Origin of the sequence: Flavobacterium aquaticum (genome assembly GCF_003259835.1) — a bacterium.
Classification (GTDB): Bacteria; Bacteroidota; Bacteroidia; order Flavobacteriales; family Flavobacteriaceae; genus Flavobacterium; species Flavobacterium aquaticum.
Genome location: NZ_QLMI01000004.1, coordinates 288,358 through 344,570, shown reverse-complemented (window position 1 = coordinate 344,570; position 56,213 = coordinate 288,358). Strand labels below are relative to the sequence as shown.

Genomic DNA, 56,213 nt, shown 5'->3' with positions numbered 1-56,213 from the left:
ATAGCAGATTTTACCAACTTTTACAATGATAATGCCTGTGATGCTGAAATAAATTAGATAGGCGATGATGTTGAGGTTCATGGTTTTTCTTTTTGAGAGTAAATGATTCCTGAAATATAGATACAAAGTACCAAAGGTGTAAAAAGCAATATCCAAGTTAGCTGATCGATATAGTTTATGTTTACGTTATAATACCACAAACTAAAAAATGTGGTTACTAGTAGAAAATATATTTTTATGTGAATATTTTCTTTATGGTTTTTCCAGAAAAAGATTCCAACAATTATTTGTAGTAAACCTGTTAACATTGTTGAATATGCTGCAAAATATAAACTGATTGGTTCCACAATTCCCAAAACTGCAAGAAATATTGGAATTATTAGTGCAATTGAATTAGTTAATTTTAAATTTTCCACATTAGCTATTATTTTAAACTTTCAGAAATAATTGAAAGTTTGGATTAAATTTTTTTATTTCATGATTTTAATAACCAATTTTGCCAACCAATTGTCTTTGTATTCTGTGATTTTATCCAAAACATTATCGGCTTTTAAAACGAAGTCGTACAATTTTGTGGTTTGATCTACAAAATGTCTTTCAGCTTCTGTACCATCGGATTTCATTGTGGAAACTTCTTTTAAAACTTTCAAAGCGGGTTTGATTTCGCGTTTGCTACGTTCTCTTGAAATTTTTACGGCCAATTCGTCTAAATCTTTTTCCGCTGTGAAAAATTCACGTCTTTCGCCTGCTTTGTATTCTTTGTAAACGATGCCCCAGTCCATTAAAGCTCTTAAATTCATCGATGCATTACCGCGTGAAATTTGTAATTCTTCCATAATGTCTTCCATAGAAACCGGTTCGTGCGAAATCATCAACAACGCATGAATCTGTGCCATGGTTTTGTTAATGCCCCATTGAGAACCTAATGCTCCCCAGGTTTGTACGAATTTATTTTTTGCTTCTTTGAATTCCATGAGACAAATGTACAACAAAGTTTTTAAAGTTTCAAAAAAAAATGAAAGTTTGTTTTTAAAAGAAACCGAAGTGATTAGTTTCGGTTTCTAAATATCTAAAATTCCAATGATCTAAATTAACCCAGCTCTTTTCAACAAAGCCTCCACTTTCGGTTCTTGGCCTCTGAATTTTTTATACAATTCCATTGGTAATTCGGTGCCACCTTTAGAAAGTACGTTGTCTTTGAATTTTGTTGCTACTTCTTTGTTGAAAATCCCTTTTTCTTGGAAATATGCAAACGCATCTGCATCTAAAACTTCCGCCCATTTGTAGCTGTAATATCCTGAAGAATAACCGCCTTGAAAAATATGTGAAAAAGAAGTACTCATACAATTTTCTGCTACATCTGGATATAAACTCGTGCCTTCCATTGCTTGTTTTTCAAAAGCTTTTACATCGTCAATAGTTTGCGATTTACCATGATACGCCATGTCTAAAATTCCGAAACTTAATTGACGTAATGTTGCCATTCCTTCTAAGAAACTCGCACTCTCTTTGATTTTTTCTACATACTGATGCGGAATAATTTCACCTGTTTCGTAATGTTTCGCAAATAAAGCTAATGCTTCAGGCTCGTAACACCAGTTTTCCATTACTTGACTTGGTAATTCCACAAAATCCCAATATACCGAAGTTCCTGATAAACTAGGATAAGTTGTATTCGCTAACATGCCATGCAATGCGTGCCCAAATTCGTGAAACAATGTCGTGACTTCGTTAAAAGTCAATAATGATGGTTTTGTTTCGGTTGGAGGCGTGAAATTACAAACAATAGAAACATGTGGTCGTTCGTTGATTCCGTCCTTTATATATTGTGGTTTGAAAGATGTCATCCAAGCGCCGTTTCGTTTTCCTTTTCTTGGAAAGAAATCCGAATAGAAAACAGCCACTAATTGTCCTTCAAAATCTAACACTTCAAAGGTTTGCACGTCTTCGTGGTATTTGTCAATGTCAAAAACTTCTTTGAAGGTGATTCCGAATAACTTTTCAGCGATTGTGAAAGCGCCATTCAATACATTTTCCAATTGGAAATAGGGTTTCAACAATTCATCATCCAAACTGAATAATTTTTGTTTTAATTTTTCGGAATAATAAGCGCCATCCCATTTTTCTAATTGGTCAATTCCGTCTAATTCTTTTGCGAAAGCGGTTAATTCAGCAAATTCTTTTTGAGCTGCTGGTTTTGCTTTTTCCAATAAATCATTCAAAAACGATTGTACTTTTTCTGGATTTTGCGCCATTCGTTCTTCTAAAACAAAATGCGAATGCGATTGATAACCCAATAAATTAGCACGCTTGTGACGTAATTCAACAATGCGTTTTACGTTTTCTTTATTATCGAATTCATTATCCTGAAACGATTTTTTTCCAGCAACAATAGCGATTTCTTTTCGCAATTCACGATTTTCGACATACGTTACGAAAGGTAAATAACTTGGAAAATCTAAAGTAAAAACCCAACCTTCTAAGTTTTTCGATTTGGCCAAACTTGCTGCCATTTCTTTAGCGCCATCAGGTAAACCTTTTAAATCGGCTTCATTGGTTATATGTAATTGATAGTTATTGGTTTCAGCCAAAACATTTTCTCCAAAAGTTAGTTTTATTTTGGCTAATTCGGTATCAATTTCGCGTAGTTTTAATTTGTCTTCTTCATTCAGTAAAGCTCCATTTCTAGAAAAACCTTTGAATTTTTTGTCTAATAAAGTCGCTTGTTCAGTAGTTAAGTTCAGAGTGCCTTTTTGATCATAAACGGCTTTAACTCGTTTGAACAAATCTTCATTCAAAGCAATATCGTTACTAAATGCAGTAATCAATGGAGAAACTTCTTGTGCGATTTTTTGCATTTCATCACAAGTTTCAGCTGAATTTAAATTGAAGAAAATATTCGATAAACGATCTAATTGTTCTCCAGAATAATCCAAAGCTTCAATTGTATTCGAAAAAGTAGGTGCTTCTGTGTTTTTTACGATGTTATCGATTTCAGCACGACCAAGTTCAATAGTTTTTTCGAAAGCCTCTTTATAATCTGAAAGATTAATCTTACTAAATGGTGCTGTATTGTGTTTTGTTGTAAATTTTTTTAAAAAAAGTTCCATAAAAATTTGTTTTTATCGATAAAGTGTATAATTTTGTCGACGAAATGATGTATGAACATCCTTTTTGCCCCAAACAGAGAGAGAGTAGAATTTTTTTATAGTTGTCACTTAATTGTGAGTAGAAACCCCGAATTATTGCTAATTCGGGGTTTTCTATTTTTAGTTTTATTTCAATCCTTCCGAAGCTTTTAAAACTGCTTGTTTTAATCCTTCTTTGTAAGCGATGATTTTATCCAAAACACATTCATCAGAACTTCCGATAATTTGTGCTGCTAATATTCCAGCATTTTTTGCGCCATTTAATGCAACTGTTGCAACAGGAACTCCACCAGGCATTTGCAAAATCGATAAAACCGAATCCCATCCATCAATAGAATTGCTCGATTTTACAGGAACTCCAATTACAGGAAGTGGCGACATAGAAGCAACCATTCCAGGTAAATGAGCCGCGCCACCAGCACCAGCAATAATTACCGAAATGCCTCTTTCGTGTGCGTTTTTACTGAAATCAAATAATTTTTCAGGTGTTCTGTGTGCCGAAACAATATCTACTTCGGTTTCGATATCAAATCCTTTTAATATATCGATGGCTTCTTGCATTACCGGCATATCCGAAATGCTTCCCATGATGATGGCTACTTTACTCATTTTTCTTTATTTAAAGATTGAAAAATTAAAAGATTTAAAGATTGAAAATTCGTTTTAATAAAAATCTTTCAATCTTTTAATTATTCAATTGTTGTACTAATTACTCTAATACTATTTTTAACTTCTTCCGCAATTTTTCTTGCTTCTGTCATATCTTCATTTACAATCGTAACGTGTCCCATTTTTCGGAAAGGTCTTGTTTCTCTTTTTCCGTAAATGTGTGGCGTTACGCCATCAATTGCCATGATTTTTTCTATGTTTTCGTAAACTACTTGTCCAGAAAAGCCTTCTTCACCTACCAAATTTACCATAATTCCGGCAACTTTGCTATCGGTATTTCCTAAAGGTAAGTTTAAAATCGCACGCAAATGGTTTTCAAATTGCGAAGTATAACTTGCTTCAATCGAATAATGTCCAGAATTGTGTGGGCGAGGAGCGACTTCGTTTACCAAAATTTCATCATCTGCTGTTTGGAACATCTCAACTGCTAATAATCCAACATGATGAAACGCTTCCGAAACTTTTAATGCAACTTCCGTAGCCTTTTCAGCAACTTTTTCATCAATACGAGCAGGACAAATTACATATTCTACTTGATTCGCTTCAGGATGAAATTCCATTTCTACCACTGGATAGGTTTTTACTTCTCCAGAAACAGAACGCGCTACAATTACGGCTAATTCATTTTTGAACGGAACCATTTCTTCTGCAATGCATTCCACATCAGGTAATTTTACTAAATCTAATGCTGAGCGACAAATTTTAACGCCATTTCCATCGTAACCAAATTGCGCACATTTCCACACAAATGGAAATTCTAATTCGTCTTTTGCTAAAGCATTTCTCAAATCGTTTAAGTCAACAAAACGTTGGTGTGGCGAAGTTGGAATATCGTTTGAAACGTAATAATCTTTTTGTTTTCCTTTGTTTTGAATCAAACGCAAGGTTTTTGGCGAAGGATAAATCGGTAATCCTTCTTCTTCCAATTTGTCTAAAGCATCTAGGTTTACATTTTCAATTTCGATGGTTAACAAATCGACCATTTTACCAAATTGGTAAACGGTGTCAAAATCCATTAAACTGCCTTTGTAAAATCCATTGCAACTGTATCGTGCGGGAGCTTCTTCGCTTGGTTCTAAAACTAAAGTTTGAATATCGAATTTTCGAGTTTCGGTCAAAAGCATTTTTCCTAATTGACCTCCTCCTAAAATTCCTAATTTAAAATCAGAAGAAAAATAATTCATTTGTTGTAGTTGTTGTTTGCGCAAAGATACTCAGACAATTGATAATTAACAATTGATAATTAACAATTTGTTACTTGTTGAGTTTTTTCAAAAGATTTCGAGTTGCCGCTTGGTAAGCCGCGGAATGATTCGAATAATCTTGAGAAATAATCGTTTTTAATTCATCGTGAACCCAATCGTATTTCTTTCCCAATACAAAAAGTGCTTTCATAGCATACACTTTTGCAGCTACTTTTTCGTCTTGAATCAAGCGGTCAATTAAGGCTTCGATTAAATTGTGTTTTTGTTCTTGGGTGAGAGAAATGCCATTTTTTCTGTGATTGCTTTTCGCTAAAAAGAATGCTATTTTAGTAGCTGGTCGCAATGCTGAATCATCTTTTATTTTTGGAAGAATAGCGCAGAAATCTTCTATATAAGGAACAAATTGTTTTAATTTCTTTTCACAAACTAAATCTAAACTCCAAAATGCTTTTACATGTAATTCATGTTGGATGTCAAAAGCTAACTCAATCATTTCGCTAAGATTTTTTTCATCTTTCATGGAAAAATTACTCACCATTTTTCGGCTGGCTACATGACAAGTGCTTTCTTCGATTTTCTGATACATTTGGCTTTTCATTCGGTAAATATATCAAATTTGCAAAAAAGTTGAAATACTTTGTAGCTATTCATTTGACTTTCTTAAATTTGTTGTTTATTTCTAAATCTAACAAAAAGTGATACAACTACACGATAAGAAATTTGAAGTTTTTATCTCGGGAGAGGAAATTAACTTCGCCATAGAAAACATGGTCAAACAAATTGAAGACGATTTTTGTGATGATGTTCCTGTTTTTATTGGCGTTTTGAATGGCGCTTTCATGGTTGTGGCTGATTTATTAAAAAAATACAGTCACAATTGCGAAGTTTCGTTTGTAAAAATGGCTTCGTATGAAGGAACGCAAACCACAAATGAAGTAAAAGAGCTGATTGGTTTGAATCAAAGTTTAGAAGGTCGTTCTGTAATTATCGTGGAAGACATTGTAGATACAGGAAATACGATTGAAGAATTAAAAGCGATTATGAAACAACACAATGTGAAACATTTCAAAATTGCTACTTTATTCTTAAAACCAGAAGCCTATACAAAAGACATTAAACTAGATTATGTAGGCATTCGAATTCCAAATAAATTTATTGTAGGATATGGTTTAGACTACGATGGTTTAGGGAGAAATTTGAAAGACGTATATCAATTATCTGAGTAAAGAAGACAGAACAAAGAGAATAGAATAAAGACCAAAATTTTTAAACACAACAAAAACAATGATCAATATCGTATTATTTGGTAAACCAGGAGCAGGAAAAGGAACTCAAGCCGATTTTTTAAAGCACAAATACAATTTAGTACATTTATCAACTGGTGATATTTTTAGATTCAACATTAAAAATGACACGGAATTAGGTAGATTAGCTAAAACTTTTATGGATAAAGGTGATTTGGTTCCAGATGAAGTAACTATTAAAATGTTGCAAAGCGAAGTAGACAAAAATCCACAAGCAGCAGGGTTTTTATTTGATGGTTTTCCAAGAACAATTGCACAAGCAGAAGCTTTAGATAAGTTTTTAGAAGGTAAAAATCAAGAAATTACTGCAACAGTTGCTTTGGAAGCTAATGATGAAATCTTAGTGCAACGTTTGTTAGAAAGAGGAAAAACTTCAGGTAGACCAGACGATCAAGACGAAGAAAAAATCAGAAATCGTTACCAAGAATACAACGAAAAAACCGCGCCATTAATGGATTATTACAAAGCGCAACACAAATTTTACGCAGTTGACGGTATTGGAGCTATAGATGAAGTTACCGAAAGATTGAGTTTAGTTTTAGATACATTTCAATAATAAAATAAGGCCTGAGAGATAAATTTCGGGCTTTCGATTTTTTTTTCGATATTTGCACACAGAAAAGGAGCTATTTCCGCAATTTGGGATTTTAGCTCTTTTTTTATAATTTTAACTATGGAAATTTTAATCATTCTCTTTCTGATTCTTTTAAACGGTGTTTTCTCAATGTCGGAAATCGCATTGATTTCAGCACGTAAAAACCGTTTAGAAACAGCGGCTAAAAAAGGAAATAAAAATGCGAAAGTAGCATTAGATTTAGCCAATTCACCAAACGAATTTTTATCAACCGTTCAAATCGGAATCACTTTAATTGGGATTTTAACAGGTATTTATTCAGGAGATAAAATCACTACAGATGTTCAAAATTTTGTAGCCACTTTTGAAGCATTAAAACCATATTCAGAATCTATTGCCGTTGGAATAGTAGTAGTTATTTTGACATTTTTCTCTCTAGTTTTAGGAGAATTGTTGCCAAAACGAATTGGCTTAAATTATCCTGAAGGAATTGCTAAAGCAGTTGCCGTTCCAATGAAATTAGTTTCTACGATAACGATGCCTTTTATATGGTTATTAACTACGTCAACTGAGTTTTTATTGAAAATGCTTCAAATAAAACCAACCGCTGATGGAAAAGTTACTGAAGAAGAAATCAAAGCTATTATCAAGGAAGGAACAGAAGTAGGAGAAGTTCAAGAAATTGAACAAGATATTGTAGAACGTGTTTTTCATATTGGCGATAGAAAAGTCAATTCGTTAATGACGCACCGAAATTCAATTGTGTATTTGTCTTACGAAGATTCAATTGAAGAAATCAAAGCGAAAGTTTTAGACGAATTACATTCGGTTTATCCTGTATGTGCGGATAATTTAGACGATGTAGAAGGAATCGTTTTATTAAAAGATTTATTTGCTAATTTCGAGAAAGGCAAATTCGATTTAAAAGCAATTACCAGAGAACCGGTTTATTTCATTGAGCATACATCAGCATATAAAGCATTGGAAAATTTTAAAATTTCAAAAGTGCATTATGCTTTGGTTACCGATGAACATGGTGTTTTTCAAGGAATAATTACATTGAATGATATTTTAGAAGCGTTAGTAGGGGATGCGGCTGATTTCTATGAAGACGAATTTAAAATTGTAGCAAGAGAAGACGGTTCGTGGTTAGTTGATGGACATTATTCGTTGCACGATTTCTTAACTTATTTTGATATGGATGAGTTAATAGGAGATTACGAAGTAACAACAGTAAGTGGATTAATCATAACAGAATTAGGAGTAATCCCAAAACAAGGACAAAAGTTAATTTGGAACAAATTAGAGTTCGAAGTTATCGATATGGACGGTGTTAAAATTGATAAAGTTTTAATTACCAATTTAAAAGAATAAAACAATGACAGAAGGAAATTTTGTAGACTACGTAAAAATATATGTTTCTTCCGGAAAGGGAGGGAAAGGGTCGTCGCATTTACACAGAGAAAAATTTATTGAAAAAGGTGGTCCAGATGGAGGAGATGGTGGTCGTGGTGGACACGTATATATTAAAGGAAATAAAAATCTTTGGACTTTATTTCACTTGAAGTTCTTAAAACACATGCGTGCTGGTCACGGAGGTGATGGAGGAAGTTCAAGAAGTACTGGGCATGATGGAGAAGATAAATACATCGAAGTACCATTAGGAACGGTTGTAAAAGACCAAGAAACAGGTGATGTTTTGTTCGAAATTACTGAACACGATGAAGTGAAAATCTTAGCTGAAGGAGGAAAAGGTGGTTTAGGAAACTGGCATTTTAGAAGTTCAACCAATCAAACTCCTCGTTATGCGCAACCAGGTATGCCGGTAAAAGAAGTTGATGTAACTTTAGAATTAAAAGTATTAGCAGATGTAGGTTTGGTAGGTTTCCCAAATGCAGGAAAATCAACTTTATTATCTGTTTTAACTTCGGCTAAACCCAAAATTGCTGATTATCCATTTACCACTTTAAAACCTAATTTAGGAATTGTAGCTTACAGAGATTTTCAATCGTTTGTGATGGCTGATATTCCTGGAATTATTGAAGGTGCTGCAGAAGGAAAAGGTTTAGGTCATTATTTCTTGCGTCATATCGAACGTAATTCAACGTTGCTGTTTTTAGTTCCTGCGGATGCGGATGATATTAAGAAAGAATACGAAATTCTGTTAGATGAGTTACGTCGTTACAATCCAGAAATGTTGGATAAAGATCGTTTGATTGTGATTTCAAAATGCGATATGTTAGACGATGAATTAAAAGCAGAATTGAAAAAACAATTGGACAAAGAATTTAAAGGAACACCTTATATGTTCATTTCTTCTGTAGCTCAACAAGGTTTACAAGAGTTGAAAGACAAATTGTGGCAAATGTTGAATGTAGAAGAAAAATAAAAATATTTGGATATTCATATTGTTGATTACTATTGGTTTAGGTGATTTGGATTTGCTGTTTAACTTTTTTTAACAAAATTTTAATTTATTGTTGTTTTTTTGTTGATAAAGATTATATTCGCACAGTTAACCCAAATTTAATAAAATGAAAATCAAATTACTATTAGTTTTATTGGTTGCTCAAATTGGTTTCTCTCAAGAGAGAAGTTGTGCTGCCACAGAGAAAATGGAAGAGCTTTCAAATAATCCTAGGATGAAAGCTATTTACGATAGTCACAAAAGATTATTTGAGACAGAATTCGAGCGTCTTTCAAATGAAATTCCAAATGGAACCTATAGAAGAGTAACCCTGAGAATACCAGTTGCTGTTCATTTTCCTTCTGCTAGTGCAACTTTAACAGAATCTGAAAAACAATGTTTGAGAAATTTGGCTCAAAATCAGGTCGATATTTTAAACGCTGATTTCAATGCTACAAATTCAGATTTATCTATTTGGACAGGTAGTACAGGGGCTTTTTTCCCAGGAGTTAATACTGGTGCTTTAGATGTTAGTTTTGAAATTGCAAATGGAAATCATCCAGCTAGTACTGGTTTGGCTAATGGAGATTTAGCGGTTACCTTTAGACAGGCGTTTGGTGGTGGTCCTAATGGAGATTGGGATCCAGATTGGGCAGGATATTTAAACCTTGTAGTTAAAAATTTATCTGGAGGAACGCTAGGATACGCTTATTTAGGGTCATCGCCAGCGGATGGAGCTGCAGTATTTATTAATAGTTCAGCCTTTGGATCAGGAGCTGGATGTACAGGTTTTGTTCCTGGAGCGCCTTATAATTTAGGAAGAACTTTAACGCATGAATTAGGGCATTATTTGAATTTGAACCATATTTGGGGAGATGCTACTTGTGGTAATGATGGTGTTGCAGATACTCCACAACATAATACTTCAAATGGTGGTTGTCCTGCTATTTCACATTTGTCTACTTGTTCTGGTACGCCAAGAGAATTGACTATGAATTATATGGATTATACCAATGATTCTTGTATGTATATGTTGACACAAGGTCAGGCTACTCGTATGCAAGCTCATTTAAACGTAATTGCTTCTTCTTTTAATCAGGATACTTTGTTGTCTAATGGAGATTTTGATAAAAATAGTTTCGTAATTTATCCAAATCCTAATAAAGGTTCTTTTAATATTCAGTTTTCAGAGATTGTAAACGATTATTCTATTCAGATTTTTGATCATTCAGGAAGAATTGTTTTTGAAAATAAATATTCAGGAAATAGTAGTCTGAGTCAAGAAATGAATTTAAGCGCTACTGCAGCTGGAGTTTATTTTGTAACAATTAAATCGGATGACTTTATCACAACAAAAAAAGTACTTGTTCAATAAACGAGTTTAATAAAAGTAAGAAAAAGCATCTTCTATTTGAAGGTGCTTTTTTGTTTTTAATGCAGTTATTGTAATAAAAAGTTAAAATTGCTTTAATCTAACTTGATTTTGAAATGATAATTTTATCGAAATCGTATTTTTAAGTATATTCGCCACACAAATCAAAAGAACACAGATTTATTATGAAAAAATTATTATTATTTGTCGTTTCTGCAATAATGCTTGTGCCAGCTTCGGTAAAAGCAGATGAAGGAATGTGGTTTTTAATGTTCATTGAGCGTTTAAATCACCGCGACATGCAAAAAATGGGCTTGCAATTAACAGCCGAAGAAATTTACAGTATCAACAATCACAGTTTAAAAGATGCAATTGTGCAATTTAACGGTGGATGTACAGCTGAAATGATTTCAAAAGATGGATTAGTTTTAACCAATCACCACTGTGGATATGATGCAATTGCAGAATTATCTTCAGCAGAAAAAAACTATTTAAAAAATGGATATTGGGCAAAAAACAGAGCAGATGAATTAAAACCATCAAGTTTATACGTGCGTTTCTTTGTTCGTATGGACGATTGTACAAAAAGAATCTTATCTGTTGTAAATCCTTCAATGAGCGAAGCTGATAGAGAAAAAGCTATCAATGCTGAAATCGCTAAAATTGAAAAAGAAAACAACGAAGGTGGGAAATATACGGTTTCTGTTCGTCCATTTTTCCAAGGAAATGAATATTACTATTTCGTTTACCAAGATTATAAAGATGTTCGTTTAGTAGGAACTCCACCTGAAAGTTTAGGAAAATTTGGTGGTGATACTGATAACTGGGAATGGCCACGTCATACAGCAGATTTCTCTATGTTTAGAGTGTATGCTGATGCAAACGGTAATCCAGCTGAATATTCTACAAACAATGTTCCTTTAAAACCAAAACATTATTTACCAGTAAACATTGGTGGAGTTAAAGAAAATGACTTCGCAATGATTTTAGGTTATCCAGGTAGAACTAACCGTTGGATGCCAGCAGGTGGAATTGAGCAAAACGTAAAATTTGCTTATCCAGCTTGGGTGGAAGGTTCTAAAACCGGAATGGACAACATGAAAAAATACATGGTTCAGTCTGATGCTTTAAACCTTATTTATGCTTCTAAATTTGCAGGAGTTGCTAACTACTGGAAAAACCGTCAAGGAATGATCGATGCGTTATCAAAATTTGGTACAGCTAAGACGAAAGCAGCTCAAGAAGCTAAATTCCACAAGTGGGCAAATAAACCAGAGAATAAAGCAAAATATGGTAATGTAGTTCCTACAATCAATAAATTTTATGCTTTAACGAACGAAAAATCGCGTCATGATAACTATATAATGCAATTATTTAGAACTTCTGCTTTTGGAACAGTAAGTAGAGGTTTAGGAAGACAGTTAGAGAACTATGCTAAAGCAGATGCTACTAAGAGAGCAGAAATGGCTCCAGCTATTTTAGAGATGGCTCAAGGAATGCATAGTGAATTACATATTCCAGCTGAAAAAGATATTTTAGCAGCTCAATTGAATTTATATGCTAAAAAAGCAGGATATAAATTAGCTCCAATGGTTGAGAAATTAGCTAAAGAAAACAATGGGGATTTCACAAAATATGTAAATGCAGCATTTGATTTAAGTATTTTTACTTCTGTTGATAGAGTAAAAGCTTTCTTAGATTTACCATCTGAAGATTTACTTAAAAATGATCCACTTTTCGTTTTAACGAATGACTTATTAACTCATTATAGCTTTAGAAGTGAAGAATTAATCAAATCTCAAAATGATTTTGGTGCTTCTTTCCGTTTATTAGTTGAAGGTTTAAGAGAATCTAAAATTGGAGAAATCAAATATCCAGATGCAAACTCTACTTTACGTTTAACGTATGGAAAAGTTCGTTCTTTACCAGCTGACAAGCGTAATGATGCTACAATTAACAATTATACTACGTTAGCAGGTCAAGTTAAAAAATACAAAAAAGGTGATTTAGAATTTGATTTACCTACAAGAGTATTAGAAATGAATGCTGCTAAAGACTTTGGACGTTATGCTGATAAAGATGGTTCATTACACGTAAACTTCTTAACAGATAATGATATCACTGGAGGAAATTCAGGTTCGCCAGTATTAAATGGAAAAGGAGAATTAATCGGTTTAGCATTCGACGGAAACATCGAAGCTATGGCAGGTGACGTAATCTTCGACAAAAAATTACAAAGAACAATCAACGTTGATATTCGTTATGTGTTATGGGTAATTGAGAATTTCTCAGGAGCTAAACACATTGTAGACGAAATGACAATTGTGAAGTAATTTCTAAATAGAAAACAATTAAAAACGACTTGAGAAATCAAGTCGTTTTTTTATGCAAATTATCCAAAATCATTTCACTATTTTTGAAAAATGAAATCGCTACTAAAAAAAGTTTGCATAAGCAAACACCATTAATAAAAAGGCGATACCATATGTTACCTGCAAAAATATGATATAAACATATGAAAATTATCCAAATCTTTTTTCTAATGCTTTCGTTTTCAGTCTTTTCACAATCAGCATTTGAAAAGGCGGAGAAATTGTATGCACAAAAAAAATATAACGAAGCTGAAAAACTATTTTCCGAATATTTAAAATTGAAACCCAATCACGCCAAAACCATTGAATATCTTGGCGATATTGCCGGACATCAAAAAGATTGGGATTCGGCGATTACCAACTATAAAAAACTTAAAGTTAGTTATCCTAAAAACGCAAATTATTGGTACAAATATGGTGGCGCATTGGGAATGAAAGCTAAAGAATCCAATAAATTCAAAGCTTTAGGAATGATTGACGAAGTAGAAGAATCGTTTTTAACCGCTGCAAAATTAGATCCAAGACATATCGATACACGTTGGGCATTAGTGATGTTATACATAGAACTGCCAGGAATCATAGGCGGAAGCGAGAAAAAAGCACAACGATATGCTGATGAATTAATGGCGCTTTCAAAAGTTGATGGTTATTTAGCTAAAGGATATATTGATGTGTATTTCAGTCGTTATACGAAAGCCGAAATTCATTACAAAAAAGCGCACGAAATTGGTAATTCAAAAACCACTTTCGAAAAATTATATGACTTATATTTGAAGAAGTTAAAAGATAAAGCGAAAGCAAATAAGTTAAAAGATCAATTTGAAAATAAATAGTGCAATTGTTGAAATCTTGAATCGTTTAATCGATTTGACAAATTAACAGTTTAACAATTCAACATAAAAAATGAGAACACATTTCATAGCCATCGGCGGAGCAGCCATGCACAATTTAGCATTAGCTTTACACAACAAAGGATATCACGTAACAGGTAGCGATGACGCTATTTTCGAACCTTCAAAATCACGTTTGGAGAAAAAAGGATTGTTGCCAGCTCAAGAAGGTTGGTTTCCTGAAAAAATCACAACCGATATTGAAGCGATTATTTTAGGAATGCACGCTAAAGCGGATAATCCAGAATTGTTGAAAGCACAAGAATTAGGCTTGAAAATTTATTCGTATCCCGAATTTTTATACGAACAATCGAAAAATAAAACCCGAGTGGTGATTGGTGGTTCGCACGGAAAAACGACGATTACTTCGATGATTTTACACGTAATGCATTATCATAATATTGAAGTGGATTATATGGTAGGAGCCCAGTTGGAAGGTTTCGATACAATGGTGCATTTAACCGAAGACAACGATTTTATCGTATTAGAGGGCGATGAATATTTGACTTCTCCAATCGATTTACGACCAAAATTCCATTTGTATCAACCGAATATTGCGTTGTTATCAGGAATTGCTTGGGATCATATCAATGTGTTCCCTACTTTTGATAATTATGTAGAACAATTCAGAATTTTTGCTAACCAAATCACGCGTGGTGGAATTTTAGTGTACAACGAAGAAGACGAAGCCGTAAAATCAGTAGCAGAGGAAACGGAAAATCAAATTCGAAAAATTGCTTATCAAACACCCAGTTATACAGTTGAAAACGGAACGACTTTGTTAGACACACCAGAAGGCCCAATGCCAATTGAAGTGTTTGGAGCACACAATCTAAGCAATTTAGCTGGTGCCAAATGGATTTGCCAATGTATGGGAGTTGATGAAGCTGAATTTTACGAAGCCATCGCCAGTTTCAAAGGTGCTTCAAAACGTTTAGAAAAAATTGCTGAAAGTACTAATAAAGTAGCTTACAAAGATTTTGCACATTCGCCAAGTAAAGTTTCAGCTACTACAAAAGCGGTGAAAGCACAATATCCTGATAGAAAATTAGTTGCTTGTCTAGAGTTGCACACGTATAGTAGTTTAAATGCCGAGTTCTTAAAAGAATACCAAGGTGCTTTAGACGCAGCCGATGTTGCAGTAGTTTTCTACTCACCCGATGCTGTAAAAATCAAACGTTTGGAGGAAGTTACTTATGACCAAATCGCACAATCGTTCCAAAGAGAAGATTTGATTATTTACACCAATCCAACCGAATTCAAAGACTTTTTATTCAGTCAAAATTTAGAAAATTCTGCCTTACTATTAATGAGTTCAGGAAATTACGGCGGATTGAATTTTGATGAGGTGAAACAATTAATTAGTTAATATTTCAATATGAAAATGTGACAAACAAAAAAATCCGAATTTAATTCGGATTTTTTTGTTTGTCACATTTAGTTGAAACTTGTGGTTCAATCTAAATTTTATTGTTTAATTACTTTATGATAGGAAATATTCCCATTTGTGTTTTTTACATTAACAATATAAACTCCTTTTTTTAGATTGTTTACTAGAAGTTTTTTTATCTGTTTATTTTCTTCAATTACCTTTTTTCCTTCTAATGTAAAAATAGTTACAGAGACAATATCTTCACTAAAATAAATAGTTTCATTAGTGGGATTTGGAAATAAATAGAGGTCATTTAAATTCCAATTTTCGGTATCTAATATATCTTCCATACCACTAAAAATTCTTGCAACCATATAATCATTGAAAATACTTCCGCATATTAAAATTTGACCTGTTGATTGAAGTTTCATATCGCCAACTCCAACACCATTGTTTCCAGGAACTATATAATTAGCTTTTCCATCATCACTAAATGTTAAATCAAGTTCACCATTAGTTGTTAGTCTTAACAAACTCAGGTTTCTTTGTGGAGAAGTGCTATACGATCCAGCAATTAAAATTTTTCCATCAGATTGGATTTCAATAGCTTTAGGATAGTCAGAAGTGCCAATCATTGTTGTGTTAAATTTTCCGTCTCCACTAAAAGTTGTATCTAGTTCACCATTTGATGTTAATCTTACTACTCCGATATCTTGAGAGCTACCAATATATGAATCAGCAAGTAAAACAATTTTGTCATCAGGCTGAAGTAGCATATCGTTAACAGTGTCATTTCCGTAAGAACTTGCAACTTTTGTAATAAATTTACCGTTTGTAGCAAATGAAGAGTCAAGCTGACCTTGTTGCGTAAGTCTAATGGCTGTAAACCAGCAATTGTTATTGTTGATAGGATATGAATATCCTCCCATTACTATTTTTCCATCAGATTGAATCGCTACACATCTTCCTCTGTCATCACTTTGAATCGCTATTCTTTGTTTTCCTTGAATACCAAATGTAGTGTCAAAAGTTCCATCTGGATTTATTCGAGCAATAGCAAAATCAGCATTAGAACTTGTGCCACACTGGCCAGCAACTATTATTTTTCCGTCAGATTGTAATGAAGCTGAACGAAGATAATTAATGTTTTCTTCAAAATTAAAAACTAGTTTTCCTGATGTATTAAACGAAGTGTCTAATGTTCCATCTGCATTCAAAAGTGCAATACCAAAGTTGTAATTTCCACCAGCTACAAAAACATCTCCAGCTAAAATAATTTTTCCATCTGGTCTAACAATTACGTTATGTACACTAGATTTAAAACCATCAAATGGAATAATAACTTGTCCTTGATTCCCGAAAGAAGTATCGAAAGTTCCATCAGACATTAATTTTATAACTGAAAAATTATCATAACCACCAGCAACAACAATTTGATCGTTTTGCATAATTGTTAAGCAATTTGAATAATCAATATCGCTATTTGGTTCAGTGTAAAAAAAACCATTGTTGCCAAAACTTGTATCAAGATCGGCAGCTTGTTGTGAAAAAAGCAATAATGTATTTAAAGATAATATTAAGTAGAGTGATTTTTTCATGTAATTTGTATTTGAAACAAATATAACCAAAAAGCAATTACTTCTTATAACGATAATGCCCCACAATTTTCCAACTCAACAAACAATCTTCTAAAACTTGCCCGCTTCCTACGTTGTGCACAATCATTGGGTTTCCATTACTGGATTTTACGTGAGTCACAATTCCAATATGAGGTAATTTATCGTTAATCATCCAAGTGACTAGATCACCCGTTTTGTAATCTTTTGGATTTTGCGTAATCGGTAAAGTTGTTCCTTTTCGAGAAAAGAAAACCTCTAAATTAGTAACTCTTCGGTGGTCGATGTTTTTATCGGTAGTTTTTAAACCCCATTTTTCTAAATTCGGATACAATGAAAAGTTAGCTTTCATGTCTTCATGTACTTTCTTTTGCAAATCAATTCCTAATTTTCGATAGGCACGAATTACCACATCTGTACAAACGCCCGTTTTTGCAGGAACATCACCATTTGGATATTTTATCCCAACATAATCCGGAGTATAAACCACTTCAGGATCAATTATCGAAATCGCGGCATTGGATAGTTTTTGGTAGAAATCATTTGGGTTTTCAATGAGTTGATTTGTAGGTTTTGATTCTGTTATTTTTTCAGTAATAGTTTCAGATTTCTTACATCCAAAAGAAAAACAGATTAAAAGTAAAGGAATAAATAGTTTCATGGTTTGTTATTTGTTGTAGATTGAAACGCAATTTTTAAGCCATTTATTTTGAAGGTTTTTTTAAAACCACATAGAAACATAGAAAAATAAGAATTTCATAGTCAATAAATTGATTCATTTAGCTTCTCTGTAACCTAACTAAAATGCCTTATTAAATAAAAAACAAACCTATGTTTCTATGTGGTAAAAGTTTAGATTTTTTTCATTTTTTAGATTTTTTAATTAGCTTTGTTCTTATAAACGCCAAAATAAAAATCTTATGTACACGCCAATCAACCAATGGGCCGAAGACGATCGCCCACGTGAAAAATTCCTCCTAAAAGGCAAATCCGCCTTATCTGATTCCGAATTGCTTGCTATTTTAATTGGTTCCGGTTCTCGAAATGAGAGCGCGGTACAATTGTGCCAACGCATTTTAGCTTCTTCCGAAAACAATCTAAACACTTTAGGAAAAATGTCGGTTTCCCAACTTATGCAATTCAAGGGAATTGGAGAAGCTAAAGCCGTTTCCATCGCCGCTGCATTAGAATTGGGAAGAAGACGAAGAGCTGAAGATGCCATCGAACTAAAAAAAATCACATCTAGCAAAGCAGTTTTCGATATCATGCAACCCATAATTGGCGAATTGCCTCACGAGGAGTTTTGGGTATTGTATCTTAATAATTCCAATAAAGTCATCTACAAAGCTCAACTCTCAAAAGGCGGAATCACCGGAACTGTTGTTGATATTCGAATTATTTTTAAAATGGCATTCGAACAAAATGCAACGGGTTTAATTCTGTCACACAATCATCCCTCAGGAAAATTAATCGCAAGCGAAGCCGATTTAAAAATCACAAAACGTATCAAAGAAGCAGGACAAACCTTAGAAATTCAAGTTTTAGATCATCTTATCATTACCGAAAATGGGTATTTGAGTTTTCAGGATGAAGGGATTTTTTAGTTTTTTAAAACACATAGACACATAGATTTTAATTTTTAACGCAAAGTCGCCAAGGGTTTTCGCAAAGAAAGCAAAAGTATACCCTTGAAAATTATAAGATTCTAAACAAAAAATGATAAAGTAAAAAGTTTATAGAAGAATTGTCCCCTTGAGGGGACTTTAGGGGTGTTATGCGATTTTAATTTTGAAGCACACAGTCACATAGTTTTTTATTGACAAGAATTTACAAAGAGATTCACAGAGTTTTTTTTGAATAAATTTATGTTGAGAGAGATTCACAGAGACGCTTTGCTTTTGGAACACTTTAAAGAATACTAAAGTGGATTCCTTAGCGAACATTGCGAAAATACTTAGCGTCTTTGCGTTTAAACCAAGAATTATAGAAATTTTAAGAATTCTTAATTTTTTATCTAATCCATAAGCCGTATTTTTATCAAAAATTAAAATATCATGAAAAATATAAAACTTTTAGTTGCAACACTTTTAGTAACTCTTACTGCTTCGGCGCAGTTTACACAAAAAGCTTTGCCTTATGCGTACAATGCTTTGGAGCCATTTGTAGATGCACAAACTATGGAAATTCACTACAGCAAGCATCATGCTGCGTATGTTAAAAATTTAAATACTGCTTTAGCAGGAACTGCAGATGAAAAATTAAGCTTAAACGAAATTTTTGCAAAGATTTCTACTATGCCAGCAGCAGTTCGTAATAACGGTGGTGGGCATTATAACCACGAGTTGTTTTGGTCAGTTTTAACACCAGAGAAAAATACTAAAATGTCGGCTGAATTAGAAAAAGCAGTAATTGAAACTTTCGGAAGTATAGACGTTTTAAAAGAAAAATTAAATGCCGCTGGAGCAAGTCGTTTTGGTTCAGGTTGGGCTTGGTTGGTTGTTACTAAAGAAGGAAAATTAGTAGTGAGTTCAACGCCAAATCAAGATAATCCATTGATGGATATTGCAGAAGTAAAAGGAACTCCAATCTTCGGAATCGATGTTTGGGAACATGCCTATTACTTAAAATACCAAAACAAAAGAGCCGATTATTTATCTGCTTTATGGAGTGTTGTAAACTGGACAGAAGTAAGTAAAAGATACAAAGCAGCGATGCCAAAACCAGATACTTTTGCTTCTTGGCCAGAAATCAAAACGTTTCACAAAGTGATGTCGCAAACTTTTCATCCAAGTGAAGAAGGGAATTTACAACCTATCAAAGAGAGAAGTGCTGAAATGGCTGAAAAAGCTAATACTTTAAAAATGGCAAAAATTCCAGCGGAATTCAATAAAAAACAAATTGTAGCTTCGGTTAATAAATTAGCTAAAGATAGTAAAGCATTAGATAAATTAGTAAAATCTAAAGCTTCTGACGAGAAAATCACTAAAGCTTTAAATGGTTTACACGATACTTTTCATACGATTGTAGGATTGTGTACGCATGATGAAGAATAATATTTGAGATTAAAATATAAATGCCTTGTGATGAAAGTAAATCACAAGGTTTTTTATTAGAAATTATTTAAGAAATTTTTCTATTCAATTTCTTATCTTGCAACACTAAAATTAATGTTCGTTGAACTATGATTAGCACCAAAAACATCACTTTTTCCTACACCAAAGACCAAATCTTTCACATGCCCGATTTGTATTGTGAAGCGGGAAGTACTTTGTTGATTACAGGTGATTCTGGAAAAGGAAAAACTACCTATTTGCATATTTTAGCAGGCTTGTTAAAACCAAAAACGGGCGAAATCGAAATCGATAAAACCGATATCGTTTCCCTTTCTGAAAAAGCAACCGATAAATTTCGTGGAAAACACATTGGAGTGGTTTTTCAAAAATCGCATTTTATTGGCGCGTTGACGGTTTTAGAAAATTTGGAAATGGCAAGTTGGTTAGCAACGGGTAAAAAGCATACGAAAAGAGCTAAGAAACTTTTAGAACAATTGGGAATCGAAAGCCAAGCGTCTAAATTACCATCGCAATTAAGTATTGGGCAACAACAACGTGTTTCGATTGCCCGAGCGTTGATGAATGAACCAAAAGTGCTTTTGGCAGACGAACCGACATCAAGTTTAGATGATAAAAATGCGGAGAAAGTAATCGAATTGTTGACTTCATTGTCGAAAGAATACAAAGCGGCTTTGCTAATCGTTACGCATGACAACAGAATTAAAGAAAGATTTATCAATAAAATTACCTTGATATGATAGCAAAATTAGCATGGAAAAATATATGGTTCAAACCATTAAATACCATCTTGAGTGTTGTTTTGCTAACCTCAAGTGTAGCGATTATTACGACTTTAGTTTTAGTCGAAAAGCAATTTGAAGAAAAATTTTCTAGTAATATTGATGGAGTTGATTTAGTAATGGGAGCGCAAGGAAGTCCATTACAATTGATTTTATCTTCTGTTTACCAAGTGGATTCTCCAACAGGAAATATTAGCTACGATTCGGCAAAAGTTTGGATGCAACATCCATTTGTTCAAAAAGCAATTCCATTGGCATTTGGAGATAATTATCGCGGTTATAAAATCTTAGGAACAACTCCTGATTATTTAGAAAAATATGGGGCAGAAATATCCGAAGGAAAACTTTTCGAAAAAAACTTCGAAGTCGTAATCGGAAGTGATATCGCTCAAAAATTAAGTTTAAAAATTGGAGATGAGTTTTTCGGTTCGCATGGTGATGCAGCTGAAGGAGAAGTTCATGACCATTACGGATATAAAGTTGTCGGAATTGCAAAACCAACAGGAAAAGTAGTTGATAATTTAATTTTATGTACGATTCCAAGTGTTTGGCAAATGCACGGCAGTCATGGTGAAGAAGAAAATCCTGCTCATGGTGAAGAAGGTCACATTCATGTAGAAGGAGAAGAACATCACGAAGAAGCAGACATGACTTTAGACGAACCTGGAATGGAAATCACAGCTGTTTTACTAAAATTCCGTAACAAAATGGGAATTGTAACTTGGCCAAGAATCATAGCACAAAATACTAAAATGCAAGTCGCTTCTCCAGCTATCGAAGTAAATCGTTTATTCTCTTTATTTGGAATTGGAATTTCAGCATTGCAATATTTAGCTTATGGAATTATGTTAATTTCAGGAATTTCGATTTTCATCGCTCTTTACAATACATTGAAAGAACGTGAAAATGAATTTGCCTTAATGCGTGTCAACGGAGCCAAAAGATTACAGCTTTTAAAAGTGGTAATGATTGAAAGTTTGCTTTTATGTGTGGTTGGATTTATTTTTGGTACGATTTTGGGAAGAGTAGGATTAAGTATGTTGTCCAACTCAGCCGAAGAAGATTTCAAAATGAGTTTCAATCCATACGAATTTATTTGGGAGAAAGAAGGAACTTTATTTTTACTAACTATATTTGTGGGCTTTATTGCAGCGTTAATTCCAGCTATAAAAGCCTACAATTTAAATATTTCAAAAACATTAGCAAATGCGTAATTATATTAAATTAAGTTTGGCTTTAGTCGTTTTTATTTCGATGATGAGCTTTTCAGGTAGTACAACTTCATCAGTAAAAACTACTAACAAATCATCAGTAGCAGCAGATACACTTACATGGAAAATGTTAGGTGATATCAAATATGTTCGTAAAAAACACGCGACTTATGGCGAAGTAGAATTTCCACAAGTGAACATGAAATTGAAAATGATGCAAAAGAAAACCGTTTTCATGAGCGGATTTATTGTGCCAATTGATAACAAAAACTATGCATTAAGTAAAAACGTATTCGCAGCTTGTTTCTTCTGTGGAAAATCAGGACCAGAGACTATTGCTGGAATCAAATTTAAAGGTGGCGCTTTTCCAAAGTTAAAAACCGATACCTATGTAACGTTGAAAGGAACTTTTAGATATAACGAAACCGACGTTGAAGATTGGATTTACCATATCGAAGACGCCGTAATTATCTCTCAAAGCAAATAAATTAGAAGCCCATTCGTTTGGGCTTTTTTTAATGGCTTGATCCCGCTGTCCGCTATACAAGGTGTCGCTCCCATCGGGGCTAAAACAATCATAAGGTTAAAACAATCAGTAGTAAATTAGAAACATACCGAAATCATAATTGGTGACAATTCGTGAAATTCGTGTTTAAAAATAAAATGAAATCATTCCAACATAAAAAACATCTCTTTTTCGATTTAGATCATACGCTTTGGGATTTCGATAAAAATTCAGGATTTGCGTTTGATACGATTTTCAAACAACAAGGATTTGATATTGAATTATCGGAATTTCTAAATATTTACATTCCCAGAAACCAACATTATTGGAAATTGTACCAAGTGAATCAAATTTCGCATGACGATTTACGTTATTATCGTTTGAAAGACGTTTTTGATGCTTTAAAATTTGAAGTTTCAGACGAAATGATTCATCATTTATCCGAAGAATATATCAAATATTTACCCGAATATAATCACTTGTTTGATGGCGCAATCGAGTTGTTGGATTATTTAAAACCAAAATATCAATTACATATTATAACAAACGGATTTGCTTCGGTTCAAACTAAAAAAATGAAAAATTCGAATATTGATCATTATTTTGAAACGATAACCAATTCAGAAATGGCTGGAGTTAAAAAACCACATAAAAACATATTCGATTTTGCCTTATCTTTGGCAAACGCTTCAAAAGAAGAAAGCTTAATGATAGGCGATAGTTATGAAGCTGATATCGTTGGAGCACAAGAAGCTGGCATTGAAGCGGTGTTTTTTAATGAACAAAATATTGTAGTTGAAAATCCAGTTTTACAAGTAAGTCATTTATTAGAATTAAAAAATATATTATAGTTATGAAGAAAGTAGTTTTAATTATCGGATTGTTTTTAAGTTTTGTTTCTGTTGCTCAAGAAAGTTATAAATACATCATTATTCCGTCTCAGTTTTCTTTTTTTACAGAGCCAAATAAGTTTGGACTTAATGAATTAAGCAAATCTTTTTTTCAAAGTGAAGGTTTTGAAGTGTATTACGATAATGAAAAACTTCCAGATGAATTATCTAAAAACAGATGTTTAGCTTTATATGCAAATGCTTTAGAAAACAACAATATGTTTGTAACTAAGATTCATTTTGAATTAAAAGATTGTACAAATAACGTGTTGCTAAAAAGTGAATTAGGAACAAGTAGAGAAAAACAATATAAATTAGCTTACACACAAACTTTCAGAGAAGCCTTATCATCACTTAAAGGAAAAATAAATTTTAAAAAAGCAGACGTAATTCAAAATGTTGAAGTTGTGGAAACTCCAAAAGAAGTAGTAGAAGTTTCTAAAAACGAAATTATTACTAGTAATGAAGCCACAAACACTTTATTTGCAATTCCAACGGCTAACGGTTATAAACTTGTAAACGATAAACCAGAAACGATTTTTGTTTTAAAGAAAACTTCTGCTGAAAATGTTTTTTTAGCTCATAAAGATTCTAGATCAGGTGTTTTAATGAAAAAAACTAGTGGTTGGTTTTTTGAATATTATGAAGGAGATAAATTGTTTTCAGAAAATGTTGAAGTTAAGTTTTAAGACTAATATCCGTACTTATCTTTCCATCGATTTTTCAAAAATTGACGTAATTCTTTTTCACGAGCATTTTCTCCTGGTTCAAAAAATTTAGTTTCAGATATTTCAGTAGGTAAAAATTCTTGTTCGGCAAAGTTGTTTGGGAAATCGTGTGAGTATTTGTATTCTTCTCCGTAACCTAATTCCTTCATCAATTTGGTTGGTGCATTTCGTAAATGAATAGGAACCGGTAGGTCGCCAGTTTGTTTGACCATTTGTTGCGCTTTTCCAATTGCCATATAACTGGCGTTGCTTTTTGCTGAAGTTGCTAAATAAATCGCACATTGACTCAAAATAATTCGGCTTTCTGGATAACCAATTGTCGTTACCGCTTGAAATGTATTATTCGCCATAATCAAAGCGGTTGGATTCGCATTTCCAATATCTTCACTAGCTAAAATTAGCATTCTACGGGCAATGAATTTTACATCTTCTCCACCTTCAATCATTCGGGCTAGCCAATACACCGCACCATTCGGGTCGCTTCCGCGAATCGATTTTATGAATGCGGAAACAATATCATAATGTTGTTCGCCAGTTTTGTCATACAATACCGTATTTTTTTGCACCAATTGCATTACTTTTTCATTTGTAATTTCAATGGTATCGCTTTCTGTAGCATTAATGACTAATTCGAAAATGTTTAATAATTTTCTTCCATCGCCACCTGAAAGTCTTAACAAAGCTTCAGTTTCTTTTAACTGAATATCTTTATTTTGTAATTGAATATCAGTTTTCATCGCACGATATAACAAGGCTTCCAAATCATCTTTAGTAAATGCATTCAATACATATACCTGACATCTTGACAATAAAGCGGGAATGACTTCAAAACTTGGATTTTCAGTCGTTGCTCCAATTAATGTAACCCAACCTTTTTCCACCGCCGCCAATAAAGAATCTTGTTGCGATTTACTAAAGCGATGAATCTCATCGATAAATAAAATCGGATTTTTAGCTGTGAATAAACCATTGCTTTGCTTCGCTTTTTCAATAACTTCACGAATGTCTTTTACACCCGAATGTATGGCACTTAGTTGGTAAAACGGACGTTTACTTTCTTGCGCCATGATTTGTGCCAAGGTAGTTTTTCCAGTTCCTGGAGGTCCCCATAAAATCAAACTTGGAATTAATCCTTTGGCAATTTGTTGTGTTAACGAACCTTCAGGTCCAACTAAATGCAATTGGCTGATGTAATCCGATAATTGTTGTGGGCGAATGCGTTCGGCTAATGGTTGATTCATGTCGTAAAATTACAAAAATATGCGATTCTTTTTAGTTTTACCACATAGAAACATAGGTTTTAAAATTATTGATTAAAGGCATTTCATTTATTTAAGATTATATAGACTTCGCTTTGTGAACTCTGTAAAAGTGTAACGCTATGAATACCTCAAAAGTCCTTCAAGTGGGCAATTTTCTTTGAAGGTTTATATCTTTTACCGAACTTTTTTAGAATCAATTACATTTTAATTCTAGAGGTTTTCTTTGGCTTACTTTGCGAAAAACTTAGCGACTTTGCGTTAAAAATTAAAAACTTATGTGACTATGTGTTTTAAATAAGTCTGCCATAATTTCATAATTATCTTTTTGGCTTTATCTTTGAGTTCGATTCAATATGGAAAAACAACACGATAATCCTTTTCAGTTTACAAAAGCGGTCATTTTATTGCCGTTATTTTTTGTATTGACTTTATGGTCGGTTTTTTGGTATGAATTACAATTTCAACATAATTTGTCTCATTTTGGAATTTATCCAAGAGAAGTGTATGGATTAAAAGGAATTCTATTTAGTCCATTTTTACATGGCGATATTGAGCATTTGGCAAATAATTCCGTTGCTTTATTAGTGTTGTTGCCAATCTTGAGATATTTCTATAAAGAGCAATCGTTCGTGGTTTTGCTTTTAGGAATTCTATTTTCAGGATTAGGAACTTGGTTGCTAGGAAGACCAAGTTATCACATTGGTGCGAGTGGATTAATCTATGCTTTAGTGAGTTTTATTTTCTTCAAAGGTATTTTTACCAAATATTATCGATTGGTAGCTTTATCATTTACCATCGTAATTTTATACGGAGGAAGTGTTTGGTATATGTTTCCTAATGTAAAAGAAGGTATTTCGTGGGAAGGCCATTTAGCAGGATTTCTTGTGGGATTAGCCTTGGCTTTAGTTCTAAAAACACCTCAATTTTCAAAACCTATTTTCTATGAATGGGAAAAACCCGATTTCAATCCTGAACTCGATCCATTCATGAAAAACTTCGATGAAAAAGGAAATTTTAATCCACCACCAAAACCTGAAGAAGTGATTAGAGAATATTTTAATTCTTCAATGAAAGTTGTTTATGAGTTTTTAGGAGGGAAGAAGTAATTTTCTATTGGATTGATTTGTAAAGCGTGTTTCTTTTGCTGCTTTTGTCTTTTGATAAATATCTAAAAACAATTTTCTTGTTAGTAATCTTGATGATTTTTAAAATTGAAGTTTCGTTCGTTTCATCATTATAAATTAACTCAATTATATTGTTTGAAAAACGATATTTACCTGTTAAAACTATAGAGACATCAAGTTTAATTTCTTCGATAAAAGTTCCGTCTTCTTTAAAAGTAAAACAACTTTGTTGGATAGTTGAGATTGTATTTTGTTCTTTAGAATTTGAGCAAAATTTTCCTATCAAAGTATTTTGACTAAATGATAAAATTGAAAAAAGAAAAATTAGACAAAAGAATATTTTTCTCATAATTATTAATTTTGAACACTGAACTACATTCTCTGTCTCAACGCTTCATACAAAAAAGCACCACAAGCTACCGAAACATTTAATGATTCAATAGTTCCAAACATTGGTAATTTTGCTTTTTCATCAACAATTTTTAATACAGAAGGATTCACACCTCGGTCTTCGCTACCCATAATAATGGCAACGCCTTCGTTGAAGTTGATGTCGTAAATGTGTTGGTCTGTTTTTTCTGTAGCAGCAACAGTTTTGATTCCGCTTCCTTGTAAATAGAAAATGGCATCTTTAATATGATCTACTTTGCAAATCGGCACATTAAAAACTGCTCCAGCCGAAGTTTTAACGGTATCACCATTCACAGGAGCTGAACCTTGTTTTTGGATGATAATTCCATCAACACCCGTACATTCAGCAGTTCTGATGATAGCGCCAAAGTTACGTGCATCTGACAATTGATCTAAAATTAGGAATAAAGGTTTTTTACCAGTTTCAATAACACTTTCAACCATAGTTTCTAATGCAACAAAAGAAATAGGAGCAATGGTTGCCACCGCACCTTGGTGATTATTTGGAGTTAATCGGTTTAGTTTTTCAACAGGAACGTAGGAGAAGTTGATGTTGTTTCTTTTCATCGTTTTCATCAAATCCTGCATCAAGTCGCCTTGTGCATCTTTTTGAACGAATACTTTATCAATTTCCTTTTTAGCGTTAATTGCTTCAATTATTGCTCTAATCCCGAATATTTGGTTGTCTTTTTCCATGTGGCAAAGGTATAAAAAAACCACTTCAATTGAAGTGGTTTTAAATTTATGTTTTTAGAACTTTTTGAGTTTATTTTTTTAAATTAACTCTGTTCCCTGTTCTTTTTGCTATTCTTCCTTGGAATACAACTTGGTTGTCTGGATTTGTAATGGTAAAAGTATGCCCCACTTTTGTAATTTCAAATGTTATAATTGCATTCGAGTTTCCATCATCTAATCCGCCTTGATCCATAGGGAAGTAAGAAGATACATTTTCAGTTTCTACTAATGGTATTCCTGGTTTGTTAAATGTAACAGAAGCAGGAATGTTTATTGGTTGACTATAACCTGAAGTTGTCCAAAGACTAACATCTAAATAATAAGTTCCATCAGGCATTGAAGTACTTAAAGTTAATTGTTCTGGACAATTGCTGTAACTAAAATCAATGTAATTGCCATCACTATCGATAAGCTCTAAGTCCATATCTAAGTCACAGTTATCAACGGTTGTTCCACCATCATCAAAAGTACCTGACCAATTTAAGTCGATTACTAAATCGCTTGAATTTTCAATGTTGATATCAAAAACTAAATCACCAACAGTTCCTAATAATGTTCTGTTAGAAACTACTTTTAATTTTAAGTTCTCTGTGCTTTCAATATCTAAATCGTTAAGTAAAGAGATGTCAACACTGTAAGATGTAGTATAAGCTGGAATTTCAAAAATGTAACCAACTGGTCCTCCATTTTCTTCAATCGCAACACAGTCAGGATCGTTACTACGACAGCCAGGAATTGAATAGTCTTCAAGATCTGTTGCTGTACTTTCGTCTAACATAACCAATCGGTATTGAATAGGCTTGTTGATAGCTTTATCTAAAGTGAAGTCTAAAGTTACTACATCACCTTCTTTAGCTGTGAAAGTTGTAGTACTCGATGTTAAAACAGGTTTTACTTTACTACCTAAATCAACATCGTCGTCGTTACAAGATGTAATTATTACAAGTGACGAAAAAAGCGCCGTTGTAAATAAGAATCGTAATATATTTATTTTTTTCATAATGAATCGATGTTAAAGTTTAGTGTATACTGCTGTAAAAGTTCTTCGTGCTGTACCGCTACTAAAGCCTCTAATTGAATAATACATGGTTATAGATTCTACTTCTCCAGTATCGGTGTCAAGTGTTACAAAACCTGAGTCGCTATCACCTTCAACTAAATTAGAGTAGTAGTCACCAAGATATTGTTCTTCAATTTGTATAGATTGACAAACATCATTGAATACAAAACCATCTCGAGGAGCACCATCAGAAGTTAAATCTCCATTTCCATAAGGACCTGTTGAAGAAGTTACATATTGACCAATACTAATTTCTGTAATTTCTTCATTTGGGAAATAGTAAGTTGTATTGTTATCAGTTCTTGTAACAACAAGGCTATATGTTCCAGCTAAGTTAGATTCACATTTTGCAATGGTAATTGTAATTTGCTTTTTATCATCAGCAATTACTGCATTATCTGAGTCTGTTCCTTCTAAATTGATTACAATTGTTTTAGGAGTATTTCCTGGAAGAATCGAAGGATCTACCGTAATTGGAATTTGAGTAAAATCTGAACCTGCAGCTAATGTTGTAGTTGAACCAGTGATTGTATAATCAGTGCCTTGAATGGCTGTACTACTTGGGTCAATTGTAAAAGAAACAACAATATCTTCATTTGATGGTGTTCCGTTAGCACCACCAACAAGGTTAATTTTTTCGTTGATTAAATAGGGCTCAGTATCAGCTCCTGTAAAAATATAAGAGTTAAAACTTTTGCTAAATCCTACAACTCTAGCACCATTTCCTGTGTTTTCATCATCGTCTTTAACACACGATGTTATCATTAAAAGAGCGAATAACGCTAATGATAAAATTTTAATTTTTTTCATATTTCTTTTTTTTATTCGTTCCAAAATATTTTACTAGTAAATGCTTGTGCTTCTGTTTGTTGAGGAACATTTGTTGTGTTTCCTGCGATTTCAGAACTTGGATACAGAAGACGAATTGGTCTTGAACTTCCTGGAGCTACTGTAGATAAAGGCACGTGAGCTGGGAATCCAGTTCTTGTGTTTTCAATCCAAGTTTCGGCACCATTAATTCCGTTTAAAGCAATCCATTTTTGGTTGATAATTGCCTCAATTTCGTTTCCTGCTGAACTATCCCAGTTAACAAGTGAGATAGATTGACTATAGTAGGTAATTGCATCACCTTCTGTTAATCCTAAAATTTTGTATGATTCTTTAATACCACTTTCGTATAAATCTTTAGCAGATCCTGTTAAATATCCTCTTTGTACAGCTTCTGCTTGAAGTAAGAAACTTTCTGCTGCAGTAAATATAATTCCGTCTTGAGCAGAGTTAATTAATAAACCAGGACCAATATGAGAAACAGGGTAGTTAGTAGCAGGTTCTAAAATGTCGCCTTGTTGATGACCTGCATATGACCCGTTTGATGCTGCTGCATAAATACGATTTCTTCTTGTATCGTTTGTATTAGTTAAATATTCAATAGTATATTTTGTTGCAGCAGTAGAACTATAATTGTTTACAAAAGCATCGTTTACATTTAAAAATAATGAAGCAAAACCGTTTTGTTTATTAGTAGCAGCTGCAAAACCAGGATTGATTTTTACATTATCATTAGCGCCTAAAAATTCAGCTCCATCAGCTTCCATTTCGTCAATTTTGTCTTGAACATAAGTTCCAGAAGCAGTTCTTCCTGATTCTCTTAGAAGAATTCTTAGTTTTAATGTGTTAGCAAATTTTTTCCAAGTTTCCATGTCGCCACCTAACATAACATCATTTCCGCCTGGGTTTAAGCTTCCAGCAGGAGCGTTGTCGATTAAAGCAATTGCTTCATCTAATTGAACAATTAAATTACGATAAATTAATAAGTCATCATCATACTCAGGCGTTAAATTAGTACTTCTTTTATGTGCTTCTGTGTATGGAATATCTCCATATAAATCTACTAGATATTGATAATAATACGATTTCATAATTTTAGCAATTGCTTTATAATTATCGTATTCTGTTCCTTCAGCGTTTTGAATAAATGTATAATTAGCAGTTCTAAGTTGTAAATTTTCAAAAATACTAGAATAAAAATCTGAAGTTACATTGTAATTGTGTTCATTAAAATAATAACTTGAGTTAGAAGCTCCAACATCTCTTGTCCAATTGTTCATCATAAGATTACCTAATTGGTTCATATCTCTTGCTAATGTATTGTAAGTGTACACTTGAGTGGCAGCAAGAACAATTGCAGGGTCTATATTTTCAGATGTCGGATTGTTTGGGTCTTCATTTACATCAAAAAAATCATCGCACGAATTCAGACTAGTAAGTACTACTAATCCAAAAGCTATATGTTTAAAAATATTTTTCATAGTATTTCTTAAAAAGTTAGGTTAAAATTGATTCCATAGGTTCTTGTTGGTGGAGCTTGATTTCCAGTACTAAGACCTATATTGTTACCTGTAGTGAATGAAAATTCAGGATCGGTATAATTTCTGTTTTCTTTTGGTAAAATCATGAAAACATTTCTAGCGTTAATGCCTACAGAGAAGCTGCTAATTCCAATTCTACTTAATAAATCTTTTGAGAAAGTGTATGATAAAGCAATTTCTCTACATTTGAATGCAGTTGCATCTAATACAAAGTTTTCGTCTATTTCTCTGTAAATTCCAGTATAGTAATCTTGTCCTCCAGATGTAGTAACTGAATTGTTTTGTGTATAAACTCCTGGTGAAGTTTCAACTACAGAGTTAGGGAAAATAAAAGGTTGTCTTCCACCTTGAGCAGTAGAAATATCAGTTCCGTTTTGAACTAGACCATCTTTAATCCCTGCATAAAATACGTGTCCAGTTCTATAGTCAAATACTCCAGAAAGTTTGAAGTTTTTGTAAGTTAATGAACTTGATAAACCTAAAATATAGTCAGGAGTTGTTTTTCCTAATTTTACATTGTTGGCTTTTAATGGGTCTCCAGAAGAAGCGTCAATTATAATATTTCCGTTTTCATCTCTTTGGTAACCTGTACCAACAATCATTGGAAATTGCTCTCCTGCAATTGCCGCAATACCAGCAGTTCCTAAATAATCACCAACTGCTGCTTGAACAGAAGTTTCGGTTACTTTTTCTACAGTTGTTTTTGGTGCACTGTAGCCAAAACGAATATCCCAAGTTAAATTGTCATTTTTAATAGGGGTTAATCCTAAATCTAACTCAAGACCAGTTGATGTAGATTCACCTACGTTTATAGTAGCTACGTTAGCTCCAGAAGCAAATGAAGGAGAAGTCTGAAGAATTTGATCTGTGTTTTTTGAAGTATAGTAACTCGCATCAAAAGTAATTCTTCTTTTAAAGAATTCTAAATTTATATTAATTTCTCTAGAGATAAGGTCTTCGTTTTTCAAGTTCATATCCGTTAGCGTAGGATCTAAAACGAAAGAGTTGATTGTGCTGTATGGGAAACCTGCAGTTTCACCACTAATAAATCGATCATTAATATCGTAAGGATTTATAGCTGCGTTACCAACTTTTACAATACTAGCTGAAATTTTAGCATGAGTTAACACATCGCCACCAAAATTTTCAAAAGCTTTAGTTGGGATAAATGAAACTCCAGCACTACCATAATTAAAAGACCTGTTATCTGGATTTAAAACAGAGGTTAAGTCATTTCTGAAAGTTAAATTTACATATAAATAATCTTTATATCCAAAATCGAAGTTTCCAAAAATCGAAGCGTTTCTTTGTTTTGATTTAAAATCGTATGGAACTACACTTCCTGTAATATTTGAAATATTGTATATGCCTGGCACAACTAAACGTTCTCCTTTCATAGAAGAAGCATTTGATTCAATATTTGTAATGTTGTTACCAATGTTTGCTTTGAATGAGATGTCATTAGTAAGCATGTAGTTAAAATTTAATAAGAAATCAGAATATATTCTTCTTGAATTACTATTATTAACTTCATAAGAAGAGACATAATCAAAAGGAGAATCCCAATAAACGACTTCTGCTTTATAACCATTGAAAAATTCATAACCATTAAAAGAAGTTGTTCTAAAACTTGCTCTGTAAATTGCATCGATGTTTTTATTGAATTTATATCCAATTTCTCCGACACCTTCAATAGTTTGCCCTTTTGAATCAATTCTTTCATTTTTAAGTCTCCAGTATGGATTTAATTCCCAATACGTCCAGTGTGTTGCATTGTCAGGATTTGAAAATGCTTCAACAGGTACATTTACAGGGACTTGAGTTAAAGAGTTGTAAATAGAACCTTCTACACCTCCAGCCGTATTTTGGTGACTTGTAGTATAACGAACATTTGCATTTAAACTCCATTTATCATTTGATTTCCCAGCACTAAAGTAAAAGTTATTCTTTTTAAATGAGTCTGTTGGAATAATTCCACTAGTTTCTTGATTTCCAATAGAAAGATTTACATAGCCATTTTCGTCGCCAGAAGAAACTGCAATAGAGTTTAACATGGTGGTTCCAGTGTTGAAAAATGGTTTGTAGTTGTCTTTAATAAAAGAGTAAGGCATTAAAGTTTGTTCCAAACCAGTTGGTTGAAGTGAACCGTCTAATTCTGCGCCCCAACTTGTATTTTCTGTAAAATCCTGTGCGCCTTGATAGCCTTGTCCAAATCTGTTTTGAAGTTTTGGTAACATTGAAACCTCTTCAAAAGTAACTGAAGTGTTTATAGCGATGTTAAATTTATTTTGGTCTTTGTTTCCTTTTTTCGTAGTAACGATAATCGCTCCATTAGCTCCAAGAGAACCATATAAAGCGGCTCCGTTGGCTCCTTTAATAACGTTTATGGATTCAATGATTTCAGGGTTTAATTCTGCTAAAGCTCCTGAAGTGGAAATAACGCCATTAATTACAATTAAGGCTTCATTGTTTCTAGAAATAGAACGGAAACCACGTAACTGAATTCTTGTACTAGGATTTACACCATTATTGATAGTGTTAATTTGCAAACCAGATACTTTTCCAACTAATCCAACGGCAGCATTTGTTGCTTTCGCTTGATTTAGTTCGTCTGTTTTTACAACTTGAGATGCTGTTGTAATTTCATCTGGTTTTCTTTTTATACCTAAGGCTGTAACTACAACTGATTCCAATTCAGTTACATCCTCTTTCATCGTAATATTGATTTTAGAAGATGATACAACTACTTCTTGTGGCAACATTCCGATGAATGAAAAAACAAGAACTGCTCCATCATTTACTTTGATTTCGTAGTTTCCGTCAAAATCAGATTGAGTTCCGTTTTTAGTTCCTTTTTCAATGATGGTTACACCTGCTAGAGGCACTCCTCCTTCATCGATAATTGTTCCTGTCACAGATTTTGCCTGAGCAAAAAATTGCTGACTTAGCAATAGTGCCAAGAAGGTTAATAATAATTTAGTTTTTGATTTCATATTGGTTGATTTGAATTTATAATTCAAAAATCAGAAATTTTTTATAACAAACCTAATATAATATTAACTTTTTTATAACATTTTTTGTACAAAATCAAAAATTTGTCTTAAAACTTATGTGAATAATCGAATTTGATAGTTTTATCGCTTGGTCGCTCGTGCTTCCATTAGCGTAAACTAAATTGAACAATCCGTTTTTGGTAAATAACCCAAATCCGAAGCCTAATCCTAAAATTTTATCATCAATCGCAGCTGTTTTGTCTTGAAAATAGCCGTAATCGGTTATGGAGTGAACATATAAATTCGGTGCGACTAAATAGCGATATTCTGCCATAATTCCGCTAAAAACATTCGCTTGTAAGCTATTTTCGTTAAAACCTCTAATTGAATTGATGCCTCCAAATCGAAACAACTCGTTAATTATATAATCATCACTTTGTAAATAAAAAGTCTGATTTCTTAAATAAATGCTGTTTTTTGGATTTAAATTAAAATTGTAATTCAAATCCAATTGGGTAAAAAACTGATTCGTTTTTTGAGATGTAATTGTTCGATTTCCTGTTCCTGCTTTTATGAAGATTCTTGCTTTTTCAGGAAAAATGAAATTTTCGTTATCAAAATCGGTATATTCAAAACTCGAAGTCAAAAATGTGTTCGTAAAATCATTCAAACTAAATGAATTTGTATTTTGAATATCTACTGAAGTGGTTTTTTGATAACCAATATAAGCTTTTGTGTTGTATGAAAAATAATAACCTAAATTCAAATCGGTCACAGTGTTCTGAAAAGTGGAATCTTGTTTAAAAATTCTCAAATTGGCTTTAATTCCAATCGGACTTTTAAAGATGTACGGCAATTCTGTTCCGATGTTAAACGAAGTTTGTTTGTTGCCGTCGTTTTTCCAGTACAAATTAAATTTTTCACCCGTGTTTAAAATGTTTTGCAATTGCAAATCTAAATAGCCATTAAAAGTTAATTTACTTTGGTCGTCGTTTGAAAATCCAATGAAACCATCAAATTTATTGGGTTTTGATTTTTCAACGTAAACGAAAATCTTGGTGGAATCTGTTGTAAATAAAATTTCTGGATATTTGATTTGATTAACGAAGTGCAACTTGTCAAAAGTATCGTTAATCTGTTTTAAATTGTCTTGATTGAAAGTTGCTTTTTTGGCTTTTTTGGTAATTGCTTTTTTAATTCCTGCTGGAAATTTATCGTAACCTACAATGACTAAATCGGTAATATTTCTTTTAGCATTGAGTTTTATTTGTAAATCGGAAATTAAATTATTTTCAATTCTTCGTTGATTGACTAATTGTAAATTGGCAAGTGAATACCCTTTCTTTTCTAAAAGCGTAATTTTGCTCTTCATGAAATTTTCAACTTCATTGGTAGCAATAGTTAAAGTGTCTTTCTCTAATTGTAATAGCGATTTTTCTTCGGCAGAAAGTTTACCTATATATATAGTGTTGCTTTTTATCGAATTTCCTAAATTGTATATAAAAACAAAACTGCTGTCGTTTGCTTTTTTTTGTTCCAATAACTGCCAATCAAAAAAACCTTGATTCGTCAACTTGTTTTCAAAACGTTTTTGTTCTTCCAAAATAGAAGCCACTGAAGCGTGTTTAGTTTCGTATTGTAAACTATCGATGTTTTTGTTTTCAATTTCCGAAGCTCCTTTTATGTTTAAATAGAAATTTTGTCCCAATGAAAATTGGAAGCAAAAAAACAGTAGTAAACCCAAGAGTAATTTCATAGCAGTAAAGAAACGAAAAAAAGTAAAATAAATTTTATATCTATTTTGTCATTCTGAACTTGTATCATAATCTAACGCAACAATTCATGTGATTTTTTGTCTTTCTTTTTTGTAACACAATACCAATCAAATTACTACAAAAATCAAATCGCATTGAAAATTAATAAATTATGATTTGGAAAGTAAAAAATAATTCCTACATTTGCAACCCCGTAAAAAGCGGGAATTTTAAACAGTAAAAATTTTTAGTATTTAATTATGCCAACAATTCAACAATTAGTAAGAACAGGGAGAACCCAAATAACTAAGAAGAGTAAATCGGCTGCTTTAGATTCTTGTCCTCAAAGAAGAGGTGTGTGTACTCGTGTTTACACAACAACTCCTAAAAAACCAAACTCAGCAATGAGAAAGGTAGCTAGGGTTCGTTTAACAAACGGTAACGAGGTGAATGCATACATTCCTGGAGAAGGTCACAATCTACAAGAGCACTCGATAGTATTAGTTAGAGGTGGAAGAGTAAAAGATTTACCAGGTGTACGTTACCACATCGTACGTGGAGCATTAGACACTGCGGGTGTTGCAGGAAGAACACAACGTAGATCTAAGTATGGAGCAAAACGTCCAAAACCAGGACAAGCACCTGTACCAACTGGAAAGAAAAAGTAATTTAAAAATCTTTTAAAGAAAAGACATGAGAAAAAGAGCGGCCAAAAAAAGACCCCTTTTACCAGATCCAAAATTTAACGATCAGTTAGTAACACGTTTTGTAAATAACTTAATGTGGGATGGTAAAAAATCAACAGCTTTTAAAGTTTTCTATGATGCATTAGAAATCGTTGAAACTAAAAAGCAAGATGCAGAAAAAACTGCTTTAGAGATTTGGAAAGATGCATTAACTAATGTTATGCCTCACGTAGAAGTTCGTTCACGTAGAGTGGGTGGAGCTACATTTCAAATTCCAATGCAAATTCGTCCAGATAGAAAAATTTCTTATGCTATCAAATGGATGATTCTTTATGCAAGAAGAAGAAACGAAAAATCAATGGCAGGAAAATTAGCTTCTGAAATTTTAGCTGCGGCTAAAGAAGAAGGTGCTGCTGTTAAGAAAAGAATGGATACTCACAAAATGGCAGATGCTAATAAAGCATTCTCTCACTTTAGATTTTAATTCGTATAGAAATGGCTAGAGATTTAAAATATACAAGAAATATTGGAATTGCTGCTCACATTGATGCTGGTAAAACAACAACAACTGAGCGTATCTTATTCTATACAGGAAAATCACACAAAATTGGTGAAGTACACGATGGTGCTGCAACAATGGACTGGATGGCGCAAGAGCAAGAAAGAGGTATTACAATTACTTCTGCTGCAACAACTTGTGAGTGGAATTTTCCAACAAACCAAGGTAAAGTTTTACCTGAGTCTAAATCGTACCACTTTAACATTATCGATACTCCTGGTCACGTTGACTTTACAGTAGAGGTAAACCGTTCGTTGCGTGTATTAGATGGTTTAGTATTCTTATTTAGTGCGGTTGATGGTGTTGAGCCTCAATCTGAAACTAACTGGAGATTAGCTGATCAATATAGAGTTCCACGTATGGGATTCGTAAACAAAATGGACCGTCAAGGTTCTAACTTCTTAGGAGTTTGTCAGCAAGTAAAAGATATGTTGAAATCAAACGCAGTAGCGATTACTTTACCAATTGGTGAAGAAGCTGATTTCAGAGGAGTAGTTGACTTAGTTAAAAATCAAGCTATTGTATGGCATGATGAAACTCAAGGTGCTACTTTCGATATTATCGACATTCCTGCTGATATGGTTGACGAAGTAAAAGAGTATCGTTCAATTTTAATTGAAGAGATTGCTACTTACGACGAAAACTTATTAGAAAAGTATATGGAAGATGAAAACTCAATTACTGAGGATGAAATCAACAATGCTTTACGTGCAGCTACAATCGACATGGCTATCATCCCTATGATTGCTGGTTCTTCTTTCAAAAATAAAGGAGTTCAATTCATGTTAGATGCAGTTTGTAAGTATTTACCATCTCCATTAGATAAAGAAGGTATCGAAGGAATTCATCCTGATGATGCTGATTTATTAGAAGAAGATCAAAAGAAAATTATCCGTCGTCCTGATACAAAAGAGCCTTTCGCGGCTTTAGCATTTAAAATTGCTACTGACCCTTATGTTGGTCGTTTAGCTTTCTTCCGTGCTTATTCAGGTCGTTTAGATGCTGGTTCTTATATCTTGAATACACGTTCAGGAAATAAAGAAAGAATTTCTCGTATCTATCAAATGCACGCTAACAAACAAAATCCAATCGAATATATTGAGGCTGGAGATATTGGGGCTGCTGTAGGATTTAAAGATATCAAGACTGGAGATACAATGTGTGATGAAAAACACCCAATTATTCTTGAGTCAATGAAATTCCCTGATCCAGTAATTGGTATCGCGATTGAACCTAAAACAAAAGCTGACGTAGATAAAATGGGTATGGCTTTAGCTAAATTAGCTGAAGAAGATCCAACGTTTACAGTTAGAACTGATGAAGCTTCAGGTCAAACGATTATTTCAGGTATGGGTGAGTTACACTTAGACATTCTTGTAGATCGTATGAAACGTGAGTTCAAAGTTGAGGTTAATCAAGGTGAGCCACAAGTTGAGTACAAAGAAGCGTTTACTAAAGCGGCACAACACAGAGAAACTTACAAAAAGCAATCTGGAGGTCGTGGTAAATTTGGTGATATCGTTTTCCGTTTAGAGCCTGCTGATTTAGTAGATGGTAAAGCTCCTATGGGGTTACAGTTTGTTAATGAGGTAAAAGGTGGTAACGTACCAAAAGAATATATTCCTGCTGTAGAAAAAGGATTTAGAGAAGCTATGAAGCAAGGTCCTTTAGCAGGTTATGCAGTTGATAGTTTAAAAGTTACATTATTAGATGGTTCATTCCACCCTGTGGATTCTGATGCTTTGTCATTCGAATTAGCAGCTAAAATGGGTTATAAAGAAGTAGCTAAAGCTGCAGGAGCTGTTGTTCTTGAGCCAATCATGAAAATTGAAGTTATTACTCCAGAAGAAAACATGGGTGATATCGTAGGTGACTTGAATCGTCGTAGAGGTCAAGTGAATGATATGGGTGATAGAAATGGTGCTAAAACTATTAAAGCTAATGTTCCTTTATCAGAAATGTTTGGTTATGTTACTACATTAAGAACATTATCTTCTGGTAGAGCTACATCTACAATGGAGTTTTCTCACTATGAAGAAACACCTTCTAACATTTCAGAAGCTGTAATCAAAAAAGCAAAAGGTAACGCTTAATTTTTAAAGAGATGAGTCAAAAAATCAGAATAAAATTAAAATCTTACGATCACATGTTGGTTGATAAATCAGCAGAAAAGATTGTAAAAACTGTAAAAAGTACAGGTGCTGTGGTAACGGGTCCAATTCCATTACCTACTCACAAAAAGATTTTTACTGTATTACGTTCTCCACACGTTAACAAAAAATCAAGAGAGCAATTCGAGTTAAGTTCTTATAAGAGATTGTTAGATATCTACAGCTCTTCTTCTAAAACTATCGATGCTTTAATGAAATTAGAGTTACCTTCAGGAGTTGAAGTAGAAATTAAAGTGTGATAAACACTATTGCAAAAATGCAATGATTTAATAATAAAAAACCGTTAATGTGAAAGCATTACGGTTTTTTTCTTATCATTTTTAGTGTGTAAAATGTGCTTTTTTTAGCTAAATTTTACTTAACTATTTATTTTTGCGATAATTAAAAAATAATTTATATATTTGCACCCTCAAAATGAGTAGTGTGCAAATACTATTTGTATTATAAATAAGAGTTTAATTAATAATTAGTTTAATATGTCTGGGTTAATCGGAAGAAAAATTGGCATGACTAGCATCTTTGATGAGAACGGGAAAAATATTCCTTGTACTGTTATCGAGTGTGGTCCATGTGTTGTTACCCAAGTCAGAACCAATGAAGTAGACGGATATTCTGCTATTCAGTTAGGTTTCGATGACAAAGCTGAAAAACGTTCAATTAAAGCTGAGTTAGGTCACTTTAAGAAAGCGGGAACAGCTGCGAAGAAAAAAGTCGTTGAATTCAAAGGTTTTGAAGAGGAGTACAAATTAGGCGATGTAATCGCTGTTGACTTATTCACAGAAGGTGAATTTGTTGATGTTGTTGGTGTATCAAAAGGTAAAGGATTCCAGGGGGTTGTAAAACGTCATGGTTTTGGTGGTGTTGGACAAGCTACGCATGGTCAACATAACCGTTTGAGAGCGCCTGGTTCTGTAGGAGCTTCATCTTATCCGTCAAGAGTATTCAAAGGAATGCGTATGGCTGGAAGAACTGGAGGAGAAAATGTAACAGTACAAAACCTTAGAGTTTTAAAAGTGGTTGGTGAGAAAAATCTTTTAGTTGTAAAAGGTTGTGTTCCTGGTCATAAAAACTCTTATGTAATCATTCAGAAGTAATGGAAGTAAAAGTTTTAGATATCAACGGAAAAGAAACTGGAAGAAAAGTTCAACTTTCTGATTCAGTTTTCGCAATTGAGCCTAATAAACATGCTGTATACTTAGATGTAAAGCAATATTTGGCTAATCAAAGACAAGGTACTCACAAAGCTAAAGAAAGAGCTGAGGTTGCTGGAAGTACTCGTAAAATTAAAAAACAAAAAGGAACAGGTACGGCTCGTGCTGGATCTGCTAAAAATCCATTGTTTAAAGGTGGAGGTACAGTTTTTGGACCAAGACCAAGAAGCTATTCATTTAAATTGAATAAAAACTTGAAAAGATTAGCTCGTAAATCGGCTTTATCTTTAAAAGTAAATGAGTCAAATTTAGTGGTAGTTGAAGATTTTACATTTGAAACACCAAACACTAAAAATTTCATTAACGTATTGAAAGCTTTAGGGTTAGAGAATAAAAAATCTTTATTTGTGTTGGGCGATACAAATAAAAATGTATATTTGTCGTCACGCAATTTAAAAGCGTCTAGCGTTGTAACTACTTCAGAATTAAGCACTTATGCAATTTTAAATGCAAAAAGTTTAGTTCTTTTAGAAGGTGCTGTAGACGGAATTGAAGCTAATTTAAGTAAATAATAAGATTATGAGCATCATAATTAAGCCTATTATAACTGAGAAAATAACTAAAGATGGTGAAGTTTTTAACCGTTTTGGTTTTGTAGTTGCAAAAACTGCTAACAAAATTCAAATCAAAAATGCTGTAGAAGCGGCTTTTGGTGTGAATGTAGTTGCAGTTAATACAATGAACTACAGAGCTGATAGAAGTGTTAAATATACTAAAAGTGGTTTAATCAGTGGTAAAACAAATGCTTACAAAAAAGCAGTTGTTCAAGTTCAAGAGGGAGAAACAATAGATTTTTATACTAATATCTAATAGAAAATGTCAGTTAGAAAATTAAAACCTATTACCCCGGGTCAGCGATTTAGAGTTGTTAATAGCTTTGACACTATTACAACTGATAAGCCGGAGCGTTCTTTGATCGCACCGAAAAAAAACTCTGGAGGTAGAAATAGTCAAGGAAAAATGACCATGCGTTATACAGGCGGTGGTCACAAACAAAAGTATCGTATCATTGATTTTAAAAGAACTAAAGTAGGTATTCCTGCTACGGTTAAAACAATCGAGTACGATCCAAACCGTTCAGCTTTTATTTCATTATTGTATTATGCAGATGGAGCTAAAACTTACATCATTGCTCAAAATGGATTACAAGTTGGACAAACTGTAGTTTCTGGTGAAGAAGCATCTCCAGAAATTGGAAATGCAATGCCTTTAAGTAAAATTCCTCTAGGAACTGTTATTTCGTGTATCGAATTAAGACCAGGTCAAGGAGCTGTTATCGCTCGTTCAGCAGGAACTTTCGCTCAGTTAATGGCAAGAGATGGAAAATATGCAACAATTAAAATGCCTTCAGGAGAGACAAGATTAATCTTGTTAACTTGTATGGCTACAATTGGAGCAGTTTCTAACTCAGACCACCAATTAATTGTATCAGGAAAAGCTGGTAGATCAAGATGGTTAGGTAGAAGACCTAGAACAAGACCAGTAGCAATGAACCCAGTTGATCACCCAATGGGAGGTGGTGAAGGACGTTCATCTGGAGGTCACCCACGTTCAAGAAAAGGTTTACCTGCTAAAGGTTATAGAACTCGTTCTAAAGTTAACCCGAGTAATAAGTATATTGTAGAACGTAGAAAGAAATAATTAGATAGACATGGCACGTTCATTAAAAAAAGGACCATTCGTTCACTTTAAATTAGAGAAGAAAGTTCAAGAAAATATTGCAGGTGGTAATAAAGGTGTTGTTAAGACTTGGTCTAGAGCATCAATGATTACTCCAGATTTCGTTGGACAAACTATCGCAGTTCACAATGGTCGTCAATTTGTTCCAGTTTATGTAACTGAGAACATGGTAGGACACAAATTAGGAGAGTTTTCACCAACAAGATCTTTTAGAGGTCATGCTGGGGCTAAAAATAAAGGTAAAAAATAATAGGAAGCTATGGGAGTTCGTAAAAGAGAAAGAGCAGAGCAGACTAAAGAGGCAAAAACACAAGTTGCTTTTGCTAAATTAAATAACTGCCCTACTTCACCAAGAAAAATGCGCTTAGTTGCGGATTTAGTTAGAGGTCAGAAAGTAGAATTAGCTCTTAATATATTAAGATTTAGTCAAAAAGAAGCTTCAAGAAAATTAGAGAAATTGTTGTTATCAGCAATTAATAACTATCAGCAAAAAAATGCTGATGCTAATTTAGAAGAAGCTGGCTTATTTGTAAAAACGATTACTGTAGATGGTGGTATGATGTTGAAAAGACTTCGTCCAGCTCCACAAGGTCGTGCACACAGAATTAGAAAGCGTTCTAATCACGTAACAATCGTGTTAGGATCAAATAATAACACACAAAGCAATTAATAAACAGTATGGGACAAAAGACAAATCCAATCGGAAATAGACTTGGTATCATCAGAGGATGGGACTCAAACTGGTATGGAGGAAATGATTACGGTGATAAAATCGCTGAAGATGCTAAAATCCGTAAATACATCCATGCACGTTTATCAAAAGCTAGTGTATCAAAAATAATTATCGAGAGAACTTTAAAACTTGTAACCGTTACTATCACTACTGCTAGACCTGGTATCATTATCGGTAAAGGTGGGCAAGAGGTAGACAAGTTAAAAGAAGAACTTAAGAAAATTACTGACAAAGAAGTTCAAATCAACATCTTTGAAATTAAAAGACCTGAACTTGACGCTTATTTAGTAGCTACAAGTATCGCTCGTCAAATTGAAAGTAGAATTTCTTACAGACGTGCAATTAAAATGGCTATTGCTGCTGCAATGCGTATGAATGCAGAAGGTATCAAAGTACAAATTTCTGGTCGTTTGAATGGAGCTGAAATGGCACGTTCAGAAAACTTCAAAGAGGGTAGAATTCCATTGTCAACTTTCAGAGCTGATATCGATTATTCATTAGGTGAAGCACATACTACTTACGGTAGAATGGGTATCAAAGTATGGATAATGAAAGGTGAGGTTTATGGAAAAAGAGATCTTTCTCCGTTAGTAGGAATGGACAAACAAAAGTCTAAACCTTCAGGATCTTCTGCTCCTAAGAGAGATGGTAAACCAAACGCACGCAAAAGAAAGTAATTATTTAAACTAAAGAAAAATGTTACAGCCTAAAAGAACAAAATACCGTAAGGTACAGAAAGGTAGAATGAAAGGCGTTTCTCAAAGAGGACACGAGCTTTCAAATGGAATGTTTGGTATTAAATCTTTAGATTCTTCATTTATTACTTCTCGTCAAATTGAAGCAGCTCGTATCGCAGCAACACGTTTCATGAAAAGAGAGGGTCAATTATGGATCAAAATATTTCCAGATAAGCCTATTACAAAGAAACCATTAGAAGTACGTATGGGTAAAGGTAAAGGTGCAGTTGAATATTGGGCTGCAGTTGTTAAACCTGGTAAAATTATGTTTGAAGTTGGAGGCGTGCCTCTGTCAGTAGCAAAAGAGGCTTTACGTCTTGCTGCTCAAAAACTTCCTGTTAAAACTAAGTTTATCGTTGCTAGAGATTTCGAAGCATAATCAAAATTTATTATGAAACAATCAGAAATTAAAAATCTATCTGCAGCTGAGTTACAAGAACAACTTAGTCAGTTAAAGAAAACGTATACCGACCTAAAAAATGCTCATGCAATATCTCCAATTCAAAATCCTCTTCAGTTAAGAACTTTAAGAAGATCAGTTGCGAGATTACACACAGAGTTAACTAAAAGAGAGTTACAATAATTGTACACTAGCTGAAAGATGGAAAAAAGAAATTTAAGAAAAGAGAGAATTGGTGTGGTGACTTCAAATAAAATGGAGAAATCTATTGTTGTGTCACAAACTACAAAAGTGAAACACCCATTATACGGTAAGTTCGTGTTGAAAACTAAGAAATATGTTGCACACGACGAAACAAACGATTGTAACATTGGAGATACTGTAAGAATTATGGAGACACGTCCATTAAGTAAATCTAAATGTTGGAGATTAGTTGAAATCATTGAAAGAGCGAAGTAATTATGGTACAACAAGAGTCAAGATTAAAAGTAGCAGATAACACAGGAGCGAAAGAAGTTCTTACGATCCGTGTTTTAGGAGGAACGAAACGTCGTTATGCCTCTGTTGGTGACAAAATTGTAGTTTCAATTAAAGATGCAACTCCAAACGGAAACGTTAAAAAAGGAGCGGTATCAACTGCAGTAGTTGTACGTACCAAAAAAGAAGTGAGAAGAGCTGATGGATCTTACATCCGTTTTGACGATAACGCATGTGTATTGTTAAACGCTGCAGGAGAAATGAGAGGAACTCGTGTTTTTGGTCCGGTTGCCAGAGAACTTCGTGAAAAACAATTCATGAAAATTGTATCATTAGCACCTGAAGTGCTTTAATTCTTATACAAATGATAAAGCTAAAAATTAAATCAGGAGATATCGTAAGAGTTATTGCTGGAGACCACAAAGGTTCTGAAGGTAAAGTTCTTAGAGTTCTTCGTGAGAAAAACAAAGCGGTTGTTGAAGGAGTTAACATGGTTTCGAAACATACAAAACCAAGTGCTAAAAACCCTCAAGGAGGAATCGTTAAGAAAGAAGCTCCTATTCATGTGTCTAACTTGTCTTTAATTGACCCAAAGTCAAAAGAAGTGACTAAAGTTGGTTTCAAACAAGAAGGAGACAAGAAAGTGAGATTTTCAAAAAAATCTAATCAAGTACTATAGTTATGGCATATATTCCTAGACTAAAAGAAGAATATAAGAGTAGAGTTATTGCTGCTCTTACAGAAGAGTTCGGTTACAAAAATGTAATGCAAGTTCCTAAACTTGAAAAAATTGTTGTAAGCCGTGGAGTTGGTGCAGCTGTATCTGATAAAAAATTAGTAGATTACGCTGTTGAAGAATTAACAAAAATTACTGGGCAAAAAGCAGTTGCTACTATTTCTAAGAAAGACGTTGCGTCTTTCAAATTAAGAAAAGGTATGCCAATTGGTGCTAAAGTAACGTTACGTGGAGAAAGAATGTATGAATTCTTAGATAGATTGATTACTTCATCTTTACCACGTGTAAGAGACTTCAACGGAATCAAATCAACTGGATTTGATGGTAGAGGAAACTACAATTTAGGAGTGTTAGAACAAATCATTTTCCCAGAAATTGATATTGATAAAGTAAATAAAATTGCTGGTTTTGATATTACTTTTGTAACTTCAGCTGATACAGATAAAGAAGCAAAAGCATTATTAGCGGAATTAGGATTACCTTTTAAAAAGAATTAAGACATGGCTAAAGAATCAATGAAAGCCCGTGAGGTGAAAAGAATTGCATTAGTAGAAAAGTATGCTGAGAAAAGAAAAGCTTTAAAAGAAGCTGGTGATTTCGAAGGTTTACAAAAATTACCAAAAAATTCTTGTCCAGTTAGAGTACACAATCGTTGTAAATTAACAGGTAGACCAAGAGGGTATATGCGTCAGTTTGGTATTTCTCGTGTAACATTCCGTGAAATGGCAAATCAAGGATTAATTCCAGGTGTTAAAAAAGCATCTTGGTAATTCCAAAAAAAGTTATTACTTTTGCAATCCAAAAAATAAGTTTAATTGGTTAAAGGTTCAATCCGCTGAGGGCGGATTGAAAACCATAACCGCAAATCTATACATATGTATACAGATCCAATTGCCGATTATCTAACGCGTGTTAGAAATGCAGTAAGAGCCAACCACAAAGTGGTTGAAATTCCTGCTTCTAATATGAAGAAAGAGATCACAAAGATTTTATTCGATCAAGGATATATCTTAAGTTACAAATTTGATGATTCTAATGTTCAAGGTACAATCAAAATTGCACTTAAATATGATAAAGACACGAAAGAGTCAGTTATCAAAGATATCCAAAGAATTAGTAAACCAGGTTTACGTAAATATGCTGGTTCATCAGACTTGCCAAGAATCTTAAATGGTTTAGGTATTGCTATTGTTTCTACATCAAAAGGATTGATGACAGGAAAACAAGCTAAGCAATTAAATGTTGGTGGCGAAGTTGTTTGTTACGTATATTAATAAAAAGACGAGACAATGTCAAGAATAGGTAAAAATCCAATTGCAATTCCAGCTGGAGTAACTGTAGAAGTTAAAGATGCTGTAATTACAGTAAAAGGAAAATTAGGCGAGCTTACTCAAGAATTTTCTGATGTAACCGTTAAAATCGAAGATAACCAAGTTATCGTTGAACGTTCATCGGATCACAAAGATGAGAGAGCGAAACACGGACTTTATCGTTCATTAATCAACAATATGATTGTTGGTGTTTCTGAAGGCTTTACAAAACAATTAGAATTAGTTGGAGTAGGATACAGAGCATCTAATCAAGGTCAAAAACTTGATTTAGCTTTAGGATTCTCTCATAACATCGTTTTAGATGTTGTAAGTGAAGTTGTTGTTGAAACAATCTCAGAAAAAGGTAAAAATCCGATAGTGAAATTATCATCATTCGACAAACAATTATTAGGTCAAGTAGCTGCGAAGATCAGAGGTTTCCGCAAACCTGAACCATATAAAGGAAAAGGAGTTAAGTTTGTAGGAGAAGAACTAAGAAGAAAAGCAGGTAAATCAGCTTAAAAATTAAGACTATGTCATTAACGAAATCTGAAAGAAGACAAAGAATTAAGTTCAGAATCAGAAAGATTGTAAGCGGAACTGCTGCTCAACCAAGACTTTCTGTATTCAGAAGTAATAAAGAAATCTATGCGCAAATCATAGACGACGTAAACGGTACAACTTTAGTTGCTGCTTCATCGAGAGATAAAGAAGTAGCTCAAGGAACTGCTGTTGAAACTGCAAAAGCAGTTGGTAAATTAGTTGCTGAAAAAGCACTTAAAGCAGGTATTTCAACAATCTCTTTTGATAGAGGTGGGTATTTATACCATGGACGTGTGAAATCATTAGCTGAAGGAGCTAGAGAAGCTGGACTTAAATTCTAAGAAATTATGTATCATAATTATAAAAACGTAGAGATTGTAAAACCAGGAGGTCTTGAATTAAAAGATCGTTTGGTGAGTGTAAATCGTGTTACTAAAGTTACTAAAGGAGGTAGAGCATTTGGTTTCTCTGCTATCGTAGTAGTTGGTGATGAAAACGGAGTAGTGGGTCATGGATTAGGAAAATCTAAAGATGTTTCTGAAGCAATCGCTAAAGCGGTGGAAGATGCTAAGAAAAACTTAGTTAGAATTCCTCTTCAAGGACAATCTGTTCCTCATGAGCAAAAAGGTAAATTTGGTGGTGCTAGAGTATTCTTAATGCCTGCTTCTCACGGTACTGGAGTTATTGCTGGTGGTGCTGTTCGTGCGGTATTGGAGTCTGTAGGTGTTCACGATGTATTATCTAAATCGCAAGGTTCATCTAACCCTCACAATGTGGTAAAAGCAACTTTTGATGCTTTATTACAAATGAGAAGTGCTGCTACTGTGGCTAAACAAAGAGGAGTATCTTTAGAAAAAGTATTCAAAGGTTAATTAACAGGAAATCATGGCAAAATTAAAAGTAAAACAAGTAAGAAGTAAAATCAATTGTCCTCTTGATCAAAAGAGAACTTTGGAAGCTTTAGGTCTTCGTAAAATGGGACAAGTTGTTGAGCATGATGCAAATCCTGCTATCCTTGGAATGGTAAATAAAGTTAAACACTTAGTTTCTGTTGAAGAAACTAAATAACACTATACAGTTATGAATTTAAGTAACTTACAACCAGCTGAAGGTTCAGTTCACAACCAAAATAAAAGAGTAGGTAGAGGAGAAGGTTCTGGTAAAGGTGGTACCGCTGCACGTGGACACAAAGGAGCTAAGTCTCGTTCTGGATACTCTAAGAAAATTGGTTTTGAAGGTGGTCAAATGCCACTTCAAAGACGTGTTCCTAAGTTTGGTTTCAAGAACATCAATAGAGTAGAATATCAAGGTATTAATCTTGATTCGTTACAATTATTAGTAGATAACGGTGTAGTAACTGATACAGTAGATTTTACTGTATTTGTAGATACTCGTTTAGCTACAAAAAATAGCTTAGTAAAGATTTTAGGAAGAGGTGAGCTAAAAACAAAACTTAAAGTAAGTGCTCACAAATTTACTGCATCTGCAAAAGCGGCTATCGAGGCTGCTGGTGGAGAAGCTGTAACTTTATAATCCTTTAGTAAAATGAAGAAATTTATAGATTCATTCATCAACGTTTGGAAAATCGAAGAGTTAAAAAATCGTATTTTATTAACTCTTGGATTATTATTAGTGTACCGTTTTGGTGCGCAAGTTACCCTTCCGGGGATTGATGCTACTAAATTGACAAATCTTACAAACCAAACTGATGAAGGTATCGGATGGTTAATTAATGTATTTACAGGAGGTGCGTTTTCGCAAGCTTCTGTATTTGCATTGGGTATCATGCCATACATATCAGCTTCTATCGTAGTTCAATTAATGGGAATTGCGGTGCCATATTTACAAAAATTACAAAAAGACGGTGAAAGTGGTAGAAAGAAAATTAACCAAATTACAAGATGGTTAACAATCTTAATTACTTTAGTTCAAGGTCCTGGTTATATCTATAACTTGTACAGAACTTTACCAGGTGAAGCATTTATGTTAACTGGACCTACATTCATCTTCTCTTCAGTTCTAATCTTAGTAACTGGAACTATTTTTGCAATGTGGTTAGGAGAAAAAATTACCGATAAAGGTATTGGTAATGGTATTTCTTTATTGATAATGGTAGGTATTATTGCAAGAATGCCACAAGCATTTATTCAAGAATTTTCGTCTAGAACTTCTCAAGCAAATGGAGGTGTTATGATGATCGTAATCGAATTAATACTTTGGTTCTTAGTAATAATTGCATGTATTTTATTAGTAATGGCTGTAAGAAAAATTCCAGTACAGTATGCAAGACGTACAGTTTCTGGGGATTTTGAAGAAGACATGATGGGTGGTAACAGACAGTTTATCCCATTAAAACTAAATGCATCAGGTGTTATGCCGATCATTTTTGCGCAAGCTATTATGTTTATTCCTGCTGCTGTTTCTGGTTTGGCTAAAGAATCAGATACTGCACTTTCTATTGCAGGAATGTTCAACGATCCATTCGGTTTAGTATATAATATAGTTTTTGCTTTGTTAATCGTAATTTTTACGTACTTTTACACCGCAATTACTGTACCAACTAACAAGATGGCAGATGATTTAAAAAGAAGCGGAGGTTTTATACCAGGTGTTAAGCCAGGTGTAGAAACCGGAGATTACCTAGATAAAATTATGTCGTTAATCACTTTTCCAGGATCATTATTTCTTGCTTTAGTAGCTGTGTTCCCAGCTGTTGCAGTAAGTTTACTTGGAGTTCAAGGTGCTTGGGGTTATTTTTATGGTGGTACTTCTTTATTAATTATGGTTGGAGTTGCAATAGATACTATTCAGCAAATAAATTCTTATTTATTGAATAAACACTATGATGGTTTGATGAAAAGTGGTAAAAATAGAAAAGCAGTAGCTTAATTTTTTATGGCAAAACAATCAGCAATAGAACAAGACGGAACAATTATTGAAGCATTATCAAATGCTATGTTTCGTGTAGAGTTAGAAAACGGACACATTGTAATTGCTCATATCTCTGGTAAAATGCGTATGCATTACATTAAATTGTTACCAGGCGACAAGGTTAAACTTGAAATGAGCCCTTATGATTTGTCTAAAGCAAGAATTACTTATAGATACTAAAGCTATTAAAATGAAAGTAAGAGCATCAGTTAAAAAGAGAAGTGCCGAGTGCATTATTGTACGTAGAAAAGGAAGATTATACGTTATTAACAAAAAGAATCCTAGATTTAAACAAAGACAAGGATAATTATGGCAAGAATTGCAGGGGTAGATATACCTAAACAAAAAAGAGGAATCATTGCTTTAACATACATATTTGGTATTGGTAGAAGCAGAGCTAAAGATATTTTAGCTAAAGCTCAAGTGAGCGAAGACAAGAAAGTTCAAGATTGGAATGATGACGAGATCGGAGCAATTCGTGATGCGGTATCATATTACAAAATTGAAGGTGAATTGCGTTCAGAAGTTCAATTAAACATCAAACGTTTAATGGATATCGGATGCCAAAGAGGAATTCGTCACAGAGCTGGACTTCCATTAAGAGGTCAAAGAACTAAAAACAACTCTAGAACTAGAAAAGGTAAGAGAAAAACTGTTGCTAACAAGAAAAAAGCAACTAAATAATAAGTAATAATATGGCTAAAACAACTGCAAAAAAACGTAAAGTTATCGTTGAATCTTCGGGAGAAGCACATATTAATGCTACTTTTAACAACATCATCATTTCTTTAACAAATAAGAAAGGTGAAGTAATTTCTTGGTCTTCAGCTGGTAAAATGGGCTTTAGAGGTTCTAAAAAGAATACTCCTTATGCAGCTCAAATGGCAGCAGAAGATTGTAGTAAAGTAGCTCTTGAAGCTGGACTTAAAAAAGTTAAAGTTTATGTGAAAGGTCCAGGAAATGGTAGAGAATCTGCTATTAGATCAATCCATAACTCAGGAGTCGAAGTTACAGAAATCATTGATGTAACTCCAATGCCTCACAACGGATGTCGTCCTCCGAAAAGAAGAAGAGTATAATTTAAGTATAACACGGGTAGGTTTAAAATTATCGAAGGATATAGACCTGAATTCATAATTCCTACCTTTTTTAATTTTTTAAAATGGCAAGATATACTGGTCCAAAAACAAAAATTGCTCGTAAATTTGGCGAAGCAATCTTCGGAGATGATAAAGCCTTCGAAAAAAGAAATTACCCTCCAGGGCAACATGGTTTAGCTAAAAAGAGAGGTAAAAAATCTGAATATGCTGTTCAGTTAATGGAAAAGCAAAAAGCTAAATATACTTACGGTATTTTAGAAAAACAATTCAGAAACTTATTCAAAAAAGCATCTGCTGCTTCTGGAGTAACAGGTGAAATCTTATTACAATTATGTGAAGCTCGTTTAGATAACGTAGTTTACAGAATGGGTGTAGCTCCTTCTCGTAGAGCAGCTCGTCAAATTGTATCTCACAGACATATCACTGTTAACGGTGAACTTGTTAATGTACCTTCTTACCACTTAAAAGCTGGTGATAAAGTTGCTGTACGTGAAAAATCAAAATCTCTTGAAGCTATCGAGCGTTCTTTAGCAAGTTCTTCTCAAGTTTATGAGTGGATTACATGGAATAATGATACTAAAGAAGGTACTTTTGTTTCTGTACCTCAAAGACTTCAGATTCCAGAAAATATTAAAGAACAACTAATCGTTGAGTTGTATAACAAATAATAATTGACTTTAGTCGAAAGTATGGCAATATTTAATTTTCAAAAGCCCGATAAAGTTATCATGATCGATTCTACAGATTTCGAAGGTAAATTTGAATTTAGACCTTTGGAACCTGGTTACGGATTGACTGTTGGTAATGCACTTAGAAGAGTTTTGCTTTCTTCTCTTGAAGGATATGCAATTACATCAGTAAGAATTGAAGGTGTAGAACATGAGTTCTCTACCATCTCTGGTGTGGTTGAAGATGTAACAGAAATTATCTTAAATCTTAAACAAGTACGTTTCAAACGTCAAATTGAAGATATCGATAACGAATCTGTTTCTATCGCTCTTTCTGGAAAAGATAAAATTACTGCAGGTGATTTTCAAAAATTCATCTCTGGTTTTCAAGTTTTAAATCCAGATTTAGTTATCTGTAATTTAGACAGCAAAACATCTATCAACATGGAACTTTCTATCGAAAAAGGTAGAGGATATGTTCCAGCTGAAGAGAACAAAAAATCAAACGCTCCAATAGGAACTATTTTTACAGATTCTATTTACACACCAGTAAAGAACGTAAAATATTCTATTGAGAATTTCCGTGTGGAACAAAAAACAGATTACGAAAAATTAGTTTTTGAAATCATTACAGATGGTTCTATCCATCCTAAAGATGCATTAACTGAAGCAGCTAAGACGTTAATCCACCACTTTATGTTGTTCTCTGATGAAAGAATTACTCTTGAGGCAGATGAAATTGCTCAAACTGAGTCTTATGACGAAGAATCTCTTCACATGAGACAGTTATTGAAAACTAAATTAGTTGATATGGACTTATCTGTTAGAGCATTAAATTGTTTAAAAGCGGCTGAAGTTGATACATTAGGTGATTTAGTTTCTTTCAACAAGAACGACTTAATGAAGTTCCGTAATTTTGGTAAAAAATCATTAACTGAATTAGATGAGTTAGTGGCAAATAAAAACCTTACTTTCGGTATGGATTTAGCTAAATACAAGTTAGATAAAGAATAATTGCTTCATATTTTGCGCTCCTATAGAGGATTGATGCAAGATGAAGATAAAAAAAAGACGTCATGAGACACGGAAAAAAATTCAATCATTTAAGTAGACAAAAAGGACATAGAGCTGCAATGTTAGCTAACATGGCTTGTTCTTTAATCGAACATAAACGTATCAACACTACTGTTGCTAAAGCGAAAGCTTTAAAACAATTTGTTGAACCATTAGTTACAAAATCTAAAGAAGATACTACTCACAACCGTCGTATTTGTTTTTCTTACTTAAGAAACAAATATGCAGTTACAGAACTTTTCAGAGAAGTTGCTGCTAAAGTAGGTGACCGTCCAGGAGGATACACTCGTATCATCAAGTTAGGAAACCGTTTAGGAGATAACGCTGATATGGCAATGATTGAGTTAGTAGATTTCAACACATTGTACAATGGTGGTAAAAAAGAAGTTAAGAAAACGACTCGTCGTGGAAAAGCTAAAAAAGCTGAAGGCACTCCTGAAGCTCCAGTAGCTGAAACTTCTGAAAATACTGAAGCTACAGAATAATCATGAAACCATTCATGTAAAAATAATAAGGATAGACTTTTTTAAGTTTATCCTTTTTTTTTGGTTTTACGAATCAAACATTTTCTAAAAACAACTTTTATAACTAAATTTGCACCCACAACAACACAACACAATGAAATACAACAATCGTTCTAAAGCCGTTTTACTTCTTAAAGACGGCACTATTTTTCACGGAAAATCAATCGGAATTGAAGGTGTTACTTTTGGTGAAGTCGCTTTTAATACGGGAACAACAGGTTATCAAGAAATTTTTACAGATCCTTCTTACTTCGGGCAAATCATGGTTACAACCAATGCGCACATTGGAAATTATGGTGTAAACGAGAAAGAAGTGGAATCAGATTCAGTGAAAATTTCTGGATTAGTTTGTAAAAACTTCAGCTTTAATTACTCACGCGAAGATGCTACCGAAAGTTTGTTTGATTATTTAAGTAAACAAAATCTTATCGTAATTTCGGATGTAGATACAAGAGCATTGGTAAGTTATATCAGAGATAACGGTGCGATGAATGCAGTTATTTGTACGGATGGAACTCCAATCGAAGAATTAAAAGAAAAATTAGCGCAAGTCCCAGATATGAATGGTTTGGAATTGGCTTCTAAAGTTTCTACTAAAGAACCATATTTCTTTGGTGAAGAAACAGCAAAATATAAAATTTCAGCTTTAGATTTAGGAATCAAAACCAATATTCTTAGAAACTTAGCTAAGAGAGATTGTTACATTAAAGTTTTCCCATATAACGCTTCATTTGAGGATTTAAAGGCATTCAATCCTGATGGCTATTTCTTATCAAACGGACCTGGTGATCCAGAACCATTAGAAACTGCTCAAGAAGTAGCGAAACAAATTTTAAACGAAAATAAACCATTATTCGGAATTTGTTTAGGACACCAAATTATTGGTTTAGCTAATGGGATTTCAACTTATAAAATGTTCAACGGTCACCGCGGAATCAATCATCCAGTTAAAAATGTAATTACAGGAAAAGGTGAAATTACATCTCAAAATCACGGTTTTGCTATCGTGAGAGAAGAATTAGACAAACATCCAGATTTTGAATTAACGCATGAACATTTAAATGACGGAACTGTAGCTGGAATGCGAATGAAATCAAAAAACTGTTTCTCAGTGCAATATCACCCGGAAGCAAGTCCTGGACCTCACGATTCAAGTTATTTATTTGACCAATTTATCCAAAACATAAAAACGGCAAGTAACTAAAACGTTATCGTTTATAAGTTTTTTGAGTTTTTCAATATCATTATAGTTTAAATTATAAATTTGTTATTATTCACAAGATAGTAACTTAAAAAAATATAAAATGAGTATAATTATCAAAGTTCACGCAAGACAAATTTTAGATTCGCGTGGAAATCCAACAATCGAAGTAGATGTAGTTACAGATAACGGAATTTTAGGAAGAGCAGCTGTTCCAAGTGGTGCTTCTACTGGCGAACATGAAGCAGTAGAGCTTCGTGATGGCGGTAAAGCTTTCATGGGAAAAGGGGTTTTAAAAGCAGCCGAAAATGTAAATACAAGAATTGCTGAAGCGATTGTAGGAATGTCGGTTTTCGAACAAAATTTAATCGACAAAATGATGATTGAATTAGATGGAACTGCAAATAAATCAAATCTAGGGGCTAATGCTATTTTAGGTGTTTCTTTAGCGGTGGCAAAAGCTGCGGCTAACGAATTAGGGATGCCATTATATCGTTATGTTGGTGGGGTTTCTGCAAATACATTGCCAGTTCCAATGATGAATATCATCAATGGCGGTTCGCATTCAGATGCTCCAATTGCGTTTCAAGAATTCATGATTATGCCAGTTAAAGCAAAAGATTTTACTCATGCAATGCAAATGGGAACTGAAATCTTCCACAACTTGAAAAAAGTATTACATGATAGAAATTTATCTACAGCAGTAGGTGACGAAGGTGGATTCGCTCCAAATTTAGCTGGAGGAACAGAAGACGCGTTAGATTCAATAAAATTAGCAGTTACAAATGCTGGTTATACTTTTGGTGACGATGTAATGATTGCTTTAGATTGTGCGGCTTCAGAATTTTATGTAAACGGAAAATACGATTACACTAAATTTGAAGGTGAAACCGGAAAAATCAGAACTTCTGAAGAACAAGCTTCTTACTTGGCTGAATTAACTGAAAAATATCCAATCATTTCTATCGAAGACGGAATGTACGAAGACGATTGGGAAGGTTGGAAATTATTAACGGAGAAAATAGGTGATAAAGTACAATTAGTAGGGGATGATTTATTCGTAACGAATGTTGAAAGGTTATCTCGTGGAATCAGTCAAGGGATTGCGAATTCAATTTTAATTAAAGTAAACCAAATTGGAACTTTAACTGAGACTATTGCAGCTGTAAATATGGCGCATAATGCAGGATATACTTCTGTAATGTCTCATCGTTCTGGAGAAACCGAAGATAACACGATTGCTGATTTAGCAGTTGCTTTAAATTGCGGACAAATCAAAACAGGTTCGGCTTCTCGTTCAGATCGTATGGCAAAATACAATCAATTACTAAGAATTGAAGAAGAATTAGCTGATGTAGCTTATTTTCCTGGTGTAAATGCATTTAAAGTAAAAAAATAATCACTTTTAGATATCATTTTTAAATCCTGTTGTAGTATTTTACAGCAGGATTTTTTATGTATATTATTTAACCATAAATTATAGATATTTTCTTTATTGTTTAATTATTATTTGTTAAATTCGCAATTCACATTAATTTTATCATAAAATATCATATAAATAATATGTCAAAAATTGCAATATTAGAGCTTGATGGCAAAAAGTATGAGTTCCCTGTAATCGTTGGGACTGAGAATGAGGTTGCTATC

Annotated in this window: 66 protein-coding genes and 1 pseudogene (2 of these 67 only partly in view); 51 read left to right on the top strand and 16 right to left on the bottom strand. The window is 33.5% G+C overall.

The window, feature by feature from the left end:
• The 6 genes from B0I03_RS08455 to B0I03_RS08425 all read right to left on the bottom strand — a co-directional run.
• Window positions 1-81: the start of a hypothetical protein gene (locus B0I03_RS08455; protein WP_111566994.1), read on the bottom strand. 264 nt of this gene lie to the left of the window's left edge; the window shows 81 of its 345 coding nt (coding positions 1-81); it begins with the start codon at window positions 79-81; its stop codon lies off the left edge, out of view.
• Between the two features lie 389 nt (window positions 82-470).
• The gene (locus tag B0I03_RS08445) at window positions 471-974 is read right to left on the bottom strand and encodes a GbsR/MarR family transcriptional regulator (protein ID WP_111566992.1); all 504 of its coding nucleotides are present in this window, start codon (window positions 972-974) and stop codon (window positions 471-473) included.
• A gap of 111 nt (window positions 975-1,085) precedes the next feature.
• Complete coding sequence (locus B0I03_RS08440) at window positions 1,086-3,110, bottom strand: M3 family metallopeptidase (RefSeq protein ID WP_111566991.1); 2,025 nt, start codon at window positions 3,108-3,110, stop codon at window positions 1,086-1,088.
• A 165-nt stretch (window positions 3,111-3,275) separates the two neighbouring features.
• Window positions 3,276-3,758, bottom strand: coding sequence for a 5-(carboxyamino)imidazole ribonucleotide mutase (gene purE, locus B0I03_RS08435; RefSeq protein ID WP_111566990.1), 483 nt, complete (start codon window positions 3,756-3,758; stop codon window positions 3,276-3,278).
• An 80-nt stretch (window positions 3,759-3,838) separates the two neighbouring features.
• On the bottom strand, window positions 3,839-5,002 hold the full coding sequence (locus B0I03_RS08430) for a 5-(carboxyamino)imidazole ribonucleotide synthase (RefSeq protein WP_111566989.1): 1,164 nt from the start codon (window positions 5,000-5,002) through the stop codon (window positions 3,839-3,841).
• Between the two features lie 70 nt (window positions 5,003-5,072).
• Window positions 5,073-5,609 (bottom strand): hypothetical protein, encoded by a 537-nt coding sequence (locus tag B0I03_RS08425; RefSeq protein ID WP_146603277.1) that lies wholly within the window; start codon window positions 5,607-5,609, stop codon window positions 5,073-5,075.
• A gap of 109 nt (window positions 5,610-5,718) precedes the next feature.
• Between B0I03_RS08425 and hpt the strand changes: the two genes are divergently transcribed.
• The 8 genes from hpt (at window position 5,719) to B0I03_RS08385 (ending at window position 15,311) form a co-directional block, all read left to right on the top strand.
• Window positions 5,719-6,249 (top strand): hypoxanthine phosphoribosyltransferase, encoded by a 531-nt coding sequence (hpt, locus tag B0I03_RS08420; RefSeq protein ID WP_111566987.1) that lies wholly within the window; start codon window positions 5,719-5,721, stop codon window positions 6,247-6,249.
• A gap of 58 nt (window positions 6,250-6,307) precedes the next feature.
• Window positions 6,308-6,883: an adenylate kinase gene (locus B0I03_RS08415; protein WP_111566986.1), complete on the top strand. Its 576-nt coding sequence runs from the start codon at window positions 6,308-6,310 to the stop codon at window positions 6,881-6,883.
• Between the two features lie 168 nt (window positions 6,884-7,051).
• Complete coding sequence (locus B0I03_RS08410; RefSeq protein ID WP_245902981.1) at window positions 7,052-8,275, top strand: hemolysin family protein; 1,224 nt, start codon at window positions 7,052-7,054, stop codon at window positions 8,273-8,275.
• 4 nt (window positions 8,276-8,279) lie between these two features.
• Window positions 8,280-9,290 (top strand): GTPase ObgE, encoded by a 1,011-nt coding sequence (obgE, locus tag B0I03_RS08405; RefSeq protein ID WP_111566984.1) that lies wholly within the window; start codon window positions 8,280-8,282, stop codon window positions 9,288-9,290.
• A gap of 145 nt (window positions 9,291-9,435) precedes the next feature.
• Complete coding sequence (locus B0I03_RS08400; RefSeq protein ID WP_111566983.1) at window positions 9,436-10,683, top strand: zinc-dependent metalloprotease; 1,248 nt, start codon at window positions 9,436-9,438, stop codon at window positions 10,681-10,683.
• 182 nt (window positions 10,684-10,865) lie between these two features.
• A complete protein-coding gene (locus B0I03_RS08395; RefSeq protein ID WP_111566982.1) occupies window positions 10,866-13,013 on the top strand; it encodes a S46 family peptidase in 2,148 nt (715 codons plus the stop codon).
• A gap of 182 nt (window positions 13,014-13,195) precedes the next feature.
• The gene (locus B0I03_RS08390) at window positions 13,196-13,885 is read left to right on the top strand and encodes a tetratricopeptide repeat protein (protein ID WP_111566981.1); all 690 of its coding nucleotides are present in this window, start codon (window positions 13,196-13,198) and stop codon (window positions 13,883-13,885) included.
• A 70-nt stretch (window positions 13,886-13,955) separates the two neighbouring features.
• Entirely contained in the window at window positions 13,956-15,311 is a 1,356-nt protein-coding gene (locus B0I03_RS08385; RefSeq protein ID WP_111566980.1) for a UDP-N-acetylmuramate--L-alanine ligase, read from the top strand.
• A 98-nt stretch (window positions 15,312-15,409) separates the two neighbouring features.
• Here the strand turns inward: B0I03_RS08385 and B0I03_RS08380 are convergent, their stop codons facing one another.
• Window positions 15,410-16,912: a T9SS type A sorting domain-containing protein gene (locus B0I03_RS08380; RefSeq protein ID WP_111566979.1), complete on the bottom strand. Its 1,503-nt coding sequence runs from the start codon at window positions 16,910-16,912 to the stop codon at window positions 15,410-15,412.
• 37 nt (window positions 16,913-16,949) lie between these two features.
• On the bottom strand, window positions 16,950-17,591 hold the full coding sequence (locus B0I03_RS08375; RefSeq protein ID WP_111566978.1) for a DUF1287 domain-containing protein: 642 nt from the start codon (window positions 17,589-17,591) through the stop codon (window positions 16,950-16,952).
• 259 nt (window positions 17,592-17,850) lie between these two features.
• Between B0I03_RS08375 and radC the strand changes: the two genes are divergently transcribed.
• From radC to B0I03_RS08340, 7 genes and pseudogenes are all read left to right on the top strand, one after another.
• Window positions 17,851-18,534, top strand: a complete 684-nt coding sequence (radC, locus tag B0I03_RS08370; RefSeq protein WP_111566977.1) for a RadC family protein — start codon at window positions 17,851-17,853, stop codon at window positions 18,532-18,534.
• Window positions 18,535-18,984: 450 nt separating this feature from the next.
• Window positions 18,985-19,644, top strand: a pseudogene (locus tag B0I03_RS08365) (superoxide dismutase); the annotation flags it as partial.
• Between the two features lie 467 nt (window positions 19,645-20,111).
• A complete protein-coding gene (locus B0I03_RS08360) occupies window positions 20,112-20,741 on the top strand; it encodes an ABC transporter ATP-binding protein (RefSeq protein ID WP_111566975.1) in 630 nt (209 codons plus the stop codon).
• Window positions 20,738-21,997 (top strand): ABC transporter permease, encoded by a 1,260-nt coding sequence (locus B0I03_RS08355; protein ID WP_111566974.1) that lies wholly within the window; start codon window positions 20,738-20,740, stop codon window positions 21,995-21,997. The genes B0I03_RS08360 and B0I03_RS08355 overlap by 4 nt, the downstream gene beginning before the upstream one ends.
• A complete protein-coding gene (locus B0I03_RS08350) occupies window positions 21,990-22,481 on the top strand; it encodes a hypothetical protein (RefSeq protein ID WP_111566973.1) in 492 nt (163 codons plus the stop codon). Before B0I03_RS08355 ends, B0I03_RS08350 begins: the two co-directional genes overlap by 8 nt.
• A gap of 176 nt (window positions 22,482-22,657) precedes the next feature.
• Complete coding sequence (locus B0I03_RS08345) at window positions 22,658-23,350, top strand: YjjG family noncanonical pyrimidine nucleotidase (RefSeq protein WP_111566972.1); 693 nt, start codon at window positions 22,658-22,660, stop codon at window positions 23,348-23,350.
• A gap of 2 nt (window positions 23,351-23,352) precedes the next feature.
• Window positions 23,353-24,078: a hypothetical protein gene (locus tag B0I03_RS08340; RefSeq protein ID WP_111566971.1), complete on the top strand. Its 726-nt coding sequence runs from the start codon at window positions 23,353-23,355 to the stop codon at window positions 24,076-24,078.
• 2 nt (window positions 24,079-24,080) lie between these two features.
• Here B0I03_RS08340 and B0I03_RS08335 read toward each other — a convergent pair whose 3' ends face one another.
• The gene (locus B0I03_RS08335; RefSeq protein ID WP_111566970.1) at window positions 24,081-25,358 is read right to left on the bottom strand and encodes a replication-associated recombination protein A; all 1,278 of its coding nucleotides are present in this window, start codon (window positions 25,356-25,358) and stop codon (window positions 24,081-24,083) included.
• 374 nt (window positions 25,359-25,732) lie between these two features.
• Here B0I03_RS08335 and B0I03_RS08330 point away from each other — a divergent pair, with 374 nt between their 5' ends.
• Window positions 25,733-26,485: a rhomboid family intramembrane serine protease gene (locus B0I03_RS08330; protein ID WP_111566969.1), complete on the top strand. Its 753-nt coding sequence runs from the start codon at window positions 25,733-25,735 to the stop codon at window positions 26,483-26,485.
• Between the two features lie 4 nt (window positions 26,486-26,489).
• On the opposite strand, the gene B0I03_RS08325 is transcribed toward B0I03_RS08330, so the two are convergent.
• The 7 genes from B0I03_RS08325 to B0I03_RS08295 form a co-directional block, all read right to left on the bottom strand.
• Entirely contained in the window at window positions 26,490-26,852 is a 363-nt protein-coding gene (locus B0I03_RS08325; protein ID WP_146603276.1) for a hypothetical protein, read from the bottom strand.
• A gap of 23 nt (window positions 26,853-26,875) precedes the next feature.
• On the bottom strand, window positions 26,876-27,610 hold the full coding sequence (rlmB, locus tag B0I03_RS08320) for a 23S rRNA (guanosine(2251)-2'-O)-methyltransferase RlmB (protein WP_111566967.1): 735 nt from the start codon (window positions 27,608-27,610) through the stop codon (window positions 26,876-26,878).
• Window positions 27,611-27,680: 70 nt separating this feature from the next.
• Window positions 27,681-28,649, bottom strand: a complete 969-nt coding sequence (locus B0I03_RS08315) for a hypothetical protein (protein WP_111566966.1) — start codon at window positions 28,647-28,649, stop codon at window positions 27,681-27,683.
• Window positions 28,650-28,661: 12 nt separating this feature from the next.
• Window positions 28,662-29,519, bottom strand: coding sequence for a hypothetical protein (locus tag B0I03_RS08310; RefSeq protein ID WP_111566965.1), 858 nt, complete (start codon window positions 29,517-29,519; stop codon window positions 28,662-28,664).
• A gap of 11 nt (window positions 29,520-29,530) precedes the next feature.
• A complete protein-coding gene (locus tag B0I03_RS08305; RefSeq protein WP_111566964.1) occupies window positions 29,531-31,018 on the bottom strand; it encodes a SusD/RagB family nutrient-binding outer membrane lipoprotein in 1,488 nt (495 codons plus the stop codon).
• Window positions 31,019-31,026: 8 nt separating this feature from the next.
• Window positions 31,027-34,071, bottom strand: coding sequence for a SusC/RagA family TonB-linked outer membrane protein (locus tag B0I03_RS08300; protein ID WP_111566963.1), 3,045 nt, complete (start codon window positions 34,069-34,071; stop codon window positions 31,027-31,029).
• 94 nt (window positions 34,072-34,165) lie between these two features.
• Complete coding sequence (locus tag B0I03_RS08295) at window positions 34,166-35,779, bottom strand: BamA/TamA family outer membrane protein (protein WP_245902975.1); 1,614 nt, start codon at window positions 35,777-35,779, stop codon at window positions 34,166-34,168.
• 306 nt (window positions 35,780-36,085) lie between these two features.
• Between B0I03_RS08295 and rpsL the strand changes: the two genes are divergently transcribed.
• The 35 genes from rpsL to B0I03_RS08120 all read left to right on the top strand — a co-directional run.
• Window positions 36,086-36,493: a 30S ribosomal protein S12 gene (gene rpsL / locus B0I03_RS08290; RefSeq protein ID WP_111566961.1), complete on the top strand. Its 408-nt coding sequence runs from the start codon at window positions 36,086-36,088 to the stop codon at window positions 36,491-36,493.
• A gap of 25 nt (window positions 36,494-36,518) precedes the next feature.
• Window positions 36,519-36,995, top strand: coding sequence for a 30S ribosomal protein S7 (rpsG, locus tag B0I03_RS08285; RefSeq protein WP_026725645.1), 477 nt, complete (start codon window positions 36,519-36,521; stop codon window positions 36,993-36,995).
• Window positions 36,996-37,006: 11 nt separating this feature from the next.
• Window positions 37,007-39,163, top strand: coding sequence for an elongation factor G (fusA, locus tag B0I03_RS08280; RefSeq protein ID WP_111566960.1), 2,157 nt, complete (start codon window positions 37,007-37,009; stop codon window positions 39,161-39,163).
• Between the two features lie 11 nt (window positions 39,164-39,174).
• Entirely contained in the window at window positions 39,175-39,480 is a 306-nt protein-coding gene (gene rpsJ / locus B0I03_RS08275; protein ID WP_008254495.1) for a 30S ribosomal protein S10, read from the top strand.
• A gap of 237 nt (window positions 39,481-39,717) precedes the next feature.
• Complete coding sequence (rplC, locus tag B0I03_RS08270) at window positions 39,718-40,335, top strand: 50S ribosomal protein L3 (protein WP_111566959.1); 618 nt, start codon at window positions 39,718-39,720, stop codon at window positions 40,333-40,335.
• Complete coding sequence (rplD, locus tag B0I03_RS08265; RefSeq protein ID WP_026725642.1) at window positions 40,335-40,964, top strand: 50S ribosomal protein L4; 630 nt, start codon at window positions 40,335-40,337, stop codon at window positions 40,962-40,964. Before rplC ends, rplD begins: the two co-directional genes overlap by 1 nt.
• A gap of 7 nt (window positions 40,965-40,971) precedes the next feature.
• Window positions 40,972-41,262, top strand: a complete 291-nt coding sequence (rplW, locus tag B0I03_RS08260; RefSeq protein WP_111566958.1) for a 50S ribosomal protein L23 — start codon at window positions 40,972-40,974, stop codon at window positions 41,260-41,262.
• A 6-nt stretch (window positions 41,263-41,268) separates the two neighbouring features.
• Window positions 41,269-42,093, top strand: coding sequence for a 50S ribosomal protein L2 (gene rplB / locus B0I03_RS08255; RefSeq protein WP_073583328.1), 825 nt, complete (start codon window positions 41,269-41,271; stop codon window positions 42,091-42,093).
• Window positions 42,094-42,103: 10 nt separating this feature from the next.
• The gene (rpsS, locus tag B0I03_RS08250; protein WP_008254487.1) at window positions 42,104-42,382 is read left to right on the top strand and encodes a 30S ribosomal protein S19; all 279 of its coding nucleotides are present in this window, start codon (window positions 42,104-42,106) and stop codon (window positions 42,380-42,382) included.
• Between the two features lie 9 nt (window positions 42,383-42,391).
• Window positions 42,392-42,802: a 50S ribosomal protein L22 gene (gene rplV, locus B0I03_RS08245; RefSeq protein ID WP_111566957.1), complete on the top strand. Its 411-nt coding sequence runs from the start codon at window positions 42,392-42,394 to the stop codon at window positions 42,800-42,802.
• Window positions 42,803-42,810: 8 nt separating this feature from the next.
• Window positions 42,811-43,542 carry a 30S ribosomal protein S3 gene (gene rpsC / locus B0I03_RS08240; protein ID WP_073583322.1) on the top strand — a complete coding sequence of 244 codons (732 nt, stop codon included), beginning with the start codon at window positions 42,811-42,813 and terminating at the stop codon, window positions 43,540-43,542.
• Between the two features lie 19 nt (window positions 43,543-43,561).
• Window positions 43,562-43,981, top strand: a complete 420-nt coding sequence (rplP, locus tag B0I03_RS08235; protein ID WP_008254483.1) for a 50S ribosomal protein L16 — start codon at window positions 43,562-43,564, stop codon at window positions 43,979-43,981.
• A 12-nt stretch (window positions 43,982-43,993) separates the two neighbouring features.
• A complete protein-coding gene (gene rpmC / locus B0I03_RS08230) occupies window positions 43,994-44,185 on the top strand; it encodes a 50S ribosomal protein L29 (protein ID WP_073583320.1) in 192 nt (63 codons plus the stop codon).
• A gap of 18 nt (window positions 44,186-44,203) precedes the next feature.
• Window positions 44,204-44,461, top strand: coding sequence for a 30S ribosomal protein S17 (gene rpsQ / locus B0I03_RS08225; protein ID WP_026725636.1), 258 nt, complete (start codon window positions 44,204-44,206; stop codon window positions 44,459-44,461).
• Window positions 44,462-44,463: 2 nt separating this feature from the next.
• Complete coding sequence (gene rplN, locus B0I03_RS08220) at window positions 44,464-44,832, top strand: 50S ribosomal protein L14 (RefSeq protein ID WP_007803649.1); 369 nt, start codon at window positions 44,464-44,466, stop codon at window positions 44,830-44,832.
• Between the two features lie 11 nt (window positions 44,833-44,843).
• Window positions 44,844-45,158 (top strand): 50S ribosomal protein L24, encoded by a 315-nt coding sequence (gene rplX, locus B0I03_RS08215; protein ID WP_026725635.1) that lies wholly within the window; start codon window positions 44,844-44,846, stop codon window positions 45,156-45,158.
• A 2-nt stretch (window positions 45,159-45,160) separates the two neighbouring features.
• Window positions 45,161-45,712: a 50S ribosomal protein L5 gene (gene rplE / locus B0I03_RS08210; RefSeq protein ID WP_111566956.1), complete on the top strand. Its 552-nt coding sequence runs from the start codon at window positions 45,161-45,163 to the stop codon at window positions 45,710-45,712.
• Between the two features lie 3 nt (window positions 45,713-45,715).
• On the top strand, window positions 45,716-45,985 hold the full coding sequence (gene rpsN, locus B0I03_RS08205) for a 30S ribosomal protein S14 (RefSeq protein ID WP_014387709.1): 270 nt from the start codon (window positions 45,716-45,718) through the stop codon (window positions 45,983-45,985).
• A gap of 105 nt (window positions 45,986-46,090) precedes the next feature.
• Window positions 46,091-46,489, top strand: coding sequence for a 30S ribosomal protein S8 (gene rpsH, locus B0I03_RS08200; RefSeq protein ID WP_111566955.1), 399 nt, complete (start codon window positions 46,091-46,093; stop codon window positions 46,487-46,489).
• 15 nt (window positions 46,490-46,504) lie between these two features.
• Window positions 46,505-47,047 carry a 50S ribosomal protein L6 gene (gene rplF, locus B0I03_RS08195; protein ID WP_111566954.1) on the top strand — a complete coding sequence of 181 codons (543 nt, stop codon included), beginning with the start codon at window positions 46,505-46,507 and terminating at the stop codon, window positions 47,045-47,047.
• An 11-nt stretch (window positions 47,048-47,058) separates the two neighbouring features.
• Window positions 47,059-47,409: a 50S ribosomal protein L18 gene (rplR, locus tag B0I03_RS08190; protein ID WP_026725631.1), complete on the top strand. Its 351-nt coding sequence runs from the start codon at window positions 47,059-47,061 to the stop codon at window positions 47,407-47,409.
• 6 nt (window positions 47,410-47,415) lie between these two features.
• On the top strand, window positions 47,416-47,940 hold the full coding sequence (gene rpsE / locus B0I03_RS08185; RefSeq protein WP_035693159.1) for a 30S ribosomal protein S5: 525 nt from the start codon (window positions 47,416-47,418) through the stop codon (window positions 47,938-47,940).
• 13 nt (window positions 47,941-47,953) lie between these two features.
• A complete protein-coding gene (gene rpmD, locus B0I03_RS08180) occupies window positions 47,954-48,136 on the top strand; it encodes a 50S ribosomal protein L30 (RefSeq protein ID WP_111566953.1) in 183 nt (60 codons plus the stop codon).
• A gap of 12 nt (window positions 48,137-48,148) precedes the next feature.
• On the top strand, window positions 48,149-48,601 hold the full coding sequence (rplO, locus tag B0I03_RS08175; protein ID WP_026725628.1) for a 50S ribosomal protein L15: 453 nt from the start codon (window positions 48,149-48,151) through the stop codon (window positions 48,599-48,601).
• Window positions 48,602-48,613: 12 nt separating this feature from the next.
• Window positions 48,614-49,957, top strand: coding sequence for a preprotein translocase subunit SecY (gene secY, locus B0I03_RS08170; RefSeq protein ID WP_111566952.1), 1,344 nt, complete (start codon window positions 48,614-48,616; stop codon window positions 49,955-49,957).
• A gap of 6 nt (window positions 49,958-49,963) precedes the next feature.
• Window positions 49,964-50,179 (top strand): translation initiation factor IF-1, encoded by a 216-nt coding sequence (gene infA / locus B0I03_RS08165; protein WP_008254466.1) that lies wholly within the window; start codon window positions 49,964-49,966, stop codon window positions 50,177-50,179.
• A 10-nt stretch (window positions 50,180-50,189) separates the two neighbouring features.
• Entirely contained in the window at window positions 50,190-50,306 is a 117-nt protein-coding gene (ykgO, locus tag B0I03_RS08160; protein ID WP_002987490.1) for a type B 50S ribosomal protein L36, read from the top strand.
• Window positions 50,307-50,308: 2 nt separating this feature from the next.
• A complete protein-coding gene (rpsM, locus tag B0I03_RS08155) occupies window positions 50,309-50,683 on the top strand; it encodes a 30S ribosomal protein S13 (protein ID WP_111566951.1) in 375 nt (124 codons plus the stop codon).
• An 11-nt stretch (window positions 50,684-50,694) separates the two neighbouring features.
• Window positions 50,695-51,078 carry a 30S ribosomal protein S11 gene (gene rpsK, locus B0I03_RS08150; RefSeq protein ID WP_111566950.1) on the top strand — a complete coding sequence of 128 codons (384 nt, stop codon included), beginning with the start codon at window positions 50,695-50,697 and terminating at the stop codon, window positions 51,076-51,078.
• Window positions 51,079-51,161: 83 nt separating this feature from the next.
• Entirely contained in the window at window positions 51,162-51,767 is a 606-nt protein-coding gene (gene rpsD, locus B0I03_RS08145) for a 30S ribosomal protein S4 (protein WP_111566949.1), read from the top strand.
• Window positions 51,768-51,788: 21 nt separating this feature from the next.
• Entirely contained in the window at window positions 51,789-52,781 is a 993-nt protein-coding gene (locus B0I03_RS08140) for a DNA-directed RNA polymerase subunit alpha (protein ID WP_111566948.1), read from the top strand.
• Window positions 52,782-52,843: 62 nt separating this feature from the next.
• A complete protein-coding gene (gene rplQ, locus B0I03_RS08135; RefSeq protein WP_111566947.1) occupies window positions 52,844-53,326 on the top strand; it encodes a 50S ribosomal protein L17 in 483 nt (160 codons plus the stop codon).
• Between the two features lie 133 nt (window positions 53,327-53,459).
• Window positions 53,460-54,569 carry a glutamine-hydrolyzing carbamoyl-phosphate synthase small subunit gene (gene carA / locus B0I03_RS08130; protein WP_111566946.1) on the top strand — a complete coding sequence of 370 codons (1,110 nt, stop codon included), beginning with the start codon at window positions 53,460-53,462 and terminating at the stop codon, window positions 54,567-54,569.
• 100 nt (window positions 54,570-54,669) lie between these two features.
• Window positions 54,670-55,965 carry a phosphopyruvate hydratase gene (eno, locus tag B0I03_RS08125; protein WP_111566945.1) on the top strand — a complete coding sequence of 432 codons (1,296 nt, stop codon included), beginning with the start codon at window positions 54,670-54,672 and terminating at the stop codon, window positions 55,963-55,965.
• A 164-nt stretch (window positions 55,966-56,129) separates the two neighbouring features.
• Window positions 56,130-56,213: the beginning of a citrate synthase gene (locus tag B0I03_RS08120; protein ID WP_111566944.1), read on the top strand. It continues 1,200 nt past the right edge of the window; 84 of the gene's 1,284 nt are visible here — the first part of the coding sequence; the start codon lies at window positions 56,130-56,132; its stop codon lies beyond the right edge, outside the window.

Bases quoted from the DNA above. Each gene is read 5' to 3' on its own strand.
- B0I03_RS08445 (WP_111566992.1), bottom strand. From the start codon at position 974: ATGGAATTCAAAGAAGCAAAAAATAAATTCGTACAAACCTGGGGAGCA.
- B0I03_RS08440 (WP_111566991.1), bottom strand. From the start codon at position 3,110: ATGGAACTTTTTTTAAAAAAATTTACAACAAAACACAATACAGCACCA.
- purE (WP_111566990.1), bottom strand. From the start codon at position 3,758: ATGAGTAAAGTAGCCATCATCATGGGAAGCATTTCGGATATGCCGGTA.
- B0I03_RS08430 (WP_111566989.1), bottom strand. From the start codon at position 5,002: ATGAATTATTTTTCTTCTGATTTTAAATTAGGAATTTTAGGAGGAGGT.
- B0I03_RS08425 (WP_146603277.1), bottom strand. From the start codon at position 5,609: ATGTATCAGAAAATCGAAGAAAGCACTTGTCATGTAGCCAGCCGAAAA.
- B0I03_RS08415 (WP_111566986.1), top strand. From the start codon at position 6,308: ATGATCAATATCGTATTATTTGGTAAACCAGGAGCAGGAAAAGGAACT.
- B0I03_RS08410 (WP_245902981.1), top strand. From the start codon at position 7,052: ATGTCGGAAATCGCATTGATTTCAGCACGTAAAAACCGTTTAGAAACA.
- obgE (WP_111566984.1), top strand. From the start codon at position 8,280: ATGACAGAAGGAAATTTTGTAGACTACGTAAAAATATATGTTTCTTCC.
- B0I03_RS08400 (WP_111566983.1), top strand. From the start codon at position 9,436: ATGAAAATCAAATTACTATTAGTTTTATTGGTTGCTCAAATTGGTTTC.
- B0I03_RS08395 (WP_111566982.1), top strand. From the start codon at position 10,866: ATGAAAAAATTATTATTATTTGTCGTTTCTGCAATAATGCTTGTGCCA.
- B0I03_RS08390 (WP_111566981.1), top strand. From the start codon at position 13,196: ATGAAAATTATCCAAATCTTTTTTCTAATGCTTTCGTTTTCAGTCTTT.
- B0I03_RS08385 (WP_111566980.1), top strand. From the start codon at position 13,956: ATGAGAACACATTTCATAGCCATCGGCGGAGCAGCCATGCACAATTTA.
- B0I03_RS08380 (WP_111566979.1), bottom strand. From the start codon at position 16,912: ATGAAAAAATCACTCTACTTAATATTATCTTTAAATACATTATTGCTT.
- B0I03_RS08375 (WP_111566978.1), bottom strand. From the start codon at position 17,591: ATGAAACTATTTATTCCTTTACTTTTAATCTGTTTTTCTTTTGGATGT.
- radC (WP_111566977.1), top strand. From the start codon at position 17,851: ATGTACACGCCAATCAACCAATGGGCCGAAGACGATCGCCCACGTGAA.
- B0I03_RS08360 (WP_111566975.1), top strand. From the start codon at position 20,112: ATGATTAGCACCAAAAACATCACTTTTTCCTACACCAAAGACCAAATC.
- B0I03_RS08355 (WP_111566974.1), top strand. From the start codon at position 20,738: ATGATAGCAAAATTAGCATGGAAAAATATATGGTTCAAACCATTAAAT.
- B0I03_RS08350 (WP_111566973.1), top strand. From the start codon at position 21,990: ATGCGTAATTATATTAAATTAAGTTTGGCTTTAGTCGTTTTTATTTCG.
- B0I03_RS08345 (WP_111566972.1), top strand. From the start codon at position 22,658: ATGAAATCATTCCAACATAAAAAACATCTCTTTTTCGATTTAGATCAT.
- B0I03_RS08340 (WP_111566971.1), top strand. From the start codon at position 23,353: ATGAAGAAAGTAGTTTTAATTATCGGATTGTTTTTAAGTTTTGTTTCT.
- B0I03_RS08335 (WP_111566970.1), bottom strand. From the start codon at position 25,358: ATGAATCAACCATTAGCCGAACGCATTCGCCCACAACAATTATCGGAT.
- B0I03_RS08330 (WP_111566969.1), top strand. From the start codon at position 25,733: ATGGAAAAACAACACGATAATCCTTTTCAGTTTACAAAAGCGGTCATT.
- B0I03_RS08325 (WP_146603276.1), bottom strand. From the start codon at position 26,852: ATGAGAAAAATATTCTTTTGTCTAATTTTTCTTTTTTCAATTTTATCA.
- rlmB (WP_111566967.1), bottom strand. From the start codon at position 27,610: ATGGAAAAAGACAACCAAATATTCGGGATTAGAGCAATAATTGAAGCA.
- B0I03_RS08315 (WP_111566966.1), bottom strand. From the start codon at position 28,649: ATGAAAAAAATAAATATATTACGATTCTTATTTACAACGGCGCTTTTT.
- B0I03_RS08310 (WP_111566965.1), bottom strand. From the start codon at position 29,519: ATGAAAAAAATTAAAATTTTATCATTAGCGTTATTCGCTCTTTTAATG.
- B0I03_RS08305 (WP_111566964.1), bottom strand. From the start codon at position 31,018: ATGAAAAATATTTTTAAACATATAGCTTTTGGATTAGTAGTACTTACT.
- B0I03_RS08300 (WP_111566963.1), bottom strand. From the start codon at position 34,071: ATGAAATCAAAAACTAAATTATTATTAACCTTCTTGGCACTATTGCTA.
- rpsL (WP_111566961.1), top strand. From the start codon at position 36,086: ATGCCAACAATTCAACAATTAGTAAGAACAGGGAGAACCCAAATAACT.
- rpsG (WP_026725645.1), top strand. From the start codon at position 36,519: ATGAGAAAAAGAGCGGCCAAAAAAAGACCCCTTTTACCAGATCCAAAA.
- fusA (WP_111566960.1), top strand. From the start codon at position 37,007: ATGGCTAGAGATTTAAAATATACAAGAAATATTGGAATTGCTGCTCAC.
- rpsJ (WP_008254495.1), top strand. From the start codon at position 39,175: ATGAGTCAAAAAATCAGAATAAAATTAAAATCTTACGATCACATGTTG.
- rplC (WP_111566959.1), top strand. From the start codon at position 39,718: ATGTCTGGGTTAATCGGAAGAAAAATTGGCATGACTAGCATCTTTGAT.
- rplD (WP_026725642.1), top strand. From the start codon at position 40,335: ATGGAAGTAAAAGTTTTAGATATCAACGGAAAAGAAACTGGAAGAAAA.
- rplW (WP_111566958.1), top strand. From the start codon at position 40,972: ATGAGCATCATAATTAAGCCTATTATAACTGAGAAAATAACTAAAGAT.
- rplB (WP_073583328.1), top strand. From the start codon at position 41,269: ATGTCAGTTAGAAAATTAAAACCTATTACCCCGGGTCAGCGATTTAGA.
- rpsS (WP_008254487.1), top strand. From the start codon at position 42,104: ATGGCACGTTCATTAAAAAAAGGACCATTCGTTCACTTTAAATTAGAG.
- rplV (WP_111566957.1), top strand. From the start codon at position 42,392: ATGGGAGTTCGTAAAAGAGAAAGAGCAGAGCAGACTAAAGAGGCAAAA.
- rpsC (WP_073583322.1), top strand. From the start codon at position 42,811: ATGGGACAAAAGACAAATCCAATCGGAAATAGACTTGGTATCATCAGA.
- rplP (WP_008254483.1), top strand. From the start codon at position 43,562: ATGTTACAGCCTAAAAGAACAAAATACCGTAAGGTACAGAAAGGTAGA.
- rpmC (WP_073583320.1), top strand. From the start codon at position 43,994: ATGAAACAATCAGAAATTAAAAATCTATCTGCAGCTGAGTTACAAGAA.
- rpsQ (WP_026725636.1), top strand. From the start codon at position 44,204: ATGGAAAAAAGAAATTTAAGAAAAGAGAGAATTGGTGTGGTGACTTCA.
- rplN (WP_007803649.1), top strand. From the start codon at position 44,464: ATGGTACAACAAGAGTCAAGATTAAAAGTAGCAGATAACACAGGAGCG.
- rplX (WP_026725635.1), top strand. From the start codon at position 44,844: ATGATAAAGCTAAAAATTAAATCAGGAGATATCGTAAGAGTTATTGCT.
- rplE (WP_111566956.1), top strand. From the start codon at position 45,161: ATGGCATATATTCCTAGACTAAAAGAAGAATATAAGAGTAGAGTTATT.
- rpsN (WP_014387709.1), top strand. From the start codon at position 45,716: ATGGCTAAAGAATCAATGAAAGCCCGTGAGGTGAAAAGAATTGCATTA.
- rpsH (WP_111566955.1), top strand. From the start codon at position 46,091: ATGTATACAGATCCAATTGCCGATTATCTAACGCGTGTTAGAAATGCA.
- rplF (WP_111566954.1), top strand. From the start codon at position 46,505: ATGTCAAGAATAGGTAAAAATCCAATTGCAATTCCAGCTGGAGTAACT.
- rplR (WP_026725631.1), top strand. From the start codon at position 47,059: ATGTCATTAACGAAATCTGAAAGAAGACAAAGAATTAAGTTCAGAATC.
- rpsE (WP_035693159.1), top strand. From the start codon at position 47,416: ATGTATCATAATTATAAAAACGTAGAGATTGTAAAACCAGGAGGTCTT.
- rpmD (WP_111566953.1), top strand. From the start codon at position 47,954: ATGGCAAAATTAAAAGTAAAACAAGTAAGAAGTAAAATCAATTGTCCT.
- rplO (WP_026725628.1), top strand. From the start codon at position 48,149: ATGAATTTAAGTAACTTACAACCAGCTGAAGGTTCAGTTCACAACCAA.
- secY (WP_111566952.1), top strand. From the start codon at position 48,614: ATGAAGAAATTTATAGATTCATTCATCAACGTTTGGAAAATCGAAGAG.
- infA (WP_008254466.1), top strand. From the start codon at position 49,964: ATGGCAAAACAATCAGCAATAGAACAAGACGGAACAATTATTGAAGCA.
- ykgO (WP_002987490.1), top strand. From the start codon at position 50,190: ATGAAAGTAAGAGCATCAGTTAAAAAGAGAAGTGCCGAGTGCATTATT.
- rpsM (WP_111566951.1), top strand. From the start codon at position 50,309: ATGGCAAGAATTGCAGGGGTAGATATACCTAAACAAAAAAGAGGAATC.
- rpsK (WP_111566950.1), top strand. From the start codon at position 50,695: ATGGCTAAAACAACTGCAAAAAAACGTAAAGTTATCGTTGAATCTTCG.
- rpsD (WP_111566949.1), top strand. From the start codon at position 51,162: ATGGCAAGATATACTGGTCCAAAAACAAAAATTGCTCGTAAATTTGGC.
- B0I03_RS08140 (WP_111566948.1), top strand. From the start codon at position 51,789: ATGGCAATATTTAATTTTCAAAAGCCCGATAAAGTTATCATGATCGAT.
- rplQ (WP_111566947.1), top strand. From the start codon at position 52,844: ATGAGACACGGAAAAAAATTCAATCATTTAAGTAGACAAAAAGGACAT.
- carA (WP_111566946.1), top strand. From the start codon at position 53,460: ATGAAATACAACAATCGTTCTAAAGCCGTTTTACTTCTTAAAGACGGC.
- eno (WP_111566945.1), top strand. From the start codon at position 54,670: ATGAGTATAATTATCAAAGTTCACGCAAGACAAATTTTAGATTCGCGT.